Source organism: Rhodococcus sp. P4_B6, assembly GCF_056402215.1.
Genome location: NZ_JBFUHV010000045.1, coordinates 1 through 57671 on the forward strand (window position 1 = coordinate 1; position 57671 = coordinate 57671).

At 69.4% G+C, this 57671-nt stretch carries 45 protein-coding genes (1 of these 45 running past the window's edge); 14 read left to right on the forward strand and 31 right to left on the reverse strand.

Annotated elements, in window-relative coordinates; genetic code table 11:
• From AC1DWT_RS21760 to AC1DWT_RS21780, 5 genes are all read right to left on the reverse strand, one after another.
• Positions 1-2097, reverse strand: a 2097-nt coding sequence (locus AC1DWT_RS21760; RefSeq protein WP_477922146.1) for a protein kinase domain-containing protein, incomplete at its 3' end; no start/stop codon positions are given.
• A gap of 66 nt (positions 2098-2163) precedes the next feature.
• Complete coding sequence (locus tag AC1DWT_RS21765; RefSeq protein ID WP_477922148.1) at positions 2164-2976, reverse strand: IclR family transcriptional regulator; 813 nt, start codon at positions 2974-2976, stop codon at positions 2164-2166.
• Positions 2977-3050: 74 nt separating this feature from the next.
• A complete protein-coding gene (locus AC1DWT_RS21770; RefSeq protein ID WP_072940359.1) occupies positions 3051-4271 on the reverse strand; it encodes a M24 family metallopeptidase in 1221 nt (406 codons plus the stop codon).
• Positions 4272-4335: 64 nt separating this feature from the next.
• Positions 4336-5670 (reverse strand): MFS transporter, encoded by a 1335-nt coding sequence (locus tag AC1DWT_RS21775; protein ID WP_072940358.1) that lies wholly within the window; start codon positions 5668-5670, stop codon positions 4336-4338.
• A gap of 297 nt (positions 5671-5967) precedes the next feature.
• Positions 5968-7473 carry a PucR family transcriptional regulator gene (locus AC1DWT_RS21780; protein WP_477922150.1) on the reverse strand — a complete coding sequence of 502 codons (1506 nt, stop codon included), beginning with the start codon at positions 7471-7473 and terminating at the stop codon, positions 5968-5970.
• A 108-nt stretch (positions 7474-7581) separates the two neighbouring features.
• Here AC1DWT_RS21780 and AC1DWT_RS21785 point away from each other — a divergent pair, with 108 nt between their 5' ends.
• A complete protein-coding gene (locus AC1DWT_RS21785; RefSeq protein ID WP_477922152.1) occupies positions 7582-9075 on the forward strand; it encodes a purine-cytosine permease family protein in 1494 nt (497 codons plus the stop codon).
• A 22-nt stretch (positions 9076-9097) separates the two neighbouring features.
• On the forward strand, positions 9098-10024 hold the full coding sequence (locus AC1DWT_RS21790) for a polysaccharide deacetylase family protein (protein WP_072940355.1): 927 nt from the start codon (positions 9098-9100) through the stop codon (positions 10022-10024).
• A 7-nt stretch (positions 10025-10031) separates the two neighbouring features.
• On the opposite strand, the gene AC1DWT_RS21795 is transcribed toward AC1DWT_RS21790, so the two are convergent.
• Positions 10032-11819, reverse strand: coding sequence for a TerD family protein (locus AC1DWT_RS21795; RefSeq protein WP_206015957.1), 1788 nt, complete (start codon positions 11817-11819; stop codon positions 10032-10034).
• Between the two features lie 302 nt (positions 11820-12121).
• Between AC1DWT_RS21795 and AC1DWT_RS21800 the strand changes: the two genes are divergently transcribed.
• The 4 genes from AC1DWT_RS21800 (at position 12122) to AC1DWT_RS21815 (ending at position 14299) form a co-directional block, all read left to right on the forward strand.
• Complete coding sequence (locus AC1DWT_RS21800; RefSeq protein ID WP_477922155.1) at positions 12122-12511, forward strand: excalibur calcium-binding domain-containing protein; 390 nt, start codon at positions 12122-12124, stop codon at positions 12509-12511.
• A gap of 128 nt (positions 12512-12639) precedes the next feature.
• On the forward strand, positions 12640-13128 hold the full coding sequence (locus tag AC1DWT_RS21805) for a pentapeptide repeat-containing protein (protein ID WP_477922157.1): 489 nt from the start codon (positions 12640-12642) through the stop codon (positions 13126-13128).
• A 130-nt stretch (positions 13129-13258) separates the two neighbouring features.
• Entirely contained in the window at positions 13259-13750 is a 492-nt protein-coding gene (locus AC1DWT_RS21810; protein WP_477922159.1) for a DUF4188 domain-containing protein, read from the forward strand.
• A gap of 18 nt (positions 13751-13768) precedes the next feature.
• Entirely contained in the window at positions 13769-14299 is a 531-nt protein-coding gene (locus tag AC1DWT_RS21815) for a DoxX family protein (protein WP_477922161.1), read from the forward strand.
• Here AC1DWT_RS21815 and recD read toward each other — a convergent pair.
• From recD to AC1DWT_RS21835, 4 genes are all read right to left on the reverse strand, one after another.
• Positions 14217-16085 (reverse strand): exodeoxyribonuclease V subunit alpha, encoded by a 1869-nt coding sequence (gene recD / locus AC1DWT_RS21820; RefSeq protein WP_477922164.1) that lies wholly within the window; start codon positions 16083-16085, stop codon positions 14217-14219. The two genes, AC1DWT_RS21815 and recD, sit on opposite strands and share 83 nt — an antisense overlap.
• Positions 16082-19423 (reverse strand): UvrD-helicase domain-containing protein, encoded by a 3342-nt coding sequence (locus AC1DWT_RS21825; RefSeq protein ID WP_477922166.1) that lies wholly within the window; start codon positions 19421-19423, stop codon positions 16082-16084. Before AC1DWT_RS21825 ends, recD begins: the two co-directional genes overlap by 4 nt.
• Positions 19381-22647, reverse strand: a complete 3267-nt coding sequence (gene recC, locus AC1DWT_RS21830) for an exodeoxyribonuclease V subunit gamma (RefSeq protein ID WP_477922168.1) — start codon at positions 22645-22647, stop codon at positions 19381-19383. The genes AC1DWT_RS21825 and recC overlap by 43 nt, the downstream gene beginning before the upstream one ends.
• A 118-nt stretch (positions 22648-22765) precedes the next feature.
• Complete coding sequence (locus AC1DWT_RS21835; RefSeq protein ID WP_477922170.1) at positions 22766-23863, reverse strand: GIY-YIG nuclease family protein; 1098 nt, start codon at positions 23861-23863, stop codon at positions 22766-22768.
• A gap of 135 nt (positions 23864-23998) precedes the next feature.
• Here AC1DWT_RS21835 and AC1DWT_RS21840 point away from each other — a divergent pair, with 135 nt between their 5' ends.
• Positions 23999-24268: an ANTAR domain-containing protein gene (locus AC1DWT_RS21840; protein ID WP_072940340.1), complete on the forward strand. Its 270-nt coding sequence runs from the start codon at positions 23999-24001 to the stop codon at positions 24266-24268.
• A 113-nt stretch (positions 24269-24381) separates the two neighbouring features.
• Positions 24382-24888, forward strand: coding sequence for a WKL family lipoprotein (locus AC1DWT_RS21845; RefSeq protein ID WP_072940337.1), 507 nt, complete (start codon positions 24382-24384; stop codon positions 24886-24888).
• A 13-nt stretch (positions 24889-24901) separates the two neighbouring features.
• Here the strand turns inward: AC1DWT_RS21845 and AC1DWT_RS21850 are convergent, their stop codons facing one another.
• The 16 genes from AC1DWT_RS21850 to AC1DWT_RS21925 form a co-directional block, all read right to left on the reverse strand.
• A complete protein-coding gene (locus AC1DWT_RS21850; protein ID WP_072940334.1) occupies positions 24902-25174 on the reverse strand; it encodes a hypothetical protein in 273 nt (90 codons plus the stop codon).
• 32 nt (positions 25175-25206) lie between these two features.
• The gene (locus AC1DWT_RS21855) at positions 25207-29718 is read right to left on the reverse strand and encodes a cation-translocating P-type ATPase (RefSeq protein ID WP_477922173.1); all 4512 of its coding nucleotides are present in this window, start codon (positions 29716-29718) and stop codon (positions 25207-25209) included.
• 5 nt (positions 29719-29723) lie between these two features.
• A complete protein-coding gene (locus AC1DWT_RS21860) occupies positions 29724-30047 on the reverse strand; it encodes a hypothetical protein (protein WP_477922175.1) in 324 nt (107 codons plus the stop codon).
• A 121-nt stretch (positions 30048-30168) separates the two neighbouring features.
• On the reverse strand, positions 30169-30966 hold the full coding sequence (locus AC1DWT_RS21865; RefSeq protein WP_072940327.1) for a hypothetical protein: 798 nt from the start codon (positions 30964-30966) through the stop codon (positions 30169-30171).
• A gap of 125 nt (positions 30967-31091) precedes the next feature.
• Complete coding sequence (gene dhaL, locus AC1DWT_RS21870) at positions 31092-32825, reverse strand: dihydroxyacetone kinase subunit DhaL (RefSeq protein ID WP_477922177.1); 1734 nt, start codon at positions 32823-32825, stop codon at positions 31092-31094.
• Between the two features lie 9 nt (positions 32826-32834).
• Entirely contained in the window at positions 32835-34781 is a 1947-nt protein-coding gene (locus AC1DWT_RS21875; RefSeq protein ID WP_477922179.1) for an FAD-dependent monooxygenase, read from the reverse strand.
• Between the two features lies 1 nt (position 34782).
• The gene (locus tag AC1DWT_RS21880) at positions 34783-36096 is read right to left on the reverse strand and encodes an MFS transporter (RefSeq protein WP_095862621.1); all 1314 of its coding nucleotides are present in this window, start codon (positions 36094-36096) and stop codon (positions 34783-34785) included.
• Between the two features lie 134 nt (positions 36097-36230).
• Complete coding sequence (locus AC1DWT_RS21885; RefSeq protein WP_477922182.1) at positions 36231-37142, reverse strand: LysR substrate-binding domain-containing protein; 912 nt, start codon at positions 37140-37142, stop codon at positions 36231-36233.
• Positions 37143-37164: 22 nt separating this feature from the next.
• Entirely contained in the window at positions 37165-37992 is an 828-nt protein-coding gene (locus AC1DWT_RS21890) for a sugar phosphate isomerase/epimerase family protein (RefSeq protein WP_095862619.1), read from the reverse strand.
• A complete protein-coding gene (locus AC1DWT_RS21895) occupies positions 37989-39713 on the reverse strand; it encodes an FAD-dependent oxidoreductase (protein WP_477922184.1) in 1725 nt (574 codons plus the stop codon). The genes AC1DWT_RS21890 and AC1DWT_RS21895 overlap by 4 nt, the downstream gene beginning before the upstream one ends.
• Complete coding sequence (locus tag AC1DWT_RS21900; protein WP_072940309.1) at positions 39710-40801, reverse strand: Gfo/Idh/MocA family protein; 1092 nt, start codon at positions 40799-40801, stop codon at positions 39710-39712. Before AC1DWT_RS21900 ends, AC1DWT_RS21895 begins: the two co-directional genes overlap by 4 nt.
• Positions 40801-41598, reverse strand: coding sequence for an aldo/keto reductase (locus AC1DWT_RS21905; RefSeq protein WP_477922185.1), 798 nt, complete (start codon positions 41596-41598; stop codon positions 40801-40803). The genes AC1DWT_RS21900 and AC1DWT_RS21905 overlap by 1 nt, the downstream gene beginning before the upstream one ends.
• Positions 41595-43544: an oxidoreductase gene (locus AC1DWT_RS21910; RefSeq protein WP_387490847.1), complete on the reverse strand. Its 1950-nt coding sequence runs from the start codon at positions 43542-43544 to the stop codon at positions 41595-41597. Before AC1DWT_RS21910 ends, AC1DWT_RS21905 begins: the two co-directional genes overlap by 4 nt.
• Entirely contained in the window at positions 43541-44443 is a 903-nt protein-coding gene (locus AC1DWT_RS21915) for a shikimate dehydrogenase (protein WP_477922187.1), read from the reverse strand. The genes AC1DWT_RS21910 and AC1DWT_RS21915 overlap by 4 nt, the downstream gene beginning before the upstream one ends.
• Positions 44444-44467: 24 nt before the next feature.
• Positions 44468-45832 carry an MFS transporter gene (locus AC1DWT_RS21920; RefSeq protein ID WP_072940297.1) on the reverse strand — a complete coding sequence of 455 codons (1365 nt, stop codon included), beginning with the start codon at positions 45830-45832 and terminating at the stop codon, positions 44468-44470.
• 152 nt (positions 45833-45984) lie between these two features.
• A complete protein-coding gene (locus AC1DWT_RS21925) occupies positions 45985-46878 on the reverse strand; it encodes a LysR family transcriptional regulator (protein WP_072940294.1) in 894 nt (297 codons plus the stop codon).
• Between the two features lie 134 nt (positions 46879-47012).
• Between AC1DWT_RS21925 and AC1DWT_RS21930 the strand changes: the two genes are divergently transcribed.
• Entirely contained in the window at positions 47013-47705 is a 693-nt protein-coding gene (locus AC1DWT_RS21930) for an SDR family NAD(P)-dependent oxidoreductase (RefSeq protein WP_072940292.1), read from the forward strand.
• A 3-nt stretch (positions 47706-47708) separates the two neighbouring features.
• Here AC1DWT_RS21930 and AC1DWT_RS21935 read toward each other — a convergent pair whose 3' ends face one another.
• From AC1DWT_RS21935 to AC1DWT_RS21950, 4 genes are all read right to left on the reverse strand, one after another.
• A complete protein-coding gene (locus AC1DWT_RS21935; RefSeq protein ID WP_477922189.1) occupies positions 47709-48422 on the reverse strand; it encodes a maleylpyruvate isomerase family mycothiol-dependent enzyme in 714 nt (237 codons plus the stop codon).
• 5 nt (positions 48423-48427) lie between these two features.
• Positions 48428-49255: a fumarylacetoacetate hydrolase family protein gene (locus AC1DWT_RS21940; protein WP_477922191.1), complete on the reverse strand. Its 828-nt coding sequence runs from the start codon at positions 49253-49255 to the stop codon at positions 48428-48430.
• Positions 49256-49261: 6 nt separating this feature from the next.
• Entirely contained in the window at positions 49262-50341 is a 1080-nt protein-coding gene (locus AC1DWT_RS21945; RefSeq protein WP_477922192.1) for a cupin domain-containing protein, read from the reverse strand.
• A 64-nt stretch (positions 50342-50405) separates the two neighbouring features.
• Positions 50406-51212, reverse strand: a complete 807-nt coding sequence (locus AC1DWT_RS21950) for an IclR family transcriptional regulator (RefSeq protein WP_206013014.1) — start codon at positions 51210-51212, stop codon at positions 50406-50408.
• A 48-nt stretch (positions 51213-51260) separates the two neighbouring features.
• Here AC1DWT_RS21950 and AC1DWT_RS21955 point away from each other — a divergent pair, with 48 nt between their 5' ends.
• From AC1DWT_RS21955 to AC1DWT_RS21965, 3 genes are all read left to right on the forward strand, one after another.
• Positions 51261-52490 carry an MFS transporter gene (locus AC1DWT_RS21955; RefSeq protein WP_072940277.1) on the forward strand — a complete coding sequence of 410 codons (1230 nt, stop codon included), beginning with the start codon at positions 51261-51263 and terminating at the stop codon, positions 52488-52490.
• 68 nt (positions 52491-52558) lie between these two features.
• On the forward strand, positions 52559-53761 hold the full coding sequence (locus tag AC1DWT_RS21960; protein ID WP_477922195.1) for an FAD-dependent monooxygenase: 1203 nt from the start codon (positions 52559-52561) through the stop codon (positions 53759-53761).
• A 37-nt stretch (positions 53762-53798) separates the two neighbouring features.
• Positions 53799-54821, forward strand: coding sequence for a magnesium transporter CorA family protein (locus AC1DWT_RS21965; RefSeq protein ID WP_072940271.1), 1023 nt, complete (start codon positions 53799-53801; stop codon positions 54819-54821).
• Positions 54822-54826: 5 nt separating this feature from the next.
• Here AC1DWT_RS21965 and AC1DWT_RS21970 read toward each other — a convergent pair whose 3' ends face one another.
• Positions 54827-55432 (reverse strand): TetR/AcrR family transcriptional regulator, encoded by a 606-nt coding sequence (locus tag AC1DWT_RS21970; protein WP_072940269.1) that lies wholly within the window; start codon positions 55430-55432, stop codon positions 54827-54829.
• A gap of 83 nt (positions 55433-55515) precedes the next feature.
• Between AC1DWT_RS21970 and AC1DWT_RS21975 the strand changes: the two genes are divergently transcribed.
• Complete coding sequence (locus AC1DWT_RS21975; protein WP_477922199.1) at positions 55516-56451, forward strand: patatin-like phospholipase family protein; 936 nt, start codon at positions 55516-55518, stop codon at positions 56449-56451.
• Positions 56448-57671, forward strand: partial view of a flavin-containing monooxygenase gene (locus tag AC1DWT_RS21980; protein ID WP_072940263.1) — the 5' portion only. The gene runs 258 nt beyond the window's last position; the window shows 1224 of its 1482 coding nt (coding positions 1-1224); it begins with the start codon at positions 56448-56450; the stop codon falls past the right edge of the window. Before AC1DWT_RS21975 ends, AC1DWT_RS21980 begins: the two co-directional genes overlap by 4 nt.

A 57671-nucleotide genomic window follows, 5' to 3' on the forward strand; every position in this document is an offset into this window, starting at 1 on the left:
GTCGACGGCCTCGCCCAGCAGGTGCCGCTCCAGCAGGTGCCGCTCCCGGAACCAGTCGTACGCCCGGCGGTGCAGATCGGTGATGCGCCCGGGGTGATCCCGCTCGAGGCGCTGATGAAGGATCTGGGCGAACAGGTGATGGTAGCGATACCACTGACGGTCGTCCCCCGTCCTGCCGAGGAACAGATCGCGTGCGGCGACCTGCTCGAGTCTCGCCTGCCCGTCCCGCACACCGCCCAGCGCCGACGCCAGGTCGCCGCACACCTTGTCGGGGACCGAGGTGGTGAGCATGAAGTCGAGCATGTCCGGCTCGAGAGCGTCGAGCACGTTCTCGGCGAGATACTCACCGATGGCGTCGGTCCCCGTCCGCAGCTGTTCGATCAGGTTCTCCGGACTCCCGGCTTCGCGCAACGACAGTGAGGCCAGCTGCAGTGCCGCGATCCAGCCGTCGGTCGATTCCCGGAGTTGCTCGATCTCGGTGTCCTTCAGCGGAACCTGCACCCGGTCCGCCAGGAAGTTCTGTGATTCACCGAAGTCGAAACACAGGTCTTCGGAGGCTATTTCGTTGAGTTCGTCGAGCACCCGCATCCGGCTCAGGGGCAGCCCCGACCTGTTCCTGCTCGCGACGACGATCTTCAGGTGGTGACAGCCGTTGTCGAGCAGGAACGTCATCGCCTCGATCGGCTCGGAGTCGGAGATGCGATGCCAGTCGTCGATCACGACTACGAGCGCCTGCGCGCTGTCGTGAAGCCGGTTGATCAGCGACGTGAGGACGAACCGTTCGACCGCGTCCCCGTGCTCTTCCAGGGATTGCCCCAGGTCGGTGACGACATCCGGGCGGACCCGCCGGATCGCCTCGACCAGATGGGAGAGGAACCACACCACGTTGTTGTCGTCCCGGTCCACGGTCAGCCACGCGACCGCGGTCCCGGCCTCGACCAGGTCGTCGCGCCACTGGGCGACGAGACTGCTCTTGCCGAACCCGGCAGGCGCGTGGACGAGTGTCAGCCTGCGGTCCCGTCCCGCGCGCAAATCGGCGAGCAGCCGGCGGCGAGGCACGAGCTGCCGGGTAGTCGTGGGTGGGCGGAACTTCGTCACCGGCGCGGGCGGGGTCGGCGGCGTCCGCACGTTGTATGGGAGCCCGGGGCGCCGGGACGGGGTGGACTCGCCCGCATGATCGTGCGGCTGCTCGGGCGCCCGCTGAATCGGGATGTACATGTCGTCGACGGCCACACCGTTGCGACGCTCGACGGCGCGGAGCTCGTTGCCGAAGTCGGCGGCACCGCCCGGCCTGTCCTCGACCGCGCGGGCCATGGCATGTTCGACTGCGCTGCACACGTCGTCGGGGATTCCGGCGTCCCGCAGGTCGGGGACCGCCTGCGTGGAGATCCGCAGGAACTGACCGACGACCTGTTCACCGCTGCGGCGCTCGTACGCGGCATGACCGGTCAGCGCGCAGAACAGCGTGGACCCGAGGCTGTAGACGTCCGACTCGACCGTCGGCGGCCTGCCTTCGAGTACCTCGGGCGCAGTGAACGCCGGGGAGCCGGTGATGGACCCTGCCGTCGTCTCGAATCCACCCGAGACGCGGGCGATACCGAAGTCGGTCAACTGCGGTTCGTCGTATTCGGTGAGCAGGATGTTCGCCGGTTTGACGTCGCGGTGCAGCATCCCACCGCGGTGCGCGGTCTCGAGGGCGCCGGAGATCTTGATCCCGAGCCGCAGCACCTCCTGCCACCCGAGAGGGCCCGAACGACGGATCTGCGCGTCGAGGGAACCGAACGAGTGGTACGGCATGACGAGAAACGGGCGACCGCTCCGGGTGACCCCGACCTGGTAGACCGCGACGATGTTCGGGTGCCCGGACGTCCGGCCCATCGCCCGTTGCTCCCGCACGAACCTCGTCACGTTGTCGGGATCGAGGTTCGACGTCAGGACTTTGACGGCGACCGTGCGCTCGAGATCTTCCTGCAGGCAGCGATACACGACCCCGAACCCGCCGCGGCCGATTTCCACGGCATCGTCGAACCCTGCCGCTGCCAGCTCGGACGTGATCTCCGGCTGACGCTGGGTTGCCCACGGATCGTCGTTCGCCATCGGCCTGCACCACCTCCGACACGCTCCACCCAGGATAGTCCGCGGGGACACCCGGAGATCGGGTCGTCAGTCGCGCGTCGCGGCAGGTGCACCGAGCCGCGCGGACACCGTGCGGGCCGACTCGGCGACGGTGCGGCCGAGCGAGTCGAGCATAGTGTGGGGAACCCGGAACCGGGGTGCGGACAGCATCACCGCGCCGACGAGGACGCCGCGGTGGTCGTGAACCGGCGCCGAGATGCCGACCTCCTCGATCGACGTCCGGCCGTCGTTGACGGCGTACCCGCGATCACGGATCTCGCCCAGTTCGTCGAGGTACTCGCTCACCGAGTCGGCGTCGTCCGGCCCCAGCAGCAGCCGCCGTTCGAACAGCCGCTCCACCTCGGCGCGCGGCATGTCGGACAGGAAGACCTGGATCGACGAACTCGCATACGTGTCGTATCGCGTGCCGACCGCGGCCGTGTGCTTGACCTGCTTGGGACTCGGAACCTGTTCGACGACGACGGATTCGTGGCCGTTCCACACTATCAGGGCACTCGTCTCCTCGGTCCGCCGCGTCAGGCCTTCGAGTTCGGGCAGCGCCACCCGCCGAACGTCGAGGTTCGCCAGCAACGGCCCGGCCAGGCCGATCACGCCGAGACCGAGCCGGTACCGCCCGGTCCCCTCCTCCCGTTCGACGTATCCCGCTTTCTCGAGGGTCGCGAGCATCCGGGACACACTGCTCTTGTGCAGATCGACCTTCCGCGCGATCTCGGTGACGCCGAGCACCGGTTCGGTGATCGAGAACGCCTCCAGAACGCGCAGCCCGTTGAGCAGAACCGACGGCGACGGCTTCGTGTCACCGTTCTGATCGCCGAGCTGATCGACGTCGTCCACACTCATGTCCGCTGCGCTCCTTCGACTCGGCTGGTACTTCTGCCGACCCTGCCACACCTGCGGCAGGGTCGGCGTACCGGTCAGACGCCGAGGATGTTGTGTTCGGGTCCGAACGGGAACCGGGTGATGTTCTCCGCGTCGTCCTCGCCGACGACCAGGATGTCGTGTTCGCGGTAGCCACCGGCACCAGGCATTCCCTCGGGAACCATGATCATCGGTTCCATCGACACGACCATGCCAGGTTCGAGGACGGTGTCGATGTCCTCGCGCAGCTCGAGGCCCGCCTCGCGCCCGTAGTAGTGCGAGAGCACGCCGAAGGAGTGCCCGTATCCGAACGTGCGGTTCGGCAGCAGACCCTCGGCCTCGTAGATCTCGTTCAGCTCGGCCGCGATGTCCTTGCAGACCGCGCCCGGCTTGATGAGCTCGAGGCCGCGGCGATGGACCTTGACGTTGACCTCCCACAGTCGCAGATGTTCCGCCGACGGCTCACCGTAGAACAGCGTGCGCTCGAGCGCCGTGTAGTAGCCGGCGATCATCGGGAAACAGTTCAGCGACAGGATGTCTCCGCGCTCGACGCGACGGCTGGTGGCCCAGTTGTGGGCACCGTCGGTGTTGACACCCGACTGGAACCACACCCACGTGTCGCGCAGTTCGGCGTGCGGGAAGGTGGCCGCGATCTCCCGGATCATCGCGTTCGACCCGGCAATCGCCACCTCGTACTCCGGGACGCCCTCCGTGACGGCGTCGCGGATCGCCTCGCCGCCGAGGTCGCCGATCCGGGCGCCGTGTTTGATCAGTTCGATCTCCTCGGGCGACTTCACCATGCGGTGCCGCATCGTGGCCTTGGCGACATCGGTGAACGTCATTCCCGGCAGGACCGCGGCGACGCGGGACCGCAGGTCTGGGGTGAGGTGGTCGTCCTCGACACCGAGCGTGCCGCGCGAGATACCCTGGTTCGCCAGCACCTGCTGCACTGCGTACTCGAAGTTGTCGCGTCGCCAGTCGGTGTAGACGACGTTCTCGCCGAACGTGCGCCGCCACGGCATGCCGGCGTCGATGTTGGCGGACACGGTGGTCGAGCTGTCCTGGGTGACGACGAGGGCGTAGGGGCGGCCGAACGCGGTGTAGAGGAAGTCGGAGTAGTAGTTGATGTTGTGGTAGCTGGTGAACAGCACGGCGCCGACCCCGTTGTCCGCCATGTGCTTACGCAGCGCGACGAGCCTGCGGTCCATTTCCACCGGGGAGAACGTGGGAACGACCTTCTCGCCGTTCGGGATGCTCTTGATGCGCTCCAAGTTCATGATGTTCCTTTCGAATTGCCGGCGGCATCGCGTGATGCCGCATTTCTGTGGGAGGTATGGGTGGTCAGACGTCGGCCAGGGGTCTACGGGAGGTTTCGCGGGCCATAAGCATCGAGCCCATGGCGACGAGAGCTGCGGCGACGAGATACCAGGCGGGCGCCAGTGGGCTGCCGGTGATCTCGATCAGTAGGGTGGCGACGAACGGCGCGGTGCCGCCGAACAGGGCATTGGCGGTGTTGAAGCTGAAGGCGAACCCGCTGTAGCGGACCTGGGTGGGGAAGATCTCGGACAGGAAAGTCGGGAGGGTGCCGTCGTTCATGGTGAGGAACGCGCACAGCACGATCTGGATGACGACGACACCCACGATCCCGACGGCCCCGAGCACGCTGAACAACGGGACGGTGAACACGGCGAAGCAGATCGACGCGCCTATGAGAACTCGCTTGCGGCCGAATCGATCCGAGAGCGCACCCATCCCGAAGATGAAGACGATGTAGCAGGCGAGGGCGATCGACGCGGCGACGAACGAGGCCGTGTGCCCGACGTTCAACACCTCCGACAGGTAGGTCGGCATGTAGCTGAGAATCAGGTAGAAGCCGACCGCGTTGAGGCACGTGACCCCGAACGCGATGACGATCGCACGTCGATGATGGGTGAACAGGATCGACAGCGGCGCGTTGGCCTCCACTTTCTGTTCCATTTCCTGGAACTTCGGGGTGTCCTCGAGCTTCAACCGGATGTAACGGCCGATCAGACCCATCGGCGCCGCGAGCAGGAACGGCAGCCGCCAGCCCCACCCGTTGATCTGTTCCGTCGAGAGCACCGCGGTGAGCAGTGCCGCGATCAGCGATCCGAACAGCAGTCCGGCGGCCGTGGACGCGGGCACGACACTGGTGAAGAGGCCGCGCTTGCGGTCCGGGGCGTATTCGGCGAGGAACGCCGAGGCGCCCGCGTACTCGCCGGCGGCCGAGAATCCCTGCACCATGCGGACGAGTAGCAGCAGGACCGGCGCGACGTACCCGATCTGATCGAAGCCGGGGATCAGGCCGATGCAGAACGTCGACGCCGACATGATGAGGATCGACAGCGACAGCGCGGTGCGGCGGCCGATCTTGTCCCCGAAGTGACCCCAGACCAGGCCGCCGATCGGGCGGATGACGAACGAGATAGCGAAGACGGCGAACGTGGCCAGCAGGCCCGTCGTGGGCGCGGCCTCGGGGAAGAAGACCACCGCGATAACCGTTGCGAGGTAACCGTATACGGCGTAGTCGAACCATTCGACGAAGTTGCCGACGAAGCTCGCAGCGACGACGCGCCGGAGCACTCGGGGCGAGGGGTTCACCGCGCCGGCCTCGTCCGTTTGCTGCGCAGCTGAGGGGGAATTGAGGTTTTGGGCCATGCCCACTCCTTCTCGGGGCGTCGGCGCCTGCCGACTGCGACGAATGGCATTTGTTGCTGTCAGTGCAACTGAAATTCGATTAGTGACGATATTGTGCGCACCGTCACATGTCAACGGATCACGTCGCCATTGCAATCGAATCGGGGTTGCAGAGGATGAATCGGACCTGAAACCGGAGTAAACGCGTCAAATCGGAGATCGAGCCACCTCCGTGCGCGATTCCCGGTGAAGTTCACGAGAATGCAACCCTGTTGCAACAGACGATCCGCTGCGTGGGTTCCGCAACCCCGCAGACTGTCAGTTCGAGTCGACCACACCACCGAGGTAGAGGCGCGTCGCGAGGTGCAGGGCAGCGAGCCGCGGCGAACCCGTCGGATCCTCGCCGAGCAGCGCGAAGATCTGCTCGAGCCGCTGGTACAGCGTCTGGCGCTGCACGTGCAGCCGGGCCGCCGCCTCGGTCTTGTTGCACCCGCACTGCAGGTAGACGTCCAACGTGTCGATCAGGCGGCGACCACGTTCCACACCCACCACGAGCAGCGGCCCGAGAACTTCCCGGACGAACGCGGCCAGCAACGCAGGATCGTCGATCCGCCGGACCAGGCGTTCGAGAACGAGGTCCGCGGCGACCACCGCGGTGTCGGCGATGCCCAGATCGCCCGCGAGGTCGAGCACGAACCGCGCCTCCGCCAGCGTCCCGGGCAATCCGGTCAGACCGGTGACCACCGGCCCCACCGCCACCCGGGCCTGCTCCGCCCGGGACGTCGTGCGCAACGACGCGACCAGCGCAGCGCACGACCCGGACTGGTCGTCGGCCCGGACAACGACGATCGCGTGCAACTCGTCGCCGGCCACGGATGACACCGTTCCGGCCGAGTACCGATGCAGCGTCGCATCGACAGCGGCGAGAGCCACCGGACCGTCGACCGAACGGCCGACGACCCCGACGTACGACACCCCGTCGGCCAGCCCCGCCGCGCGGGCCGCCGCAACGAGACGCTCGGGCGCAGGATTCGGCTGGCCGGCGATCCGCAGCAACGCCTGCGCGGCACGGACCGCGGCCGACGGCGGAAAGGATCGCAGGAGCGAGATCGCCAGCGCTGCCGGCGCTCGCTCGACGATCGCCTCCGCGGTGACGTGATCGGCCGGGTCGTCCGGAGACACCACGAGCGTCGCGACGCCGACACCTTGAACCGCCACCGGTACCGAGAACAGCCCCGAATCTGCAGCGGGAGCGGCGATCTCGTTCCCGAGGGCCGCGATCACGTCGCCGGCCGCGTCGAGCAGGGTCACGTCGCCGGGCAGGAGTCGCGCGAGCACCGCAAGCAACTCGTCGGGACCGCCACCGCGCGCCAGTTCCTCCGACAACGCGTGCGCGACGGCGTCACCACGACGCAGTCGCTGCACCGATTCGTTGACCAGCAGGCCGTTGATCGCCTCGGCCACCTCGACGAACGGCACGACCCCCCGCAACTCCACCACCGGCAACCCCGCCGCCGACGCCTCCTCGATCAGTTCTGCGGGGATCTGCGGCAGTTGCGTCCCGGTCTCGATGGCCACTCCGGCGACGCGGCGAGCCGACAATTCACGCACGTAACGCCGCAGTCGGTCCGGATCGGCGGACGCGAGCGCGAACCCTGCGGTCAGCAGCAGTTCGCCGCCGCGAAGAAGGTGCGCGATGTCGATGACTTCGCTCGAATGCACCCAGCGCACCGGTTGCGTCAGCAGGTGGGCGCCGACGCGAACGACGGGGCGTCCGGCAGCCAGGCTCGGGTGTGCGAGGACGTCGGCTAACGACAGCGACATGACATTCCGTTCGTTGACAACCCGATTTTATTGGCAAAGTGTAAATGGTGTGATGTGGGTCACGCACCGGAAGATGGGAAGCCCACATGGCCTCACAAAGGGAGTCCGATGGTCAAGAACATTCCCACCGACAGTCCTCACATCCACGACTTCGAAGAAGTACTGCAACCCATCCCCGAGGAAGCACGCACGACGCGTGTCTCCGGCCAGTTCTGGATCTGGGCGGGGGCGAATATCGCGCCCATCAACTGGGTTCTCGGCGCTCTCGGCATCGGTCTCGGACTCGGTCTCCGCGACACGCTCATCGTTCTTGTCGCCGGAAACATCGTCGGTATGGCACTTTTCGGCGTTTTCGTTCTCATCGGCCAGCGTACCGGCGTCACCGGCATGGTGTTGTCGCGGGCGGCGTTCGGCCGGCGCGGCGCGTATCTGCCGGCCGCAATCCAGGCCTGCCTGGCCGTCGGGTGGTGTGCCGTGAACACCTGGATCGTCCTCGACCTGGTCATGGCACTGCTCGGCAAGTTGGATCTCGTCGACCCGCACGAGCGGAACCTGGCAGCGAAGGTCCTCGTCGGAGCGGTCATCATGACGATCCAGGTGACCATCGCGTGGTTCGGGTACCGCGTCATCGCCGCATTCGAGCGCTGGACGGTTCCCCCGACACTGGCGGTACTGGTTCTGATGTCCGTCGTCGCCTGGTTCCACCTCGACATCGACTGGTCGTATGCCGGGCCCACCGGTGAAGTCCTGCACGGCGGCGCCCGGATCGCGGCCATGTCAACGGTGATGACCGTGATCGGAATCGGCTGGGGAATCACGTGGTTCACCTATGCCTGCGACTACTCACGGTTCGTGAGCCGGACGGTGTCGCGGCGCAAGCTGTACCTGACCAGCACCCTCGGTCAGTTCGTTCCCGTGGTGTGGCTCGGAGTGCTCGGCGCGAGCCTCGCCACGACCAACGGTTCCGTGGATCCGGGTGAGCTGATCGTGTCGAACTTCGGCGCGCTGGCGCTGCCGGTGCTGTTCCTCGTCATTCACGGGCCGATCGCCACCAACATCCTCAACATCTACACGTTCTCGGTCGCCGCGCAAGCCCTCGACATCAAGGTGCACCGCCGGAAGCTGAACCTGCTGGTCGGCATGTTCGCCCTGGTCGTGGTCGTCTTCTTCATCTTCCAATCGAGCCTGGCCACCGTGCTGGAGACGTGGCTGGCGGCGATCGTGGCCTGGATCGCGAGCTGGGCAGGCATCATGCTCGTCCACTACTTCCGGGTCGAGAAACGACAGATCGACGCACGCCGGATCTTCGACCCGATCGGATCTCGCCGACTGCCCGACGTCAACTGGACCACGATGGGATGCTTCGTCGCCGGAATCGCCGCGACGTGGCTGTTCATGTACGGCGCCACGAGCCTCACACAGGGCTTCGTGGCACGCGCCCTCGGCGGGCTCGACCTGTCCTGGCTGGCAGGTGGCGGAGTCGCCGCCGCCCTCTACGCAGTCCTCGGCCCCCGCGCGCACCGCCCTTACCGCATCACCGGTCAATCCCCGACACGATCGGCCGCGACCACCGACTCCCCCGACGTCCTCACCGGCAACTGACCCCCTAACACCAGGAGCACTCGTGAACAACGACTTCACATGGCCGCAGGGCCACACCGCAGCCGCCGCCTTCACTTTCGACGTCGATGCCGAATCCTGCGTCCTCGCCCACGATCCCACCTCGGCGAACCGAATGTCGCTGATGAGCCACCAGTCCTACGGGCCCCGCGTCGGCGTCCCCCGCATTCTGCGACTGCTCGAGCGCCAGGGCGTGCATGCGACGTTCTTCGTGCCGGGATTCACCGCCGAGTGTTATCCCGACACGGTTCGCGCCATCATCGACGGCGGCCACGAGGTCGGACACCACGGGTATCTGCACGAACCCATGAAGGGCCTCGACGCGGCCACCGAGGCACGCTACCTCGACCGGGGACTCGACGCGCTCGAAGAGGTCGCGGGCATCCGCCCCGTCGGCTATCGCGCACCCTGGTGGGAAATGAACTGGCACACACCCGAACTCCTCGCCGAACGAGGTTTCGTCTACGACTCCAGCCTGCTCGACGGCGACGAACCCTACCTGATGGCGACCAGCCCGGAATCGGGACGGACCCTGATCGAAATTCCCGTCGACTGGGCACTCGACGACTGGGAACAATACGCGTTCTACCCGGGTGTCACCGGCAGCGGCGTCATCGAAAGTCCCGCCAAGGTCCTCGAGATGTGGACCCTGGAAGCGGAGGCCCAGCACGCCGAAGGCGGGTGCTTCGTCCTCACGAACCACCCGTTCATCTCCGGACGGCCCTCCAAAGCAGCAGCACTGGAACGGCTCGTCGAGAACGTCAAGGCAATGGACGGAATGTGGGTGACCACCCTCGGCGAGATCGCGGCACACGCCCAGCGCGTCTGCACCGAACCCTTCACCCACACCCGATTCGAGATCCCCACCTTCCCCGACGTGCAAATCCGACGGACGCCCCCGGCCCGCGCCACACTCCGGTCCAAATCGTGATGGATCCTCAATCGTCGACCATCACCCCGTACTCGGTGGCGAGCGTCGCGAGGTCGTATTCATACCCCTGACCCACCGCGCGGAGGCGCCACCGCCCGGCGCGTCGGTAGATCTCGGCGAAATGCATCGTCCGTTCGGTCGTGCCGGCGTCCAGTACGAACGTTGCGATTGTGTGGTCCGGAGCATCCACGGTCACCGAGATCGGACCTAGTTCGCCGAAAGTACGATCGCCTCCGATCGCCGCGGATACGGACACGCACTGGTAGTCGGAGTGCAGGGCAGTCAATTCGATCCGAACTCCCTGCTCGCTGCTGCCGTCGCAGGACAATTCCACAGTGCCGTCCGCGCTCGTCGGCGAGTTGTAGAAGAGGAAGTCCTCGTCGCAACCGACTCGGCCGTCTTCGCCGAGAAGAAGCGCAACCACATCCACGTCGAACGCGTCGCCCTCGACATGGGCGCGCCACGACGCGTTGACCGTCAGCGACGTCGTCTGCGGCGGCAGGTCGATCACCTCTCCGCGTGCGAGCAACGGCGCAACCCATTGTGGTCGGATCGGTTCGAGGGACGCCACCGCCTCGACTTGCGGCACCTCGTCGCGTGGTGCCGCCGGGTCGAGTGCGGTGTTCACATCGGTGGCGGTGAGCAGCGGCAGCTGACGTGCCGAGACTCGGTCCATGCGGGGATCGAGTTCGCCACCATCGAGAACGAGGACATCGGTGACTCCCGCGGAGAGATTGACCGACGGCTTGGCACCCAGCTGCACGATTCGGGAGCGCATCAGAACGGAGTCCGAATGCGAGCCACCGACGATGAGTACTCTCCTTCCGTGCCAGGGTTTCTCGGAGGCGACAGTTTCCGGAGGTCGATACTTCCGGCCTTCGGACGGTGTGGCGGCCGCCTTCGGCTCACCCGGCATCACATGTTGCAACATCTCGCCGAGTTGCGACTCGGTCAGGACCGGGATCCCGTCCGCCACGGCGCGCCGCGCCTTTGCACTCGACGAATGCGGATCGTTGCAGACGACGACACTCGTCTGGCGGCTGACCGAATTCATGACGTCCAGGCCGGCGGCTGCCAGCCGTGCGGCGAGCGCAAGACGGGGAACATCCGTACTGCCACTGATGACCAGTTTCATGCCCTGGACCAGTCCGGTCCCGGGGTCGAGTCGACCCGGATTCCGCCACGGAGACTCCACGCGCGGAATCCGATCCGGGTACACCGCCCGCCGATCGGCGCAGCCGACGACAGGCAGAGGCAGTCGGAGAGACTCTGCCAGCGAGGCGCTGTGCGCGAAGACCTCCGTCAGCACGAGGGCATCGTCGTAGGCGTCGTGTGCCCGGTTCTGACGAACCTTCCAGTGCGCAGCCAGAGTGGACAACTTGTGGTTGGGGACGTCGATCTCGAGGCGTCGCGACAGAGCAAGGGTGCAGAGCCGCTGCCGCGTCGGCATCGTCATCCCCGCCCGCCGTATCTCGGCATCGAGGAAGCCGTAATCGAACGACGCGTTGTGCGCGACCAGCGTCCGACCGTCGAGAAGCTCCAGCAGATCTTTCGCGACCTCTTCGAAGCGAGGTGCCCCCGCCAGACGCTGTGGCGTGAGATTGTGGATATGAACCGGCCCCGGGTCGCAGCCCGGGTTGAGCAGAGTCACCAATTCTCGCTCCACCGAACCGTCTTCACGCAATGCCAACGCCGCGACGCTGAGCACTCTGTGCGTGGACGAACGAAGACCGGAGGTCTCGACGTCTACGACAAGCCAGCGGTGCCCTGTCGGCAATCGCACCGGCCGGGTCATGGTCGAGGAGGCAGATGACAGCACAGAGCGACTATAGAGCGCGTTTCTCACCGTTCTGATCGACGACACGGATATCTCCGGCTCATATCGTGCTTGATCCGAACTTCTCGGTAGTTTTCTGTTCAAGTACAGGTCGAGGGTTGTGTCATTCGCGTGAATGACACAGAGGAACATTGCGCTTCAACGACTTTCGTAGTTCGTTACCCGTTGGCTACTATTCCCACTACACCGAATGAGTTGGCCGCCGTGGCATTTCTCGACCATTCCGCGGAAGCCCTGCCCCACCCCTGAACGAGGTAAATATGAAGGCTCGACGGCTAGTTCTCGGCATCCTCGGCTGTGCCGCCATATCGATGGCGGCCGCACCTTCCGCGCAGGCGGCGACAATCTTCGATTTCCTTCCCCCGGAGATCGCGTCCCTGATTCCGAGCGGATCGGCCGACGCCGTGAACCCACTCCTGCCGCCCGCACCCGCCGCTCCGGCAGCACCCGCTCCCGCACCGCAGGTCGCACCGGCTCCGCGGGCAGCCCCCGCGCCGCAGGTGGCTCCGGCACCGCAGGCCCCCGCACCGCGGGCGGGCTACAAGAACTGCACCGAGGCCCGCAACGCCGGCGTCGCTCCGATCTACCGCGGACAGGACGGCTACGCGTCGCACCTCGACCGCGACAACGACGGCATCGCCTGCGAGTAGCCGATCACCGACCGCTCCACCCGTCTACGCTTCAACGTGCCGGTGTCGCCGTTCCCCGTGCGGCGCAGGGCGGCCGGCACTAAGTTCGGCGATGACGGTTGAGGTTCTACGCGAGGGGGCGGTCCGGCATGGGCAGGACAATTTTCAGGGCGCTGGGCGCGGTCGCGCTGGCCGGAGGTGCCGCACTTTCTGCGGGCGCAGGCACGGCCGGGGCGGACGTTCTCACCGAGATCAACGGCTGCAGGATCGTGGCGAATCCGAGCCCCGAGGACCGCACGACCTGCCCGGGCGCCGATCTGAGTTCCGCGAACCTGGCGGGCCTGAACCTGAGCTTCGCCGACCTGGCGGGCGCGAACTTGAAGCGGGCGAATCTCACCGGCACCAACTTCGCGGCCGCGGATCTGTCGCACGCCGACCTGAGTGACGCGAACATCACCGGCACGAACTTCACGGACTCGCAGCGCAACGCGGTGATCCTGTACAGCACGGACATCGACCTCTTCGGCACGATCGTCGGGGACCTGAACATCACGACCGAACCCGAATGGCCCACCGACGCCCACGAGCGCGCGCTCGCCGCGGTCGTGCCGGTGACACCGCAGGTCCCGTTGCCGTAATCCACTCCGCACCATCCACCCGGGTCGCGCTCTGCGCGGTCCGGGTTTTCGTGTGCCCGCACCCTTGACATTGGATACTGACACTATCCATTATTAGATAGTTCCAATATCCAACCTTGGGAGGCGCCAGATGACGACGATCGAACCCACCCGTTCGACGCACCACCACGACGGCGAACTGGTGGTCTTCCTGATCGGGATGACCATCAACCGGCCGTGGCGGCCCGACCTGTGGTTGCCCACTCTCGTCGCGATGCCGAAGATGCTGCGCGAACTCTCGGAGGACCCCGATTCGGGTCTGCTGGGTTACCGCCTGACATTCGAGGGGCGCGGACCGACGGTGATTCAGTACTGGAACTCCGTCGACAAGTTGTACGCCTACGCCAGTGACAGTCAGGCGAAGCACCGCCCGGCCTGGGCCGCGTTCAACCGGCGGGCCCGCAAGGCGCCCGGTGCCGTCGGCGTCTGGCACGAGACCTATCCGGTGGACCGCGCCGAGTCGATCTACGTCGGCACACCGGTGATGGGCCTGGCCCGGGCCACCACCCGTGTGCCCGTCGCACGGAAGTTCAGCGCCGCCCGCGACCGCCTGTTGCGCAGCGGTCACACCCACGAACACTGATCGACTCAGGAGACTGGCATGGAACCCTTGATCGCCCTCGTCGCCGTCACTCTGGCACTGCTCGCCGCGGGCGCGGCCGGTGTGCGCCGGTTCCGGCCGTGGCCTGTCGCCCTGCGGGGTGGGCTCGCGGCCATGTTCACACTGACCGGGATGGCCCACTTCTTCGGACTGCGTGCGGAACTCGTCGCCATGGTTCCGCCGTCCCTGCCGAACCCGGGCCTGCTGGTGACCCTGACCGGTCTGCTCGAACTGGCCGGCGCCGCGGGACTGCTGATCCGGCGCACCGCGCCGTGGGCAGCCGGGTGCCTCACCGCCCTGCTGATCCTGATGTTCCCGGCGAACGTGTACGCCGCCGCGGAAGGACTGTCGACGGGACCGTTCGAAGCGCTGATCCCCCGCACACTTCTGCAGGTCGTGTTCCTGTCGGCGACGCTCGCCGTCGTGATCTCGTCCGTGCGGGGCCGGGCTACGGAATCGCTCTCCGCAGCCCACTCGCTCGCAGCACCCGGCGCTGCACTCCCGCCCGCACCGCATCCTCGGTCCCGATGATCCGCACGTGCTTTCGCGCACGGGTGATCGCGGTGTACAGCAATTCGCGGGTCAGCAGCGAAGACGCCGCGCCGGGCAGCACCACGGTCACGGTGTCGTACTGGCTGCCCTGGCTGCGGTGAATCGTCATCGCGTACACCGTCAGCACCGCGGACAGATGCGTCGGATGCAACAGGAACGGTTCGCTGCCCCGAACGAATGCGGCGAACAGCTCATCGTCGTCCCGACGCACGATCACCCCGGTGTCGCCGTTGTAGATCTTCGTTTCGTGATCATTGGCGGTCACCATCAGCGGCTGGCCCGGATACCAGCGATCCGGGTCCAGTCGCTGCCCCGTCGACTCCCCGATCCACTCCATCGCCTGCCGCGCCCACCGCTGCACGCCGTACGGACCTTCCCGGTGCGCGCACAACAGCCGGTGTTTCTCCGAATGCTGCAGTGCAGCAATGACATCGCCGGATTCCGCGGACCCCGTGACCGCGGCAGCCGTCGCCACCACGTCCGTCCGCAGTGCGTCCAGATCTTCGGGACCATGGAACGACACCTCCGGGGCACCGCGCGACAGGATCTCCACGACCTCGTCCGGCTCGCCATCCCGCACCGCGACGGCAAGCTGGGCAATGGCGCCGCCGAAGCGCCGCCCGCGGCTGAGCCGGACCACTCCGCCCCGCAACCTGTCCCGTTCGCCCGCACTCAGGGCGGCTTCGAGTGGATCGTCGGCGGCGTCGAGGTCGTCGCCGACGATCCTGGCGAGCACCGGATTCTCGGTGCCCGACACCGGCCGGGCGACGAGATCGGCCAGGACCGCGCCCGCGTCGACGGACGTCAGCTGATCCGGGTCCCCGACGAGCACCAACTGTGTGTCCGGGCGGACGGCCTCGAGGAGCCGGCACATCATCGTCAGCGACACCATCGACGTCTCGTCGACCACGATCACGTCGTAGGGCAGGTGGTTGTTCGCGTTGTAACGGAAGCGGCTGCCGCGTCCACGCTGCCAGCCCAGCAGCCGATGCAGCGTCATCGCTTTCAGTTCGCGCGGCAATCCGAGTGCGTCGGCCTGCTCGCGCACCGATTCCTGCAACCGCGCCGCGGCCTTCCCGGTGGGTGCGGCGAGCGCGATACGCCGTCCCGGCCCGGGCTGCCTGGTCAGCAACGCCAGCACCCGGGCGACGGTGTGGGTCTTGCCCGTTCCGGGTCCGCCGACCACCACCGACGTCCATTGCGTGGCCGCGACCGCGGCCGCGATCCGTTGCCGATCCGGCGACGGAGCCGGCGCCGTGTCGTCGTGCTGGTCGCGGAACAACGCGTCCAGCCCGTCCCGCAGCGACTGCTCGTCGACGACGGGATACCCAACGGCGCGCTGGTCGAGAACCCGCCGGATGGTCGCCTCCTGCCGGAAGTACCGGTCGAGGTAGAGCAGCCCGCCCTCGGCCGTGTCGACGAGCCGCAGCGGTCGGAGCGGTCCCGCGGGACCACCCGTGACCAGCGGGCTCCGGCGCAGTGCCGCGACGACGGTGTCGTCGTCCGGCCAGGGCAGGGCGTCGAGATCGACCTCGGATTCCTCGTCGACGGTGACTTCCCGGAACCGCGTCAGGTCCAGGCACACCGAACCGGACCGGACCGCACGCACCGCCAGCGCCGTCGCCAGCACGACGTCTTCCGAGGATTCGCCGCCGAGCGCCGACAACCGCAGCGCGACGTGCACGTCCGCGGCGGCCAGGACCCCGGCCTCGTTGAAGATCCGCAGCATGCCCTTGCCGCGCTGCGCCACCTGCACCTCGGTCATCGCGCCGCCTCCGGCGTGGAGGCCGACCCGGACAGCAGGTCGGACAGCTCGGTGATCAGCGCGGCGGGCGGTGCCCAGTCGAAGACTCCGCAGCCCGGTGGCGTGCCGGGCCCGACCATCCCGCGGACGAACAGGTACTGCACACCGCCGAGGTGCACCGCCGGATCGTAGTTCGGCTGCCGCCAGCGCAGGTAGCGATGCAGCGCAACGGAATACAGCAGGGCCTGCAGTGGATAGTGCGCCCGCAGCATTTCCGCGGCCATCCTCTCGCGGGTGTAGTGCGCGGTGGTCAGGTCGCCCTGCGCGAGACGGTTGGTCTTGTAGTCGACCACGACGTACCGCGGTCCGGGCAGTCGCAGCACCGCGTCGATGCTGCCGGTGAGGTATCCGCGCAGCGGGGTCGATTCGAGTGTCTGCACGGCGTCGGCGTACGACCGGAGTGGGTCGTCGTCGGGAAGGTGGGTGCGCAGCAATCTGCCGACGCCGTCGAGCATCACGGTGAGCGACGGCGTGTCGCCGCCGGCGAGGGGCAGTTCGAAGTCGAGTTCCGCCAGCAGGTCTGCGGGTGCCAGGTCGGCGAGTGCCCCCGCGCCGAGCGGAGTGCGCAGCACCGGTACCAGCGCCGCGCCGAGCTGGGCCGGATCGACCTCCGACAGGGTCGACGCGATCACATCGCGGCAGCACCGCAGGACTTCGTCGTCCAGATCGGGTGCCGCGGTGTCGACGATCTCGAAGACGGCGTGGACGAGCGTGCCGAATGTCGCGCCGCCCGGCAGTTCGTTCATCGTCGACGGCAATCCCGCGGTGACGCCGTCCGGCGCGTGCAGTGGCGGTTCGTCCGGCTCGTCCGTCTTCTCCTCGACCTCCGCTTCACTGCCGACGGCAGGTGCGTCGTGTGCGGCCGCCGTCAGCGCCGAATACGACGTGCGACGCCACCGCGTGTCCAGCAGCCGACGGAACCTGGCGGCCTCGAGGTCGCCGCTGGGCTCACGCTGCGGTGTCCAGCCGACCCGCGGGATGGGTTCGGAACCCACCGCTTCGACGGTCACCGTCTCCGGCGCCGCTGTGCCCCAGGCGGACAACCGTTCCGCGACAATGGGATCCTCGGGGACGGTGACCTTCTGCGGGACGTCCCGCTGCCCGGGTTGCCGACCCAGGATCATCCGGTGCAGCGGCGCGCCTGCCGTCGTGAACGCCGGCGCCCACCACATCACGAGCCCGCACATCGCCCGGGTGACCGCGACGTACAGCAGCCGCAACTCCTCCCCCGCCTCTTCGGCGTCGTGCCGGTTCCTGCGGTCGGCGTAGCCGGGGCTGCCGGGGCCGCCGACGTCGAGGACGCGGCGCCCGTTGTCGTCGTGCAGAAGCAGTTTGCTCGGTTTCGAGATCGTGGCGGCGTCCCACGCGTACGGCAGGTAGACGAGCGGGAATTCGAGGCCTTTGCTGGCGTGGACGGTCGCGATCTGCACCGCCGCGGCGTCGCTGTCGAGCCGTCGGCTGCGGTCCACCCCGCCCGAGGTCGGATCCTTCATGCGTTCGGTGAGCCAGCGGGTGACCGCCGTCAGGCCGAGCGACTGCTCGACGGCGGCACCGTTGAGCAACTGCGCCACGTGCCGCAGATCGGTCAGCGCCCGCTCGCCCGCCGCCAGCCGGAGCAGTCTCGCCTCCAGTGCGCCGACCGCGGACAGTCGTTCGAACAGCGCCGCGAAACCGGACTGCGCGAACACCGAGCCGAGCTCCCTCAGCTGACCGCCGACCTCCGCGACGATGTCGTCGCCGCGGGCGTCGAGTTCCTCGGCCGTGTGGCCGAGCAGTGGGGTGAGCGCGGCCAGCCGCGCCCGGTCGGCGCGGTGCGGCTGCTCGATGGCCTGCAGGATCCAGAGCCAGTGCTGCGCAGCGGGAGTGGTGAAGACGCTGGCCCCGCCGGCGAGCACGGACGGCACCCCGGCGCGGTCGAGGGCGTCGTGGACCAGGGTGATCTGGGCGTTGGTGCGCACCAGGACCGCGATGTCGCCGGGCTCGACGCGTCGGACGCTCCCCCCGGCGTCGAGTGTCGCGCCGCCGTCGAGGAGGGCCACGACGTCGGCGGCGAGGTCTGCGGCGATCCTCTTCCGGAGCGGCCCCACCGCCGGATATCCCGACTTGTTGATCGGCCCGGCGCCGGTCCGCGGCAGGTATCGCAGTCGCAGCGGCACAGAGCCCGTCAGGCGCGACTTCGGCCTCGCACCGTCGACGCGGTGCACCACGATCTCGGGATGCCCGAGTGCGGCGCCGCCGTGCAGATAGTCGAGGCCGTCGAGGAGTTCCTGATCGCTTCGCCAGTTGGTGGTCAATTCCTGGTGCCGGTCGGCGGAGCGCACCGCGTCCAGGTAGCTGAGCACCTCGGCGCCGCGGAACGCGTAGATCGCCTGCTTCGGGTCGCCGACGAGCACCAGCGTTCCGCTGTCGTGGAACGTTCGGCGCAGGATGTCCCATTGCAGGGGGTCGGTGTCCTGGAACTCGTCGACGAGCACGACGCTGTAGCGTTCGCGGACCCGCCTGCAGGCCGCCGCACCGTGCTCGGGATCGCTGAGGACACGGTGGAGGAGCATGGGCAGATCGTCGAAGTCCCGCAGCCCCACCGCGCGTTTGCGGCGCTCGACTTCGGCGCGGACCGCCCCGGCGAACGCGACCCGATCTCCGGCCGGGGTGCCCCGCGCATCCTCCGGGGCGAGCACGGCCTGCGGGTCGAAGATGGCGGCGCGGGCAGCGGTGGTGGCCTCCGCGGGTGTGAAGGGCGCGGAGTCGGCGCGGCCGTACGCCCGGAGGTACAGGTCGGCGATCACCTCCGTCGTGAGGTCGTCGGCGGCCTCGACGAGCACCGTGTCGGGGTCGCGTTCGCCCGCGATCCCGAGGCCGTCGAGCATGCGCTGGCAGAAGCTGTGGGTGGTGACGATGGTGGCGGCGTCGAAATCCGACAGTGCCTGCAGCAGGCGCCTGCGCCGCAGCGTCACCTCGTCGGCTTCGGCCTCGGCGAGGTGCCGGATCACGTGGTCCGCGCTCAGCCGCGCGGTCGCGGGGTCGGCCAATGCGGCTGCGGCGGAACCGAATCGCTCACGGGTGCGTTGCCGCAATTCCTGCGTCGCCGCGCGGCTGAACGTCACCAGCAACAACTGCGACAGGTCGACACCGCCCTCGGCGACGAAGCGGGCGGCCAGCCCGACAATCGCGTACGTCTTGCCGGTCCCGGCGCTCGCCTCGAGCACCGTCGTGCCCTCCGGCAGCGGACCGAGCAGGTCGAAGCCTCGCGCGCCGGTCACGGCTGCGCCACCGTCTCGGCGGCGAGCAGCGGCGCCCACAGTTGCCGGGCGTAGTTCTCGATCGTCACCGCGTCGCCGAGGACGTCGATGCCGGGCGAAGCCCCGTACACGTACGTGATGTGGCGGTCGCGTGCGTCACCGAAATCACTGCTCCATTCCTTCCGGGCCGCCTCGTTCGCGTCCTCCATGCTGCTGCCGCCGTGCCGTCGCTCGGCGTAGGCAGCCGACGCGCCCGTGGCGATCGGCAACGGCGCGTGCAACCCGAGATCGCGCAGTTCGACCAGTCGCACGAGTTCCTCCAGCGCGTTCTCCGGCGCCGTCAGGGTCGAGCGCCACGCCGGGCGGCTGTACGAGCCGCGGCCGGTCGTCACGGCCGTCCAGCCGGTGTCGCCGTCGCGGTCGGAGGCCGCGACCGCCAGCAACTGGGCCCACGCGGTGAGGCGGTGTTTCGGACCCAGTCTCGAATACGTGGTGCTCGCGATCACCGATCCGTGCACACCACCCACGGTGCCGGTGAGGCGCCGTCCGTTGCCGAGATCGACGTCGACGTCGACGGTCTCCGCGCGTCCGACGTGTACGGACCCGCTGACCGCGACGAGCGATTCGACCGCGTGCTCGATGTCGCCGAGCACCGCCTCCCCCAACTTGAACGGCGGCAACGTGCCCCGGCGCCACTCGGCGGCGCGGAAGTCGGCCGGTTCGGTTCCCGACAGTCGCGCGACGAGCATCCTCTGGCCGAGGTCCCAGCGGGCGAGCGGATCGGGCGCCACGTCCAATGCGTCGGCGAGGTCCTCGTCCACGTCGGGGACCCGCAACCCGAGCCGTTGCCGCAGGAACGCCTGCGTCGGGTGCACCAGGAACGCGACGAGTTCCGCGAGATCGACGTCCCCCGGCGTCGGCGGCACCAGCGGCGACCGCAGGAACGCGGGTTCCGGTTCGGGTGGGTGCTGCGCGGCGCGGGCACCGGCCAGCGCCGCCCGGTCGAAACTGAACGGACGCTCGGGCCGGAAGTTGCGGGCGTCGAACGGCTGCAACGGATGCCGGGTCACGATGCCGGGGAGGGCATCGCTCCCGACGGTGGCCGCGACCGCGTCGAGCAGTTCGGACAGCGGGATCGCAGGAGGCCGGGACATGCCGGTGACGGGGTCGGCGCCCGTGTAGAACAGCAGGAGCTTCTCACTGGCGGACATGACGGCGTCGAGCAGCAACTGCCTGTCCTCGCTGCGCGGATCACGTTCGCCGAGAAGAGGATTTCGGGCCAGCACGTCGTCTCCGTCCACACTCACGCCCCGCGGGAACACCTCGTCGTCGAGCCCCAGGAGGACGACGACGCGGTGCGGCACCGAGCGCATCGGCACCATCGTGCACACCGTCAGCTCCCCGGTGCGGAAATTCGCGCGGGTGGGTCGTCCCGCGAGCCGGGTGGCGAGCATGGCGCGCACGTCCGACAGTCGCAGGACCGTGTCGCCGCCGTGCTCCGTCGCCGCCCCCAGTTCCCTTCCGGCCTGCGCCAGTTGCCACGTGTCGGCGGCGCCGACGTCGACGAGCAGGTCCAGCGCCCGGGTGAGCGCGCTCGACCAGTCCGCGACCGACTGCGGCCCGGCGAGCCCGCGCAGCGCGACGTCGAGGCGGTCGACGAACTCGGCCAGCCTCCCGGTGAGGTCGATGTCGTTGCTGTCGACGTCGTCGAGCGGAAGAGCCAGGGCGAGCCATTCGCCCGCGGACTCGTCTGCCGCGGCGCCGAGCAGGATGCGGTCGAGTGCGGTGGTGAACGTGTTCTGAGGGAAGTCACCGAGACCGAACGCCGCGCGCTGTCGCGGCCCGATTCCCCAGCGGGCACCCGTCGCGGACGCCCATTCCCGGATCCGTTCGAGGTCGTCGTCGCCGAACCGGAACCGCCTGCGCACCGGGGCGGCCGCCGACAGGTCGAGAATCTGACTCGCCGTCACCCTCGCGTCGGCGAGTTCGAGGAGGCCGGACACCACGGCGAGCACCGGGTTGGTCTGGTGCAGGGCCCGATCAGCGAGGCGGACCCGCAGACGGTGACCGGGGTGCCCGAGCACGTCCTGCCCCAACGCGGCCCGGATCAGCGGCGCGTACGACTCGACGTCGGGGCACATGACGAGCACGTCACGCGGTTCGAGAGTCGGATCGTCCTCGAAGAGATGCAGGAGGCATTCGCGCAGGACCTCCACCTGACGGGCAGGCCCGTGGCACGCGTGGACCTGCACGGACGCGTCGGCGGTGCACTCGGCGAGCGCCGGCGCCCGGTCGTCCCGGACATCCGCCTGCAGGCACCCCAGCAGAGAGTCCGACGGCGGGGGTCCCGCGTGGTGGAGGTCCTCGACGTCGAGGCGGGTCAGTCTCGACTCGAGTTCGCGGACGTCCCGCGCCAGGCTCGACAGCAGCGGGTGGGCGACGGACAGGGCGGTGTGGTCGTCGGCGCGCGCGAGGACGCCGTCCGCCGTCGACAACGACGACCACAACGCGGGACTCGGATGCGGAAGCCACAGGTGCACATCACGATTGACGGAAAGGGCGGCGAGAACGGCGATCTGATCGGTCGCGAGGCGGGTCGGGCCGAACAGCGACAGCCTGCCGGGCAGTTCGACGCGGCCCGGTTCCTCACGCAACCGCGCGCACGCGGAGTCGAGGCGCTCGGCGGGCGCGGGGCCGCCGATCCTCGCACGCAGCCGCCGCCACAATTCGGCTTGCCAGAGCAGGTCGTCGTCGAGTGGGCCGCTCGCACCGTCGGTGTCCCGGCCTGCCGCCCAGTCGACCAGCATCGCCGGCCGCTGCGCGGCGTAACTGCGGAACAGTTCGGTCAGGTGCGAGGCGGTGGCGTAGCGCCTGCCGGGCCGGTGATCGTCCGGGTCGCCGTCGGGGCGGCCGTGCCCGAGGTGTTTCGCGAGGACGGCGCACCAGGGCTCGCCGAGGCAGTCGTCGACGACACGGAGCAGCGCCCACAGCACCCGGGACGAATGCCACGGGTCGTCGTCGGCGGACACTCCGGTGGCGGCGGCGAGGCACTCGTCCACGAGCCGGGCGGGTGACGGGAAGTCGATGTTCGCGGCCACCCCGTCGCCGACGCCGGGCCGGGCACCGAGCGCGGTCGAGAGTCGCTGGGTGAGCCAGCGCTCCACACCCTTCGCCGGGACGGCGACGACCTCACGGGCGAACGGATCGGACAGCGGGGTCGCGAGCACGTCGCCGAGAGCCGACGCGAGAGTGGTGGAACGCTCGGCGCGATGCAGTACGAGCACGTGGCCTCCCTTCGCTCCCCAACTCCGGTCGGCTCAGACTTACCACACCCCACCGACTCGGGAGGCCCACTCCGCAGGTGAGTGGCAAAGTGTGCCGGGGCACGCTTTGCCGCTCACGTCAGCGGCCGGGGCGGGCCTGGGTGAGGTGCGGGACCCAGCCGTGGGTGGGCCACTTCTTCAGGCCGACCTTGGCGGGGACGATCCGCTTGTTCACGAACTGGCTCTCCAGTTCGGTGTCGGATTCGCCGGTGAACCGCCACAGCGCCGCATCGCCGGGTCGTGCCACCGACGACCAGGACCTGGCGCGGTACGCGGCCCGAACGATGTTGTCCGCGAACACGATCACGGGGATGTCGTCGGTGTTGCGGACGGCGGCGCCCGCCGCCCAGGCACCGCGGGACAGTTCGTACACCTCCTCCGACGTCACGCCGCGCCGGGACGCGGCGGGCACCTCGAGGACGACGCACGGAGTGGGCAGGTTCGGCACGGGTTCTGCTGCGTACTGCAACACGAGGTCGTCGACGGGTACGGCCCGCTGCTCGCCCGCGCCGCCGGCGAGGTTGCCGAGCTCGGCGCCCTCGACGAGCCCCAGCGCTCCCACCACTCCACCCCGCACCGCGTCGGCGACGCCACCGGTGTCCGCGACGCGATGCGCCACGATGTAGTGCTCGACCTCGTGGCCGGAGTCGTAGATCTCCCGGATGCGGGCGATCGTCGCCGCCTTCACCTCGGCGCCGTCGGTCTCCGGATCCTCGAGCGTCTGCCGGTGCTCGTTCTCCGCGAGCGCCTCCCACACGTAGCCGTACACCCGGGTGCCCCGTCCGGAGCCGACGTAGAACACCAACCTGTTGCGGGGGTCGAGGAGCGCGTAGACGTAGGTGCCGAGTTCCTCACCCACCCGCTTCGGGAACGGCTGCGGCGCATGGCGGGTCTGATACACCTCTTTGAGGATCAGGCGCAGCGCCGCCAGTTTCAACGCGACGGGAGTACCGCCGTCGATGCCGTCGAACAGTGCGGTGGCGGCGCCCTGCACGGAGGAGAAGGTGTGCCCGATGTGCCGTTCGAGGGACTTCGTGACGTCCGCGAACTGCGCGAACCGCACCCGCGGGTCGGGGGACGCGTTGTCCAGGTCGTTGGACGCGAGGAAGGTCTGGACCTCGGCATTGTCGAGCCAGCGAGTAGTGATGTCGATCGGGATCGTCCAGACGGTAGCCATGCCCCTACCGTAAGGGAAAACCTCGGTGAAGAACTCGGACGACTAATACACCGGGCGATTCGAACTCTTTCGACGTCGTACCCGGTGCGGGAAGATGGAGTGGTACCCGTTCCGACGCAGGTTGGGAGAACATTCATGACGACGCCCAGCTACTCCACCCGCACGGCGGTCGACATCGCTGTCGGCATCCTCATCGCCTTCCGCGGCTGCTCCGAGAACGACGCGTTCACCGAACTCGCGGAGACGTCCCGGCAGCACAAGGTTGCCCTCGCCCGCACCGCCCGCGCGTTGATCGCGTTCATCCAGACCCATCACGACGACCTTCCCGCGTCCGACGTCACCGTTGCGGCCCTGCAGTGGAGCCACGCCACGCCGTACCGCGGCGCGTTCGGCACGGCGGCATGAATTCGGGCGAAGTCTGAGAATTCTCTGGCTTCGACGGCGCGACGCTCCGCAAACCTTCAGACTCGATGTGAGACCGAACGACCTGCGCACCGAGATACGAAGAGGTAACTGAGTTGACGATCCGCAAGATCACGGTTGCCGCGGTAGCGATCGCCGCAGCCCTCACGATGTCCTCCTGTGGTTCCGACGAGTCGTCCGGCTCGAGCGGGACCACCACGTCCACCACCACGTCGGCGACCGAAACGACGGCCGACCTCGTTCTGCCGACAGCCGCCGACCTCAACGCCCTGCTGGCGAAGGGCCTCGACCCGGCCACTCCGCTCGACCAGAAGATCGCCATGGTGGAGGGTTCGGAGCAGGATCCGAACCTGTTCAACCAGGTCGCGGCCGCCGCTCAGCAGGCGGGTGCGCAGGTTCAGGTGCTGGACCCGGTCATCGACAACGGCGACGGCAGCGCCAGCGCGCAGCTGCAGTTGACGATCAACGGCCAGGTGCAGCAGAACACCCTGCCCGCCATCTTCGTGCCCGGCGAGAACGGGACGTGGAAACTGTCGAAGGCGACGGCCTGCTCGATCGTGGCGATCGCGCAGTTGACGTCGCCGGCCTGCCCGCCCGCCTGAGCCGGATTCCGCGTCACACGCCTTCCAGCGCCTCCCCGATCTCCTGGACGGCCCGGTTGTGCTGATCGGTGATCAGCACGTGTCCTGCTGCGATGGTCAGCGCAACCGGCCATTCGATGATTTCGACGGCGGCGAGCAGGCCGATCGCCGCGAAGAATGCCAGCTGCTCGGGACGTGGCAGCGGCACCCTGCCGAGGATCGGTAACTGCACGGCGAAGCTGTGGGCCGCCTGCACCCGCTGGACGGCATCGCTGTGCGACTGCGCCTCCGACGTTCGTTGGGCCATAGTTCGTCTCCCTTGTGCGTGCCGTTTTCCGGTCAGCCACCTTGACCGTGAACCGTGTCGGGTGTGCTGAGTGCCGTCGCCCAGACCGCTGCCGGTGTTTTCTCCGGCGCCGCGGACCCGTTGACCGGGGTGGTCACCCGGGTACTCACCCCACCGCTCCGGGAGGTGTACGCCGTGCTGCTGCGGGCGGGCGTGATCGAGATCGTCGACTGATCGCCCGCAAGCTTCTCCACCAGTCCCGGTGCGAACGCGGCTGCCGCGGTCGCCGCACCCGCGCACCCCAGCGCCTGGGCCCACCCGATCGGTCCGAGCGGGGTGCATCCCAGGAGCTGACTGACCCCGGGCGTACTGACCATCACGGTGAGCGCGGCGAGTGACCCACCCGCGGTGAGGACGACGAGCGGGCTGCGCGAATCGATGAGCGTCTGCCCCAGCTGCGTTCCGACCAGCGCGACCAGCCCGACCGTCGACGCCCGGCGTTGCCTGCCGGTCACGCTCGCCAGCGCCCACGCCGTCGTCGCGCCTGCCGCGGTGGCGGCGCCGCGGATCGCGACGGTCCGCCACAGCGCCGCACTGTCCGGTCCGCGGCCCTCTCCCCGGGTCTGTTCGTTGGGCGGGCTCACCGCGAGTGCGGCTGCCGGCAGGGCGTCGGTGAGCACGTTCACCAGCAGAAGCTGACGCGCGGTGAGCGGTGACCGTCCGGCGATCGCGCTGCCGATCAGGGCGAACGCCACCTCCCCGGCGTTCCCGCCGAGCAGCACCGCCACCCCGGCCTGCACCCGCCGCCACAGCTGGCGGCCTTCGTCGAGGGCGTCGCGCAACGCGTCGACGCGGCCGCCGAGGAGCACCACGTCCGCGGCGCTGCGGGCGGGGTCGCTACCGCGCGAGCTGACGCCGATCCCCACACTGGCGGCCCGGATCGCGGCGGCGTCGTTGGCACCGTCGCCGACCATCGCGCAGACGTGACCGACGCGTTCGAGGGTCTGCACGATCTGCACCTTGTGCTCGGGCGTCATCCGGGCGAAGACGACGCACTTCTCGACGGCGTTCTCCTGCCCCCGGTGCGACAGGGTGTCCCATTCGGTGCCGCTGATCACCTGCTCGGACGACACGGGCAGTCCCAGCTCTCGCGTGATGGCGGTGGCCGTGACGGGATGGTCGCCCGTGATCAGCCGGACCCCGACCTGGAGGCGTTCGAGGTCGGGAAGCAGTCCGGCCGCCTCGGGGCGCGGGGTGTCGGCCAGCCCGAGTAGTCCGACGAGTTGCAGCCCGCCGCCGCACAGTTCGTCGAGTACGTCGGCGTCGTCGGCCGCGCGTCGCGATTGGAATGTCGTGACGGTCCGGCGGGCGACGGCGATGACGCGCAACCCGTCGGCGGCCATGCCGAGCACGGTGTCGTGGACGTCGTCGGCGTCGATTCCGGCGCAGGCGGCGACCACGACCTCCGGTGCACCCTTCAACGACAGGTGCGTCCCCGACAGCGAGGCGGAGTAGGGCCGTCCGGATCGGAACGGAAGATAGCTGCGGTGCTCGCCCTCCGGTGGCAGCAGGTCCGTTGCGGCGTCGGCGATCGCGACGTCGGTGGCGTGCGCGGCCGGACTGCCGTCGCGGGTGACGGCGCTGCGGCCCGCGCACGCGAGCACGTCGTCGCGGTCGAAACCCGGCTGCGGAACGGCGGAGACCACCCGTAGGCGGTTCTCGCTGAGGGTGCCCGTCTTGTCGAAGCACACCACGTCGACGCGGCCGAGCGCCTCCACGGACCGCGGCGCCCGCACCAGCGCGCCCGATCTCGTCAGTCTGCGTGCCGCGGCCTGCTGTGCCAGGGTCGCGACGAGCGGCAGCCCCTCCGGAACCGCGGCCACCGCGACCGCGACACCACTGGTGACGGCCTGCCGCAGTCCGGTGCCGCGCAGGAATCCGACGGCGGTCACCAGCGCCCCGCCCCCGACGCTGACGGGCAGCACCCGGTCGGTGAGGCTTCTGAGCTGCGCCTGCAGACCGACATGCGCCGCACTCGCCGGGGTGATCGCACCGGCACGTCCCGCTTCCGTGGCGTCGCCGACGGCGGTGACGATCGCCGTCGCCGTGCCGGTGAGGATCGTGGTGCCCGCGAACACCATGCAGGCACGTTCGCCGATCGGTGCGCCCGGGGTCGGCGACGTCTGCTTGCTCACCGGCAGCGATTCCCCGGTGAGCGAGGATTCGTCGACCTCGACCCCCGAAGCCTCGACGAGCCTGCCGTCGGCGGGCACCACCTCGCCGGGGCAGATCTCGACCACGTCGCCCGGCCGCAACCGCGACGCCTCCACCCGCTCCGTCACCCAACTGTTCGGGGATCCGGCGACGCGGTGGGCGGGCGGATCCCCCGCCGCCAGCAACCTGTTCAGCAGTCGTTCCGCGTGCAGGCGTTGCACGGCCGACAGCGCGGCGTTCCCCGCGAGCACCGATCCCACGAGCACCGCGTCGATCGGCGAACCCAGTAGCGCGCTCGCCGCCGATCCGGTGGCGAGGACGGGGGTCAGCGGATCCGACAGCTCCGTGCGCATCGCCCGCCCGAAGTCCCAGGCCAGGCCGACCGGCCACGCGGTGAGCCGCCCGATCGCCTCCACCGGGGTCAGCACCAGACGCACCGAGCGGCGGCGGGACGTCGCGGCGTCCACGTCGTTTTGCACGGGCAGTAGCCGGCGCACCTCCGTCGCCGGCATCTCGTGCCAGGCGTGAACCGGGGCGGCCGGGGGAATTTCGGCCCGCAGCACACTGCGCGCGAGAGAATGTCCCGTCCACAATCCTGCCGCCGCACCGACCGTGACGGGCCCGGGTCCGCGGCCGCGCACTCCCGGCAGCATCACGAGCGCACCGAGCATCGACGCCGCCGTGGCGATCTCGACGCCGCGCCGGCTCGCCGTCCGGGCGTCGGGCAGGGACCGCAGCACCCGCCACACCCCGGCGAGGTCGTCGACCAGCAGGTCCGCACACCACGGCGGCGGGGCGCCGCCGGCGAGAACACCGATGCCGACGTCGGCCGCCGACAGGGCGTGCGGCGCGTGGCCGGCCACCACCGCGACCGTCGCGCCGTTCGCCTGCAACTGCGCGACGGCGTCACGGAGGTCCGCATCCGGCGATCCGCTCGACGGGAGCAGGTCGTCGAAAGCCGAGCGGAGTCCGCCGAGTCCGTCCACGTTCACCGACATCACCTGGGCGCCCGACGTGCGGGCCTGCGCGAGCACGGCCGCCGCGTTCGCGTGGTGGGCGGGCGTCACGAGGACGGCGGAATCCTCGTCCACGGCGGCCGAGGCGACATCGCCCGGCAGGTCGGAGAGCGCGTGCCAGCCCACCCCGAGCGCGCCGGCCTCGACGGCGGACCTCGCGGACTCCCACACCCGCGTCCGGTCGGCGTCCCGAACGGCACGGAGTCCGCTCACCCGCAGTTCCGCCGTGTGCAGCACCGACGGGTCCACGACCACCGCGTCGACCCGGTCCAGGCGGCGCAGCGCGGCGGGTCGCAGCACCAGCACGGAGTGCCGGTCGGCGAGTCCGCACCCGAGCGTCGCGGCGAAGGTCTCCCGTGCGGTGCGGGCCGCCTTCGGCGCGGCGACCAGGGCCGCGTCCGCGGCGCCCGCGACACTGCGGGTCGCGACCCCCACCGCCGTCGCCCCTGCGAACTGCGCGATCGCCGCCCGGTCGACGTCCCGCTCCACCGGTCCGGACGTGCCGCGCACGCGGGGGCGGCTGGCCGAGTCATCCGCGGGGTCCCGGGCCAGTTCGGGTTCGCGGCGGTGCCACACCCGCCGGCCGCACCACGCCTCCGCCGTGATCGCCGACCGCAACGCCACGTCGACGGCGAGAGACGCCGGCGCGCGCCGCAGCACGTCGCCGACGGCCTGAGCGGTGGCGAGCAGCAGTTCGGCGGCGTCCGGCCCGAGCCGGTTCTCGACCATGCCGCGCAGTCGCGGCTGATAGTTGACGAACGTGACCGCGGCGGCGGGCACCGCCGCCGGCAGGCTGGGCATCGGAAGCAGCCGGACACCGACCGCTGCGACCAGGCCCGTCGTCGCGGCGGCCAGCGCGAGAGCCCGTTCGGCGAGTGCGACGTCGTCGCCGGGCAGTTCCCTGGGCCGGTCCCGGACGCCGCCGCGAGCGAGGGGGCGGGCGGCGTCCTCCGCGCGCGTGACTACCTGGCACAGCACGGCGACCGACGGTCCGTGGTCGCCGACCGTCACCACCAGGCGGGACAGCGCGCAGTTGAGTTCGGCTCCGTCCACACCGGCGGTCGCGCGGACCGCGCCGAGAACGGCCGCCGCCACGTCGGCGCCGCGCGGTCCGTCGAGTCCGCGGATCTCGATCCAGGCACGGCCGTGTCCGGAACTCGTGCGACGGGCCGGGGTTCCGCCCAGCACCTCGGTGGTGATTTGAGTCGCGGTCCGCGCGGTGGTGGCCACCAGATCGGCGGCGACGGCGCCGCCGTAGGACGCCACCCCGAGTCCGATTCCGGCGCAGCGCACCGGCAGGGACGCGGCAGCGGAGACGTATCGACCGAGTCCCACGGCAGCTACTGTGCGGCCGACGTCGGGGCTTCGGTGTCGCGTGAGGTCCGGGACCCCGCGCCGAACTGTCGCAGCACGAGCGCCGCCCCGCCCGCGGTGACCAGCACCGGCCACTCGACCAGTCCCGCGGCGCCGACGGCGGCCAGGGTCAGCGCTGCGGCCGGTGTGGAATGACTTCCGCTCTCCATGCCGGCCCGGACCCCGCTCGCCGCCCCGCGGACTCCGCCGACCACACCGCCGAGTGCCGCTCCTCCGACCGCGCCGACCGCACTCGTCGTCGCGTTCGCAGCACCTGTCACGGCGTTCACTGCGCCGTCGACGATTCGCATGATGAGCTCCCATCGGCCGTGGCCACTCCCGCCGGGGCACGGCGGATCATGTCTGCGATACCCACCTCAGGGTATTCTCAACCGCCGCGCACCGGAACAGATTTCAGGGAACTCTCAGATATTACCGAATAACGTTCTGCTCCAGAGGAATTCGTTCACCCTGTTCGGTGCGCCAGAATTCCCACCCGTCGCGGGTCTCGACGTCGCCGCTGATGTGACTGGCAACGGCGGTCGCCGCGGTCGTGGGGTCGGGGAACCGGCGGCCCTGCATCGGACCGCGGGTGATCTCCAACGTCCCGGTGCCGGAATCGAACCGTCCGACCAACCGATATCCCTCGAAGTCGGCGACCACCTCGAGCCGGGCATCGACCAGTTCCTCCAAGGCTGCGGTCGCCTTGGCCGGCTTCTTCCTGGCGGAGGCGCGGGCGGCGGCGTCGGCACGCAACGTGGCCGCCGTGGTGGCGCGCTGCGCGTCGCTGTAGCGGCTGGGGTCCTTCTCACCGGCGAGCCCGAGCAGGTCCCAGCGCCCGCGGCCGTGCGCGACCCGGCTCAGCGGAATCGCGTGATGCCCGGTCCGCGTGCGCCCCGGGGTGTCCATCATCCACAGGTCCACCTCGGCGCGGATGTCGTCGGCGACCTCGGACGAGGGCACGACGAAGAACTCCTCCGGGGAACTCGCGAGATCCACGAACACCCAGAATTGCGATCCGGTGTCGTCGTCGTCGAGCGACTCGTCCTGTTTGCGGGCCTGCCAGTCGCCGCTGAGTTTGGAACGCACCCGCACGATGCAACTCGTGCCGTCGTCGCCCCACACCTGGACGGGGTTGCGCCGCGAGTGGGTGAGCCGGACCGCTTTGCCACCCCGCTCCACGACATCGGCGATGAAGGCCTGGATTCCCCGGCTGGCGGTGTCTTCCACTGTCTACTTGTCCGTCCGTGATTCTGCGTCCCGTACGCAGGTCGGGAGAGGTGTGGCGACGGGATTGCGCAGCACGACTCGGCGTTCTCCTCCTCACCCTACGTGCCGTGCCCGGTGCGCGGTGACTACCCGGCGCTGCGGGCCGCTTGCGCGCCCTCGGCGAAGAACCACGACAGCACGAGGGCGCCGGGGTCCACGACGCCTCGCGCCGCCTCGCCGATGTAGCTGGCCCGGCCGCGTCGCGCGGTGATGCCTGCGGTCGCCTCGGCGCCGTGGCCGGCGGCGTCCGCGGCCTCGGCCAGGGCGTCGGCCGGATTCTTGCCCTGCTCGACGGCCGACTCGAGGGCGGTGACGGCGGGGTCGACGGCGTCGATCATCGTCTTGTCACCGGGTTGCGCCCCGCCGAGTTCCTGAATCGTGTCGAGGCCCGCCCGTGCCGCGGCGGCGATCGCTTTCGTGTCCAGACCCTGCGGTGCGTCGACGGCCGCCCGGTAGAACTGCCGGAACCAGACCCCGAACAGCGCGCCCGACGTGCCGCCCGCGTGACCGAGATAGGCGTCGGACAGCGACTCGAACACCGTCGCCGGGGAGTACCGGTCGCGGATCCCGGCGACGTCGACGTGGTCGAGTGCGGCCACCATGTTGGTGCCGAAGTCCCCGTCGCCGGCGCGGCGGTCGAGGTCGGTGAGGTTCGGCTCCTCGGCGAGCACCTTCTCCACGAACGCGCCGAACCACGCCCCCACCGCCGCCCGGCCCAACGTGTCGGCGGTGCCGGACACCTCCGGTTCGTCCTCACGGGAGGCGACATCCGACCGAAACTGCACCGCGGATCGGTCTGCGATGCCGCGGAATTCACCGGCCGGGGCGTTCGGCCATCCCGGTGCGGCGGTCGGTGCGTCCCACAGGTCGAGGAGTTCGTCGTCGCAGCGCACCAGCGTGACGGACGCGCCGTCCATGTCGAGGGCGGTGACGAAACTGCCGACCAGCGACCGCCGGATCGCCACGCCCCGCTCCGCGAGATGGTCGGCGAGTTCACCGAACAGCAGTTGCAACTCCAGCGGATGGGCCGCGCCGAGGCCGTTGACGATCGCGATCACCGACTCGCCCCGCTGCACGCCGAGCGAGTCGRGCACGGGGTCGGTGAGCCGGCGGACCAGTTCGGCGGCGGGCAGTGCGTCGACCCGTTCGGTTCCGCGTTCGCCGTGGATGCCGATCCCGAGTTCGATCTGCCCCTCCGGCAGGTCGAACGACGGCGAGTCCGACCCCGGCACGGTGCACGCTCGCAGTGCCACCGCCATGCTGCGCGAATTCCGGGCCGTGCGTCGCCCGAACTCCGCGACGGCGGCGAGGTCGTCTCCGCGTTCGGCCGAAGCGCCGCAGATCTTCTCGACCGCGATCGTGGCCGCGGTGCCCCGACGTCCGGGTCCGTCGTCCCGTTCGGATGCGACGTCGTCGTCGACGAGCACGTGCTCGACCGTGATGCCGTCCTCTGCCGCCAGGTCACCGGCGATGCGGAAGTTGAGGACGTCGCCGGTGTAGTTCTTCACGATGTGCACGACTCCGCCGCCGGCGTCGACGGCCCGGGTGGCGGCCCGCACCTGCAGCGCGTTGGGCGAGCTGAAGATCAGGCCGGGGCAGGCTCCGGTGAGCATGCCCCGGCCGACGAACCCGGCGTGCAGCGGTTCGTGCCCGGACCCACCGCCCGACAGCAACGCGACCTGCCCGGACGGCAACGGTTCCCGGCGGGTGAGATAGCCCGGTTCCGGATGCCATTCGAGGTCGTCGGTGGTGGCGACGGCCCCGCGGAGTGCGTCGACGACGAAGGTCTTGGGTGAGTTCAGGAACTGTGCGTGCGCCATGCCCCCAGGCTAAGCGCCCACATGTGAGTGCCGTGGCGTGCCGGAGCACACTTTGCCGCTCACGTGGGTGGCGGCGGCGAGCGCTTCCTCGAACTCCCGCCTGCCCGACTGCGATCCGAGCAGCAGCGCGAGCCGGGTCAGGAATCCCTCACGGTCCGACTCCTCCGCCTGGTCCATCGCCTCCGACAGTCCCGTCCACACGTTCTCGCGCAGCAGTTCGTCCGGCGTCGCAGTCGTCTCCGTGTGCGCGGGGACGACACCGTGCGCGGGGGCGGTCGCCACCCGCAGGTGCGCGGGCACGTCGCCGAGCATCGACAGGTCCCGGACCCGGCACAGGACGAGCCCGTCCGGACGGATCACGAAGCATTCCCCCGCGGACGCGCCGAGGGCCGTCGCCAGCGTGCCGTCGGGGTCGTCGAGGACCGTCAGGTCGTCCGCCGCGTCCACCGCCACATCCGGCGCCGGGACGAGGACCGCGCGCACCGACTCGGGCGCCAGCGCCATCGACATCGCAGCGGCGTGGGCGGCGACGACGTCGGCACCGGCGGCGTCGACCCCGATGCCCAGCACCGCGAAACCCGTTCCGCGGACGCGGTTCAGCGAAGACTCCACCGATCCCCCGGCGGTGACGACCCGAACGCGGCGGTCCTCCATCGGATCCCCGGGCAGCACACCGGTCGTCCCCTCGGCCACCGGCCAGGTGAGCGGCGACAGGTGCGCGTGCGTGGCACTCGACTGCCGCGGGTTGATGAGGTGACCGAACTCCGGGCGGGTCGTGGCCAGCGCCAGGACGGCGTCACGGGTGGTGCGGTAGCCGTGGCTGCCGGGCGACATGATGAGCGTCGACTTGCCCGCGTTGTCGACGTTCTGCTGCCAGGCGCCGCGCCGCTCGGCCGAATATGCCTGCAGCAGTGCGTGGTCCGCCGTCCCGTTGACGACGGCAGCCAGGGTCCAGGCGAGGGTCTCGGCGTCCTCCATCCCGGAGTTCAGCCCGCGGACGCCGAAGATCGGAACCAGGTGGGCGGCGTCGCCGGCGAACAGGATCCGACCATGGGTGAAGTCGTCCAGTGCGAGCGCATGCGCGCGGTAGAAGCCGTGCCATTCGAGGGTCCACGGCACGTCGTTCTCGAGCCAGTCGAGGTGCCGGGTGATCCGGTCGCGGATGCGGTCTTCCTGCGTCTCGAGTTCGGCGTCGTCGGAACTGTCCAGTTGGTAGTCGATGCGCCAGATGTCGCGGGGCTGCCGATGCATGATGATCGTCGAGCCGGGGTTGCTCGGCGGGTCGAACCACACCATCCGCTCGGCGGGCAGCGCCGATTCCCAGTGGATGTCGGCGATGACGTAACTGCCCTCATAACTGTTTCCCTGCAACCGGATTCCCGCCAGTTCGCGCATCCGGCTGCGACCGCCGTCGGCGGCGACGACCCATCGTGCGCGGAGCCGGCGCACACCGAACGCGGTGTCGACGTCGAGGGTCACGTCCTCGTCCGACCGCAGGACCCCGGCGACACTCGACGACCAGTGGAACGTGATCAGCGGGTGCGCGAGCAGGGTGTCGGTCATGATCTGCTCGATCTCGGACTGCGACACGTTGACCATGGGCCCGCGGACGTCATGCTCGCCGTGCGCCATCTCGAAGTGCAGCACCTGCTCGTCGCGGTAGAAGCTGCGCCCTCCCACCCACGGGAGCACGATCTTCTCGAGTTCGGGTCCGAACCCGAGCCGGGCCGCGACCTCGAGGCTGTGCCGGGAGATACAGATGGCGCGGCTGCCGAACGACACCTGGTCGGCGGCTTCGAGCACGGTGACGGGGATGCCGCGCTGCGCGAGGCCGAGCGCGACACCCATGCCGACCGGGCCGGCGCCCACGACGACGACGGGCAGGGCCTCGTCGGTTGCGGTGGTCGACGCGAAGTCCGTCGCCGCGTATTTCCGGGGTTGGAAGTAGGTGGACATGTCAGGCTGCCTCCGCATTTCGTGCGATCTTGTTCGTTTCCGGCAGCATCAGGATCGAGCCCAGGCTGACGACCGCGATCACCACGAAGTACGCGCTGATCGCGACGGAGGTCCCGAAAGCCCCGAACAGCCACGTAGCCAGGAACGGTGCGAGCCCGCCGCCGAGGATGGCGCCGATCTGGTAGCCGAGCGACGCACCGCTGTAACGGATGTGGGCGGGGAAGAGTTCCGCGAACAGTGCCGACTGCGGCCCCGCGGTGGTGCCGAGCACCGCCGCCATCACGATCATCGCGAGCAGCATGACGGGAATCGACGCCGTGTCGATCAGCGGGAAGAACACCGCCGCGACGATCACCAGCGCGATCGAACTCCACGTGTACACGCGGCGCCGGCCGAGGACGTCGGACTTCCAGGCCGACACCGCCATGCCCGCCATCCAGACCGGGCACGCGACGATCAGCAGGGTGAGCATCGTGGCGCGGCTGTAGCCGAGTTCCGTGGTGCCGTACGTCAGGACGTACACCATGAACACGTAGGCGATGCCGTTGGTCGCGATGAACGTGCCCGCCGCGAGCAGCACCGTCCGCCAGTTCTTCGTCAGCACCTCGACGATCGGCATCTTCACGATCGTGTCGCTCTCCTTGGCCTCCGCGAACGCCGGGGACTCGAAGACGCCGAGGCGGATCCACATCGCGACGCCGACGAGCACGGCGCTCATCAGGAACGGCACCCGCCAGCCCCACGTCTGGAACGCGTCGTCGGACAGCAACTGGGTGACGGCGAGGAACACGACGTTCGCCATGATCACTCCGGCCGGAACGCCCATCTGCGGCGCGGCGCCGTACAGTCCGCGCTTGCCTTCCGGGGCGTGTTCGGTGGCCATGAGCACCGCGCCGCCCCATTCGCCGCCGACGCCGATGCCCTGCACGAACCGCAACGCCACCAGCAGGATGGGTGCGGCCACCCCGATGGCCTCGAAGTTCGGGAGCAGTCCGATGCCGACGGTCGCGGCGCCCATCATCGTCAGCGACAGCACCAGCATCGACTTGCGTCCGATGCGGTCACCGAAGTGACCCATGACGACGCCGCCGATGGGGCGGGCGACGAAGCCGACCGCGAAGGTGGCGAAGGCGGCCAGGGTTCCGGCGAACGTCGACGCGCCGGGGAAGAACTGCGGTCCGATCACCAGGGCTGCGGCGGTGCCGTAGATGAAGAAGTCGTACCACTCGATCGCGGTACCGACGAAGCTCGACAGGACTGCCCTGCGTGCTTCCTTGTGAGACACCGGCGGTGTCGCCTCGGTGATTGCCGTCATCGTCTGCCTTCCCGGTTCTGCTGCGCCACACTCATCGCGCTACGGAAAACAATGACCCCACTCACATACGTCTGAAAAGCGGGACTATCCCCACATGAATTGCAGAAAATCCGTGGAAGACACGAAGGCGCAGTTCAGGCCGTGACGAACCGGATGAACGCCCGCGCGACCCGGCTCAGCGTCGTTTCCTGATGCCACGCGACGACGACGGTCACCGACGCCGGTTTCGGTTCGGCGATCGGTTTCACGACGACGGGCAGGCCTTCGTACGTGACGTCCACCCGGGGCCGTTGCAGCAGCAGCGTCCACCCCAGGCCGCGCCCGACGAATGCCCGCGCCGTCTCGAAGTTCGCGGTGCGGTACGCCACCCGGGGCGCGAACCCGGCCTGCCGGCAGACGTCCATCGCATGGTTGGTGCTCGGCGGCGCGTCGAGGAGCACCATCGGGTGCTCCGCGAGATCCGCGAGGCGTACCGGCCCGTCGACGCCCGCCAGCGGATGTTCCGCCCCGAGCACCACCATCGGCTCGCGGGTCATCAGCGGCACGGTCTGCCAGTCCGGGGGCAGGTCGAGGTCGTAGACGATGGCGACGTCGAGTTCGCCGCCCTCGAGCTGCGTCCGCAACCGGTTCTGGGTGTCTTCGCGGAACTCCACCGACGCGCGCGGGTACTCGGTGGTGAACGCGTACAGCATCGACGGCAGGATCGTCGGGCCGAGCGCCGGGTAGCAACCGACGGCGATCGGCCCGGCGACGACCCCGCCCGCACCGGACGCGTCGGCCTGTAATTCCCCCGCCTGCTGCAACAGGGCGCGCGCCCGCGACAGCACCGCCTCCCCCGTCGGGGTCAGCTGCACACCGCGGGCCCGCCGGCGGACGCACAACTGCGCCTTCAGTGCCTTCTCCAGATCCGTCACCGCAGCGGACAACGCCGACTGCGACAGGTGCATCCGCTCGGCCGCACCACTGATCGTCCCGGTCTCCGCTACCGCGACGAACGCCGCCAGCTGGCGCATCGTGTACACGGGGACGTTGTCGGGGCGCGGCATGCAAGAACGGTAGCTCGGACGATCAGCCGCCGGTGGCCGCCGGAACCTGCGCGAGCACCTCCCGGGTGGCGGTGACCAGCCGCTCGAGCCACGCGTCCGTGCCGACGGCCCGCCGGAGCGGCTCGTTGGGGAGTTCGATGCTCACCGGCAGGCCTGCCGGCAACGTCGACCAGATGTCGGCGAGCGGGATGCCACCCGCCCCGGGAACGAGGCGCTCCTCGCGCGCCTGACGGATCAGTTCGGCGTCGTCCGTGGGCGCGGGCACCGAGCCGTCGCACATCTGCGCGTAGTGCAGCCACTCCCGCGGGATCGCCGCGAGGTCGGCCGCAGTGGTGCTCGACCGTCCGACGTGCAGGGCGTCCACCAGCACGCTGCGGGCAGGCCCGTCGGCCTGCGACACGATCTCGACCGCGGCGGTCGCGTCGGGCACGGCCGTCCACGGCATGAACTCGAGGCTCGCGACGATGCCGTAGTTCGCGCACAGTTCCGCCAGCCGCGCGTAGGAGTCGGTGAGCCGCGAGCGGTCGCGGTCGTCGCCGCCGACGAGCACGGCCTTCGCGCCGAGCCGTGCGCCCGCCTCGAGCAGAGGAACGTACGACTCCGGAGCGAAATCTGTTCCCAGCCGGATGATTTCGAGGTCGAACACCTCGATCGGCGAGTCGTCGAGACGGCGCACCAGCGCGTCGAGGGCGGCCGGGTTCTCATGCAGCGGGTAGGCGGTGGTGCCGGGTGCGGCGGGCAGCAACCGGATGCCGATCGTGTCGAAACCGTGTTTCTCGGCGAGGTCCACCTGCTCGAGCGGCGCGGTGTCGAGCACCGTGAGCGCGGCAAGGCCGAGTGGGGCGGTCATCGCAGTTCTCCTGTCGTCGAGGTGAGGCGGCGACCGGTGAGGTAGCCGAAGGTCATGGCCGGGCCGAGGTTGATGCCGCCGGACGGGTAGTGACCGCCCATGACGCTGGACTGGTCGACGCCGACGGCGAACAGTCCGCCGATCGGCTGGTCGTCGTCGTTCAGCACCCGGGACGTCGAATCGGTGACCAGGCCCGCGAATGTGCCGAAGCTGCCGGGGACCACCTTGACCGCGTAGAACGGGCCCTCCTCGAGCGGTGCGAGGGCCGGGTTGGGCCAGGGGTTGTCGGCGTCTCCGGACCCGACGGTGAACGGTGTGGTGCCACGGCCGAATTCGGGGTCGACGCCGTCGCGGGCGCCCTCGTTGAACGCCGCGACCGTCTTCTCCAGGCCGTCCGGGTCGACGCCGATCTTCTCGGCCAGTTCGCGCACCGTGCGGCCGCGGGTGAGGTAGCCCGACTTCAGGTACGGCCACGTGGGGATCGGCAGCGGCTTGGCCATGCCGAGCGGGAAGTACCGCAGGTACCGCTGGTCGGCGATCAGCCAGGAGCACACCTCCTCGCCGTCGGGCACCTGCTCGACCATCGCGAGCGTGTAGTCGTGGTAGCCGAGCCCCTCGTTGACGAAGCGTCGTCCGTCCGCGAGAACACCGATGGCGCCGGGCTTTCCGCGGTCGAGGATGTGCGGGAACACGCCCTCCTTGCCGTTGCGGTACCGGATGATCGACACCGGGCAGTACGCGACCGGGGAGGCGACCGAGTCGTCGAGTCGGCCGCCCGCGGATTCGCCGAGCGTGATGCCGTCGCCGGTGGTCGTGGACGGGGTCAGCGTCCAGTGCTCGTGTCCGGTGGGGGTGCGGGGGAACAGTTCGCGGCGCCGGTCGACGTCGCGACTGAAGCCGCCGGTCGCGAGGACGACACCGCATCGGGCGTGCACGGTGTAGGCGCCGTCCGGGCCCGCCAGCCGGACACCGGTGACTTTGCCCGCGGAGTCGGTGGTCAGTGCGGTGGCCGCCGTGCTCACGCGGATCTCGACGCCGGCGTCGAGCGCCGACCGCAGCAGCCTGCCGACGAGCGCGGTGCCGTTGACGAGTTGCTGCCCGCGACGCTTGGTGGCGAGGTCGAGCAGGTGGGTGGACACCCGTTTCGTGCAGTGGAGAAACGCCTTCGCCGACCGGGTCGAGTGCAGGAACGCCTGCAGGTCGGGGCCGGCCATGATGCCCATGCCGAGGAACGACGTCTCGTAGAGTTGCCGCCGGAGCAGGGCCGCGACATCGGGTCCGAGTGTCCGCAGGCTCACCGGTTTCGGTCCGACCGAGCGGTGACCCGTTCCGGCACCGGGTGTGTCGCCGTGGATGTCGGCGATCTTCGCGCCCGGAACGAACTGCAGCGCCGTCTTCTTCTCGAAGAACTCGACCATCTCGGGCGCGCCGTCGAGCAGGGCGTCCACCTTGGCGGCGTCGAAGTTCTCGCCGAGCCGGTGTTCGAGATACGTGCGCGGCGCCGAGCGGTCCTCGTTGACACCGTCCGCGTGCGCGAACAGATTCCGCGGCGTCCACATCCACCCGCCCGACCACGCCGTGGCGCCGCCGCACGTGTCCGCCTTCTCGACGACGAGGACGGACGCTCCCCCGTCGGCGGCGGCGACGGCGGCGGACAGGCCGCCCGCGCCGGAGCCGATGACGACGACGTCGTAGGCCGGGGTGGAAGGGTCGGGGGTCATGCGTTCTCCTTGGTGGTGACGGGGGCGGGGGCGGGCGTGAGGTCGACGACCCGGCCGGTGCGGGACGACTCGTAGACGGCGGCGACGATCGCGAGCGAGGCGCGGGCGTCGCGTCCGGTGACGGCAGGCGCCCGGCCGGTCAGGACGGCGTCCGCGAAGTCCTGCACCTGGAGGGTGTGGAAATCGGCGAGTCCGGCGTTGACCTCGGTGACGTCGAGATTGGCGCGGACGTCAGAGGTGAAGGGCGCCCGGAACTCGGTGTCGCCCGGCACGGTCCAGATCTCGTTGACACCCTCCTGCCCTTCCGGGAATTCGAGAACGCTCGCGACCGCACCGGTCTGTCCGAGCACGGTGACCCGGTTGCCGAGGTTGTGGTTGGCGCCGGTGGTCGCGGTGACGGTGGCGGTGCCGCCCGACGCGAACGACACGACCGCCGACGCGCTGTCCTCGGTCTCGATGTGCTCGCCGTGCGTGTGGGTGCGGATGAAGCCGCTCACCTGGACGGCCTCGCCCATGAACCACTGCAGCATGTCGATCTGGTGCACGGCCTGCGTCATGAGGACACCGCCGCCGTCGGTGTCCCACCGTCCGCGCCACGCGTCGGCGGAGTAGTAGGACGACGGGCGGTGCAGGATCACCGACGCCTCACCGAGTACCGGAACACCGATCCGGCCGTCGTCGATCGCATCCCGGATGCGGCGGGCGGCGGGCCAGAAGCGGCGCTGGAACAGCACCCCGAACGTGATGCCCGCGCGGTCCGCGGCCTCGACCATCCGGTCGGCGGCGGCGACGTCGACGGCGATCGGCTTCTCGCACAGCACGTGGATGCCCGCCTGCGCGGCCGCGACGACAACCTCCTCGTGGACGGGATGCGGCGTGCACACGGTGCACGCGTCGAGCCCGAGGGTGAACAGTTCCGCGACCGACCCGACGGCCCTCGTGATGCCGTGCGCCGCAGCGAATGTCCGGGCCCGTTCCAGGTCGGGGTCGCAGCACCCGACGACCTCGACGCCGGGCACCTGCTGCAAGGCCCGGGCGTGGTTGCCGGCGATCTTGCCGCAGCCGACGATGCCGATTCGTAGTGCCATCAGAAGTGCTCCTCGGTTTCGACGTCCCGGGCGGCGGACTCGCCGCGGTCGAGACGGTTCAGGGCGTCGACGTCCCCGGCCGTGAGCCGGACGTCGAGGGCAGCCAGGTTCTCGGCCTGACGTGCGGGATCGGCCGACCGGACGATCGGGACGACACCCTGCGCGCGATGCCAGGCCAGGACCACCTGCGCGGGCGAGTGGCCGAGGCGTTCGGCGATCGCGGTGACCGCGGGTGCGCCGAGCACGTCGCCGCGGCCGAGCGGACTCCACGACTGCGTGGACACCCCGAGTTCGTCGTTCGCGCGGCGGACGGGCAGCCGGGCGAGCGACGGGTCCATCTGAATCTGGTTGACGGCCGGGGCCTTTCCGGTCTCGGCGACGACGCGGCGCAGGTGCGTGCCCAGGAAGTTGGAGACGCCCACGTGCCGCACCAGCCCGGCGTCCCGGCAGGCGAGCATCGCCTCGAACGCCGTGACGTATGTGTCGTGGCGTGGCAGCGGCCAGTGGATGAGGAACAGGTCGAGCCGATCGAGCCCGAGACTCTTCAGGCTGCGTTCGACGGCACCGCGGATGTCACCCGACACGTGATCGCTCCCGCGCAGTTTGGTGGTGACGAACAGTTCGTCGCGGGGCAGACCGCACTCCGCGAGGGCGGCGCCCACGGCGTCCTCGTTCCCGTAGATGGCGGCAGTGTCGATCAGCCGGTAGCCCGCCTCGATGCCGGACAGCACGGCCCGGGTGGCGTCCGGACTGGTCAGCGGCCAGGTCCCGAGACCGAGGGGCGGGATCGCCATCATGCGCTGACCACCTCGCGGGCCTCGGCGGCCGCCGTGATCTTCGCGGCGACGTCGGCCGCGGTCACCAGAGCGGTATGGATGGAGCCGCCGTCACCGCTCGCGTCACCGACCGGGTGGACGCCGAGCCGGGGTGCCAGCCCCCTCAGCGCGGCGAGCAGGTCGGCGCGGGGCTCGACGCCGTGCGAGATCAGCAGTTCACCGGGAGCGTCGACCACCCGCTCCTCGCCGCCGGTCGAGATCACCACCCGGTCTTCCTCGATCCGCGTCACGATCGACGACAGATGGGTGGTGAGGTTCTCGCTCGCGGCGAGCCGCGGCAGCAGCACGATCTTTCCGCGCCGGCCGACGTCGTGGGCGATGGTCTCCTGCGGGCCGATCATGACGACCGTCGTGCCGTGCTGGAGCAGGTCGTCGGCGACCGCGGCCGCTTCCCGGTCGGCGCCGAAGATCGTGATCGCCTCGGGGGCAGGGTCACCGGATGCCAGGAACTCCCGGACGTCGCGGACCCTGCGGGTGCCGGCCCCGGGGAGGTCGACCGCGGGTCCGCGGCCGCCGGTCGCGAGCACGATGGCGTCGAAATCCAGGCCGGCCAGTGCGGCGGCGTCGACCCGCGTGCCGGGGTGGCAGGTGACGTCGAGGTCGGTGAGTTCGGCGAGGTACCACTCGACGATCCGCGAATACTCGGGGTACTCGTGGAGCCGGGACGCCAGCGCGAAATCCCCACCGAGGCTGCCGCGTTCGTCGTAGAGGTCCACGCGGTGCCCGGCGAGGGCGAGGTCGCGGGCGGCCGCCATGCCGGACGGTCCGGCCCCGACCACCGCGACGCGCACGGGCACGTCCGCCGGCGTCGACGGCTGCTCGAGTTCGCGGCCCACCCACGGGTTGACCGAGCACGGGACGGGTCCGGCGGCGAGGCTGTCGATGCAGTAGTTGCAGGCGATGCACGGCCGGTACCGGCCGCCGTCCAGCGCGCGGTTCGGGAAGTCGGGGTCGGCGTGCAGCGTGCGGGCCATGCTCACGAAGTCGGCCTGCCCGGATTCGATGATCTGCGCGGCGATCTCGGGTGAGCTGATCCGGCCCGCGACGCCGACCGGGATGTCGAAGTCCCGCGTGTACTGCCGGGAGTAGGGGGCGAGGAGGCCGCGCGGCCACTCACCGGGCTGGATGATCCACTGCCCGGATTCGTAGTTGCCGGCGGAGACGTCGAGGAAGTCGAGGCGGTCGGTGTCGATCGCGTCGATGCGGGCGCGCGTCGTCTCGGCATCGAGTCCGCCGTCGATCGCCTCGAACGCCGAGAACCGCAGTCCGAGAGCGATACCCGGGGCCATGGTGCGGACGGCGTCGATGACGCGGTTGACGAACAGCGTCGGGTCGGCCCACTCGTCGTCGCGGTGGTTGTACGCCGGTGAGAGGAATTGGTGGATGAGGTAGCCGTGCCCGCCGTGCAACGAGATGACGTCGATTCCGGCTTGCTGACAGCGCGCGGCGGCCTCGCCGAAGCATTCGACGATGTGCTCGATGTCGTCGCCGTCGAGTTGCTCGGGCATGTCACCGCCGACCACCGCGCACGGGATCGGTGACGGTGCGACGGGGACGAATCCGCTGACGGCGCCCTGCGCGGTGCGGCCGCCGTGGTTGAGTTCGACACCCACCACCGCGCCCTGCGCATGGATCGCGTCGGCCAGCTTCACGATGCCCGGGAGGCGTTCGTCGACGTCGACGCCCATCTGCCGGATGCGGCCCTTGCCGTCGGCGCGCACGTAGCTGGCCTCGGTGAACACGAGAGCCGCGCCGCCCGCCGCGCGGCGTTCGAGATACGCGATGTACTCGTCGGTCATCGTGCCGTCGACCTCGCAGTAGTTGCGTTCCATCGGGGCCGACACGAAGCGGTTGCGCAGTCGCACGTTGCCCAGGTCGAGGGGCGCGGCGAACGGGTGCGCGGTCATCGGGACTCCTCCAGGACGGTCGGGGCGGACTGCTCGGCGAGCAGGTCGCCGAGGTGGCGTCGCATGCGGTCGGGGTCGGGGGTGACGCCGGTGAGGAGGGCGAATGTGTCGGCCGCCTGCGCGACGAGCATCTGGCCGCCGTCGAGGACGGCGCAGCCGAGAGCGGTTGCCGCCAGAACGAGTTCGGTGCGCAGCGGGCGGTAGACGATGTCGGCGACCCACAGCCCGGGATGGAGCGCGCCGGTGTCGAACGGCGTTCCCGGATATCCGACCATGCCGATCGGGGACGCGTTGACGACGCCGTCGCAGTGCGCCAGGTTCGCTTCGATCGCGTCGAGTCCGATGGCCGTGACCGTCGTCTGCGGGAACGCGGCCTCGAGGCGCGCGCAGACGTCCGCGGCACGGGACGGGTCGACGTCGGCGATCCGCAGGTCCCGCACCCCGGCGGCGGCGAGCGCGTAGGCGACGGCCGAACCGGCACCGCCGGCGCCGGCGAGAACGACGCGTCCGAGCGCGGCGTCGGGCAGTCCGCGGCGCAGCGCCGAGAGGAATCCGCTGTGGTCGGTGTTGTGACCGATCAGGCGGCCGTCGCGGACGACGACGGTGTTGACGGCACCGAGAAGTCGTGCGTTGTCGGACAATTCGTCGAGGGATTCGGCGACCGCCTGCTTGCACGGGTGGGTGATGTTGAACCCGGTGCAGCCTGCCGCGACGGCACGCCGCAGTGTGTCGCCGGACCTGTCGACGGGGATGCCCTCCGCGGCGACGTCGATCAGGTCGTAGCGGTAGTCGGGGAGGCCGAGGGCGGCGGCCTCGTGTTCGTGCAGCGCCGGGGACAGGGACGTGGCGATCCCTGCCCCGACGAGGCGGATCCGGTGCCGGGTGGATTCGGGGTGCATGAAGATCTCCTGCAGAGGTGTCGGTCAGGCGTCGTTGCGGACGAGCGCCTGCTCCCGCGTGCCGGCCGTCGTCGCGTCGGGTTCGCCCAACTGCTCGGTGGGGGTGCGGTAGGTCTCGGGACCGGTGAGCGCGGCGGCCGAGGACAGCAGGGCGAAGCCCAGGCACATCCAGGCGACCGGCGTCCAGTTCGCGGTGTCGCCCGCCGACAGCCACTGCGCGATGGCCGGGGTGAAACCGGCGACCAGCAGTCCGAGCATGAGGCTCACGGCCATTCCGGTGTACCGGACCTTGGCAGGGAACTGCTCGGGGAAGTACGCCGGGTACACGCCGTTGGGCATCGCGTAGAACAGGCCGATCAGGACGATGCCGGCCGCGAACACCATGGGCGCACTGCCGGTTCCGATGGCGTGGAAGAACACGAACACCATGCCTGCGGCGCCGACGGCGCCCGTCACGAACACCGGCTTGCGGCCGATCCGGTCGGCGAGGATRCCGAACAGTGGCTGGGTGAGCACCGCGACGAAATTGGCGGTGGCGATCGCCCACAGCATGGTGGAGCGTTCGAGCCCGGCGACCTGCACGGCGTACGCCAGCGCGAAGACGTTGACGATCGTGTTGATCATCGCGAATGTCGCGCTGAGGCTGATGCGGATCACGGTGCGCCAGTGCGAGCGGAACATCTCGACGACGGGAATGCCTGCCGTGTCGTCCTGTTCCTTCAGCTCCTCGAAGACTTCCGGCTCGTCGAGCTTGCGACGCAGCCAGACCGCGACGCCCGTCACGACGATGCTGAGCAGGAACGGCACCCGCCAGCCCCACGAGTAGAGCGCGTCGTCCGGCAGTGCGGCCACGGGTATGAACACCAGACTCGAGATGACGATGCCGAACATGATGCCGCTCATGGTGAAGGAGGTGAAGAATGCGCGGCGACCGTCGGGCGCGTGCTCGAGGGTCAACGCGGAAGATCCGGGAGATTCTCCGCCCGCGGACAGGCCCTGCAGCAACCGCAGGAGCACCAGGATGATGGGCGCGGCCATTCCGATCTGCTCGTACGTGGGAAGGCAGCCGACGACGACCGTCGCGATGCCCATGAGGAGCAGGCAGGCCAGCAGGGAATTCTTGCGGCCGTATCGATCGCCGAGGTGCCCCCACAGCACGGCGCCGAGCGGACGCGCGATGTACGCGACGCCGAGCGTGCCGATCGACAGCAACGTCGCCGTCGCTCCTCCGCCGGGGAAGAAGATCTTCGGGAAGACGAGCGCTGCCGCGGACCCGTAGATGAAGAAGTCGTAGTACTCGAGCGTGCTGCCGAGGAATCCCGAGACGGCGGCCCGGCGGGCGTTCTCGTTCGGTTGTCCCCCGGTGTCGCGTGTAGACGTGCTTGCCATGGTGTTCCTTTCGTCCCAGGATCCGGTGTCGCCGCGAGGCGTTCTTCGGAGGTGACTCACCTCACACGAAGTTCCGGACCGTGACGAGCGTGTCATGGCGGACTATGCGCAGTCCAGCGCAAAAAAAGTCTTAGATATAGATCGAAAACGTCCTAATCGGGAGTCGGCAGGATCTCCTCCGACACCGCGAGCGCCACCCGGAGCGCGTCGGAGACACGACGGGGCGACCAGGCGAGGCCGTGGTTCATGTAAATGGGCTCGCCGGTGAGGGGAACGAACACCGTGCCCGGGGGCGTGATCGCGGCGATGCCCGACGTCATCAGCGCCACGCCGACACCCGTCGCCACCAGCATCAGGATCATGTACGGGTCGGTGATCTCCTGAACGACGCGGGGACGGAACCCCGCATCGACGCAGGCGCGCATCGCCACCTCCTGCAACGCCGAACCGGCCGACAGCGGCGTCGTCACGAACCCGTCCTCGGCGAGGTCGCGCAGGTCGATCTCCGACTCCGACGCGAGCGGGTGATCCGCGGGCAGCACAGCACCGAACGGCTCCCGGCGGATCAGCCGCGTCGACACCGATGCCGTCTCGACGGGAAGCCCGACGAACGCGAGATCGAGTGCACCACTGTCCAGTTGGGTGATGGCGTCGCGGGTCATGATTCGCCCGACGAGGGTGAGTTCGATGTCGGGGTAGCGTTGCCGGAGCGCGCGGGTGAGCGGCGGCAGAGACAGATGGTTGAGCACACCGGTGAAGCCGATCTTGATGCGGCCGTACACACCCCCGGCGGACGCGCGGGTGGCCTGACGCGCGATGTCGACGCTCTCGAGAATGCGGTAGGCGTGTGGCAGGAACGTGTGGCCCGCCGACGTGAGCGCGACGCTGCGGGTGCTCCGCTCGAACAACGGCACGCCGATGTCCTTCTCGAGTTTGCGCACCGTCTGACTCAGCGGCGACTGCGCCATCTGGAGTCGCGCGGCGGCCCGGCCGAAATGCAGTTCTTCGGCGACGGCGACGAACGCCTGCAGCCAGCGAATCTCCATCGGATTCCCTTCGGCGAGTTTGACGAGTGTGGCTCAGCCCATATATTCCAATTCGTACACAGTGCGAAATAGATCATTCCGATTTCGCACATAGAACAAGACTAATGCGCACACAGTCGCGAGGAGAAACCACCATGGTCACGTATCCCGAGGGCGCGACCGCGCTCGTCACCGGCGGCGCGAGCGGAATCGGTGCGGCGTGCGCGAAACGCCTCGCCGGCGCCGGGGTCCGCGTCGTCACCGCGGACGTCGCCGCCGGGGCCGACGAGCGCCTCGACGTCACCGATGCCGACGCCGTCGAGAACCTCGCCGCACGCCTCGGCCGCGTCGACATCCTCGTCAACAGCGCCGGTGTGGTGGGACCGTCGGCGCCACTGGTCGACGTCGAACTCGAGGACTGGCGCCGCACGTTCCGCATCAACGTCGAGGGGACGTTCCTCGTGTGCCGCGCGTTCGTGCCCGCCATGACCGACGCCGGCTGGGGACGGGTCGTGAACATGGCGAGCATCGCGGCCAAGGATGGTAATCCCGGGCAGAGCGCCTACTCGGCGTCCAAGGCAGCGGTGATCGCGTTGACGAAATCGCTCGGCAAGGAGGTCGCGACGACCGGCGTCCTCGCCAATGTGGTCGCCCCGGCGGCGGTGGAGAGCCCGATGAACGCCGGCACCGACCCGGCGATCCTCGCGCGCTCGCAGAGCCTCACCCCGATGGCCCGGATGGGACGGCCCGAGGAGATCGCCGAACTCGTCGCATGGCTGTGCTCGGAGGCGCTCAGTTTCTCGACCGGTGCCGTCTACGACGCCAGCGGTGGCCGGGCGTCGTACTAGCGCTCACAACCAGTGCGGCGGCTCGGGGATGTCCGCGCCGAGTCCGACCGCGCCGCGGCCGGCGGCCCACCGCACCACTGCGGCGAGAGGGCCGGACACCTTGTCGGCTGTCGGCGAATCCGGCTGTACCGCAACCGGTTCACAGCCGTCGACCGTGAGCACGAGGCCCGCGCCGAGGTCCTTGCGACGCCACATGCCGGTGATGTCGGTGAGCAGCGACTCCAGCACGACGTCGGGGAAGTCGCCGAACCGGCCACCGTTCCCCAGGTCCACGGCATGGATCCACACCTCCCGGGTGCGCATCCACGCCGTCTCCGACACCGGCACGGTACGGCCCTGTGCGGTGCGCACCTGCGCCTCCCACGCCGAGTCCGGTAGGTTCCGCCACTTCTCGTCGAGGCGGGCGACGGTGTGGTCGAACAGGTTCCGCAACGCCGCGGCCGACAGGGTGGCGCCCTCGGCGATCTCCCGGCCCCGCTGCTCCGGCGACGCGTACATCGGGGTCTCGATCCCGGTGGCCGCCCACTCCAGCAGCCGGCACAGCGCGGCCGCGTTGTAGCCGACGTGCGCCACCAGGTGCGCGCGCGACCATCCGGACAGCGCCGTCGGCTCGTGCAGTTGCTCATCGGTCAGCTCGGCGAGACGCTGCGCGAAATACGCCGTGCCGCGGCGCGCGATCAGCAGCCGCTCGGCCAGGTCGAGATCGTGGAAACTCACGGCCCCTACTTGACGATCGTCTTGTTACGCACCGAACCGAGGCCGTCGATGGTGACCTCGACCGTCTGCCCGTCCTGAATGTAGAGACCGGGCTTGCGGGCGTGCCCGACCCCGCCCGGGGTTCCGGTGATCACCACATCACCGGGCTGCAGCGTCACGATGTGCGAGATGTACTCCACCAGCTTCGCCGGGGTGAACACCAGATCGTCCGTGGTGGTGGTCTGCACCACCTGCCCGTCGAGCGTGGTGACCAGGGCGCCGCCGAACGTGTAGGAGTCGGTGGTCGTCAGGAACGGCCCGAAGCCGCTGGTCTTCTCGAACGTCTTGCCCTGATCCCACTGCAGCGTGCGGTACTGGTAGTCGCGCATCGTGTAATCGTTCATCACCGAGTACCCGGCGATATACTGCTCGGCGTCCGACTCGGACACCTGGTATGCCYGCCTGCCGACGACGAACGCCAACTCCCCTTCCCAGTCCAGCTGGGCGGCGGCGTAGGCGGGGACGATCACGTCGTCGTACGGGCCGGTCAGCGCCTCCCGGAACTTCGCGAACAGGGTCGGGAACTCGGGCAGCTCCCGGCCCATCTCCTGGATGTGGTTGGCGTAGTTCAACCCGACGCAGATGATCTTCCCCGGATTCGGGACCACCGGGGCGTAATCGGCGTCGTCGAGATTCACGGTGTCCCCGGACGCGTTCTCCGCGATCGACTTCCAGTCCGGGTCGTTCAACAGCACGGACAGATCCGGGTAGCCGTCGATGACGGTGGCGGCGGTGTCGGAATCGACACGGACGGCGACGGTCGCACCGGCGCGGCGCAGGGTGGCAAGCTTCATGAGATTTCAGGCTCCTTCGGAAATGTACGTGCGATGAAAGTGCAGGCGCTCGACGATGGGGGCGTCGGAGAACGCGAACAGGTCGAACTCGGTGTCGGCCTCGATCGACCACTCCGTCCAGGACGGGACCACCACCATGTCGCCCTTGCCGACGGTGCGGGTCTGCCCGCCGAGGACGAACCGGCCGGACCCCTCGAACACCTGGTAGACGGTCGATCCGACGTCGCGGCGGGGCCTGGTGCGGGCGCCGGCGCGCAGGCGGTGGAACTCGGCCCGGATGGTGGGCATCACGTCGCCGCCGGTGGTCGGGTTGGTGTAACGGACCGCGGCGTGACCGGGTTCGGTGGTCGCCGCGTAGCCCTCGTCCTCGAGTGCCAGCTGCTCACGCAGCGCCGCGTCGGTGTGCTCCCACCGGTACGCCGCGATCGGCGACGACGTCTTCGCGTCCAACCCCACCAGCGGTCGCAGTCCCGGATGCGCCCACAACCGCTCCGACCGGGACACGTCCGGGGTCGAATCGTCGGTGACGTTCTCGGACCCGAATTCGAAGAACCCGGTGTCGGTGTAGTGCACGAACGGGATGTCGAGGCCGTCGATCCACGCCATCGGCTGATCGGTCTCGTTGTGGTGGCCGTGGAAATGCCAGCCCGGGGTCAGCAGGAAATCACCGCGGCGCATCGCCACCGGGTCGCCGTTGACGACCGTCCACACCCCCTCGCCCTCGACGACGAACCGGAATGCGTTCTGCGCGTGCCGGTGCTCGGGGGCCACCTCCTTCGGGCCCAGGTACTGGATCGCCGCCCACAGCGTCGGCGTCACGTACGGCACCCCGCCCAAACCGGGGTTGGCCAGGGCGATCGCCCGCCGCTCCCCGCCCCGGCCGACCGGCACCAGATCCCCGGCCCGCTGCGCCAACGGGTACAGCGTCGACCACTTCCACACGAACGGCACCGCCCGCGACGTCGGCGTCATCGGCATCAGATCACCGAGCTGAGTCCACAACGGATTCAGGTGTTCGCTCTCGAAATCTTGGTAGAGCTGCTTCAGCTCCGGGTCGTCGTCGACGTGCGGTTCGGTAGCGGTCATGTCATCGACGCTAGGAGTGCCTGCCGCCCCGTCGATACAAAATTCTTGTGTGCAGAATCATCGGTCAGGGTTCGAGGTCCGCGATGTCCACCTCGAGTTCGCGGATCGCGTTCTTGATCTGCGACACCAGCGGGCCCTGCGAGTGCTGACGGAAGCGGGTGATCGGCACGGCCACGGTCAGCGCTCCGACGGCGGTTCGGGCCCGGTTCCGGATGGCGACACCGAATGCGGCGACGCCTTCCTCGGTCTGCTGCACGTTGACGGCGAACCCGACGGCGCGGGCGGCGGACAGTTCCCGGTAGAACTGCTCGAACTCGTCGGCAGGCAGACGGCGGTCGCCCCACTCGCGTTCGTCGTCGGCCAGATCCGCGGGCCGCAGGTACAGCTGAGCGAGGGTGTCCCTCGGTAGCTCCGCCAGCAAAATCCGTCCTCCTGCAGTCAATTCCGCATCGAGGACCTGCCCCTGGCGGTCGCCGACCCGCAAGATTCCCGCCGACTCGGCGGACGACAGGAAGCGGGCCTGGGTGCCGACGCGGATCACGAGGTTGACGGTCTCGCCGCACAGGATCGCGAGCGCCTCCATGTGGGGCCGGCAGAGGTCGTTGAATTCTCGGGTCCACCCCCGCTGTGCCGGGCCGGCCCCCATCGCCGCCCCGGGGTGGTACCGGCGTTTCTCGTCCTGAACGGCGAACCCCCGGTACACCAGCATCGCCATCAGCCGATGCGCGGTCGACGGTGCGATGCCGAGTTCCTCGGCGGCGTCCTTGATCCGCAGCGCTCCGACGTCGCGCAGCATTTGCAGCAGGCGCAGCGCGTTGTCGACGGACTCCAACATGTACGCCGGCTTCTCGATGGTCTTCTTTTTCTGCACAGCAGAACTTTATTGCACGGGTGCTGTGCGCCGCATCACCCTCGATTCATGCCCCTCACCGCCACCACCGCGGCGCCGACGACGAACCGCGTCGGACTGGACCGCACCGCCACGATCGCCGTCGTCGTCTGCTGGCTCTTCGTGGTCTTCGACGGCTACGACCTCATCGTCTACGGCAACGTCATCCCGAGCCTCCAGAACGAATGGGGCATCAGCGCCGCGACCGCGGGCACTCTCGGCAGTCTCGCGTTCCTCGGGATGATGATCGGCGCCGTGCTCGCGGGCCGCCTCTCCGACGTCGTGGGACGCAAGCGGGCGGTGATCGGCTGCGCGATCGTCCTGTCCGTGTTCACCGCGCTGTGCGCGCTGGCGACCGGACCCGTCATGTTCGGCGCGTTGCGTCTGATCGCCGGGCTCGGCCTGGGCGGCCTGGTTCCGACGTCCAATGCGCTTGCCGCAGAACTGGTCCCCGCGAAGTGGCGCGCCGCGGTGGCCACGATGATGATGTCCGGGGTTCCCATCGGCGGCTCGATCGCTGCACTGCTCGGCATCCCCGTCATCCCGAACTGGGGCTGGCAGCCGATGTTCGCGTTCGCGCTCGTCCCACTGATCCTGCTGGTGCCGATCGCATGGAAGACGCTGCCCGACCACACTGCGGCGGTGACGTCGACGGAGGTGCGGCCGGCCACCGGCTTCAGCGCACTGCTCGGTACCCGATTCCGTTCCGTCAGCATCATGTTCGCGCTCGCCACGATGGTCACCCTGCTCGCCTGGTACGGCCTCGGCACGTGGCTGCCCAAACTCATGCAGGGCGAGGGCACCGACCTCGGCAGCGCGCTCACGTTCGCCCTCGCGCTCAACCTCGGCGCCGTCGCGGGCTCGTTCGTCACCGCCTGGGGCGGCGTCCGGTTCGGCACGATCCCCACCAGCATCGTCGCCGCGCTCCTCGCGGGCCTCGCGCTGCTGTCGTTGCTGACGAGCCCGCCGGTCGCGCTGGTCTACGTCATCTTCGTCCTCGCCGGCGTCGGGACCCACGGAACCCAGTGCCTCGTCATCGCCGCGGTCGCATCCCACTACCCCGATTATCTGCGCGGCACCGCCCTCGGCTGGGCGCTCGGCGTCGGCCGTGTCGGGGCCGTCGCGGCACCGCAGATCGGCGGCTTGCTGCTGGCCGCCGGGCTCGGCGCGGATTCCAACTTCATCCTCTTCGGTGTCAGCGCGCTCGTCGCCGCACTGCTGCTCACCGTGATCTGGCGCCGCTTCCCCTCCCCCACGTGAGTGCCGCCGTGTGCCCCGGCACGCTTTGCCACTCACCTGCCCCGAACGCTCGAAACGAAGGAACTGTCATGTCGAACCTGCAGGACGCACGCATCATCATCGCCGGAGGCGGGATCGGCGGCGCGGCCAACGCCCTCGCCCTCGCCAGGAAGGGCGCGAACGTCACCCTGTTCGAACGGGCCACCGAATTCGGGGAGGTCGGTGCCGGACTGCAGGTCGGGCCGCACGGCGCCCGCATCCTCGCCTCCTGGGGCGTGCTCGACGACGTTCTCTCCCGGGCCTTCCTGCCGAAGAACATCGTGTTCCGCGACGCGATCACCGCGGAGGTGCTCACCAAGATCGACCTCGGAGCGGAGTTCCGGGCCCGCTACCGCGGACCGTACTTCGTGACCCACCGAAGCGACCTGCACGCGACGCTCGTCGACGCCGCGCGGGCGGCGGGCGCCGAACTGCACACGGGCGTCACCGTCTCCGACGTGGTCACCGACGGCGACCGGGTGCACGTGAGCACCGACGACGGCCGAACCCACGAGGCCGACATCGCCCTCGGCATGGACGGCCTCAAATCCCGGCTGCGGGCGAAGATCTCGGACGACGAACCGGTGTCGTCCGGTTACGCCGCCTACCGCGGCACCACGCCGTACGACGAGGTCGACCTCGACGAGGACATCGAGGACGTGGTCGGGTACATCGGCCCGGGATGCCACTTCATCCAGTACCCGCTGCGCGGCGGGCAGATGCTCAACCAGGTCGCGGTGTTCGAATCGCCCGGCTACAAGAACGGGGTCGAGAACTGGGGCGGCCCCGAGGAACTCGAGCAGGCCTATGCGCACTGCCACGAGAACGTCCGCCGCGGTATCGACTACCTGTGGAAGGACCGCTGGTGGCCGATGTACGACCGGCAGCCCATCGAGAACTGGGTGGACGGGCGGATGATCCTGCTCGGCGACGCCGCGCACCCCCCGCTGCAGTACCTGGCGTCGGGAGCGGTGATGGCGATCGAGGATGCGAAGTGCCTGGCCGACTATGCCGACGAGGACTTCTCCGCCGGTGGTGGCAACTCCGCGTGGCCGCAGATCCTGAAGGAGGTCAACACCGAACGCGCACCGCGCTGCAATCGCATCCTCACCATCGGACGCATGTGGGGCGAGTTGTGGCACCTCGACGGCACCGCCCGCATCGCACGCAACGAACTGTTCCGCACCCGGGACACGTCGAGCTACAGGTACACCGACTGGCTGTGGGGTTACTCGTCCGATCGCACGTCATAATCGCCTCCCCGCCCGGAGGGTTCGGCAGACTGGGTGAGTGACCCTCAACCTGGTGCGAACCCGTGTGTGGCGTGATGGCGAGTGCGTGGGCAAGGATTTTCCGCTTGCCGACGTGTCCGAGAAGGTGCGGGACGAGAACGCGCTCGTGTGGGTCGATCTGTGCGACCCCGACCACGAGTGCCTGACCGAGCTGGCGAACGAATTGCTCCTCGATCCGAACGCCATCGAGGATGCCGTCGCCCGCGGTGAGCGACCGAAGGCGACGCGTTACGCCGGCCACGCATTCGTGACCGCGTACGCAACCTGGTTCGACGCCGACGACGTCAGCACGCTGGGCGTCCTCGACTCACGGCTTCGGCTCAGCCGCGTCTCGGCGTTCGTGCTGTCGAACGGGATCATCACGGTGCGGCGGGACGACCGGTTCGACATGTCGCAGGTGGTGGAGCGCTGGGAGGAGGACCCCGCGCTGCTCACACCGGGTTCGGGTGCACTCGCGCTCCTGCACGGCCTGCTCGACGCCGTCGTGGACGGCCAGTTCGAGACGATCGAGACGATCGACGACGCGATCGAAGCGCTCGAGGAGGGACTGTTCGACGAGTCCGCGCGGACCAAGGAGATTCAGCAGCGCACGTACCGGTTGCGGAAGGAACTGGTGCAACTGCGTCGCGTCGTGCTGCCGATGCGGGAGGTGGTGGGCGCCGTCATCCGGGGGCGCGCCGAATCCGAACACGATCGGTCGCCGGTTCTCGACAGCTTGTACACCGACCTCTACGACCACGTGACGCGTGCGGCCGAGTGGACGGAGTCGTTGCGTGACATGGTGGTGACCGTGTTCGAGACGAATCTGTCGCTGCAGGACGCCCGGCTCAACACCGTCATGAAGAAGCTCACCGGCTGGGCGGCCATCATCGCGGTCCCCACCGCGGTGACGGGGTGGTTCGGTCAGAACGTCCTGTTCCCTGGGGTCGGGCAGGTGTCGGGGACGATCGTCAGCACCGTCGTGATCGTGACGTCCGCGAGCCTGCTGTATGTCTTGTTCCGACGGCGCGACTGGCTCTGACGGATCTAGAGTTCGCTCGGCTGCGACACGGCCAGCAGCACCCGGAGGTTGTCGGTGACCACCCTGGCCGAGATGGTGGGATCGATGGCGCGCTGAATGCCCAGTCCGACACCGAGACTGAGGATGCTGCTGGCCGCGTCCTGCGCGGGCACGGGCAGGACGACCCCGAGTGAGTCGGTGAACGATTTCAGCAGCGTGACTGTGATCTCCCGCGCGACACCGAGGGTGGCGGTGAGGGCGTCGCGGAGTTCGGGGTCGTGACGGGACAGCACGATCAGTTCGAATTCCAGCATGGTCCATCCGACGTCGCCGAGCGTCTTCTCCGCCCAGGCCTGGAACGCCTCGAGTCGCTCCTCCATCGTCTCGCCGCCGCCGAGCGCCTCCGCGATCTCCTGCCCCTTGGTGGCGTGGATGAGCCCGAGCACCTCGAGGCACAGTTCCTTCTTGTTCTTGAAGTTGGAGTACACCGCGCCCTTGGAGTAGCCGGCCTCGTCGGCGACTTTCTCGAGTGAGGTGGCCGCGTACCCGTCGGCGAGAAAGAGGTCGCGCGCGGTCGCGACGAGATGCGCCCGCGTCCGCGCCTGACTCTCCGACCTGGTCAATCGCGCCATGCTCACCCTTTCTCCGAAGCCCCTGCGAGAATATTCTACTTTTCATATACCGCCGGTATCTGGTTTCTGATAGCTTTCTAGGTATGACTTCGAGTGACACACAAATCAGCCGCGGGCTGGTGCTCGGTTGCGGCGGCACGCTCGGCGCAGCCTGGACGGTGGCGGCCCTGGTCGCCGTGAGCGACGCCCTGGGATGGGATCCACGCGACGCCGACGTGCTCGTGGGCACGTCCGCGGGCGCCGAACTCGTCACCATGCTGGGCGGCGGCGCCGGCGTCGACGAACTGCTCGCGATGCAACTCGGTGGGGCCACGCATCCGGCGCTCGACGGGCATCTCGCCGCCGCACCGGGACGGTTCCCGCCGCTCCCGGCGCCAGGCCTCGGTTCGCCCGGCCTGCTGCGCCGCGGACTGCCGCCCGTCACCGCCGCGAGCGGACTCCTTCCCCGCGGCCGCGGCGACACCGCCTGGCTCGACCGGCTCGCACAGCGGTTCACGGGCGCGCCCGGCTGGGTTCGCCACCCGGCGACATGGCTGGTGAGCATGGACTACGACACGGGCGAACGCGTCGCATTCGGCTCACCCGGCGCACCGGCCGCGACCCTGTCCGAAGCGCTGCGGGCGTCGTGGGCGATTCCCGGCTGGTTTCCCCCGGTCCCCATCGGGCCCCGCCGGTTCGTCGACGGCGGGGCGGCGTCCACCGCATCCGCCGACCTCGCGCTCCCCCTCGCACTCGACGAGGTGATCGTGCTGGCACCGATGGCATCGACCGGCCGCATCCCCGGCCGCCGGGCGGCCCGCATCGAACGCCGGATGCTGCGGAACTGGATGAGTGCGGGCCTGGACGCCGAAGTCGCGAGGCTGGAGGCGGCCGGTACGCGGGTGCTCCGGCTCGACGCGACCGCCGAGGACCTCGCCGTCATGGGCCCGAACTTCATGGACGGCCGGCGCCGGCTCGCCCCCCTCGAACATTCCCTCGTCACCACCCGAGCCCAGCTCGCGAACGGAGTCCGCGCATGAACCACTACGACATCCTCATCGTCGGTGCCGGGATCTCCGGCATCGGGGCCGCCATCCGCCTGAAGCAGAGCGGGATCGACAACTTCGCCGTTCTCGAGAAAGGGGACGCGCTGGGCGGGACGTGGCGCGACAACACCTACCCGGGCTGCGCATGCGACGTCCCCTCGGCCCTGTACTCCTATTCGTTCGCACCGAACCGGGAGTGGTCGCGGTTGTTCGCCGGGCAGGAGGAGATCCGCCGGTACATCGAGCGCACCGCCACCGATCACGGGGTACCCGCCCACGTGAAGTTCGGAACCGAGATGCAGCGCGCCGAGTGGAGCGAGCAGACGAGGCGCTGGACGGTGGACACGTCCGCGGGCACGTTCACCGCGAACGCCGTCATCGCCGCCGCCGGGCCGTGGAACGAACCGCTCGTTCCCGCGATTCCCGGTCTCGACACATTCACCGGCGAGGTCTTCCATTCCTCCCGCTGGAATCACGACTACGACCTCGCAGGCAAACGCGTGGCGGTCGTCGGAACCGGTGCGTCCGCGGTGCAATTCGTCCCGGCCATCCAGCCGAAGGTCGGGGAACTCCATCTGTATCAGCGGACCGCGCAATGGGTGCTGCCGAAACCCGACCACTCCCTGCCCGGCGTCGAGCGCACGATCCTGCGCCGCGTACCGGGCGCGATCCGCGCGTTGCGACGCCTCGAGTACGCGATCATGGAATCTCTCGGGCTCGGCTTCCGGCACCCGTGGATCCTGCGGGTGATCCAGCAGGTCGGCAAGGCGCAACTGCGTACCCAGGTGCGGGATCCGAAGCTGCGCAAGGCGTTGACGCCCGACTACACGCTCGGATGCAAGCGGCTGCTGCTGTCCAACACGTACTACCCCGCACTCACCCGCCCCAACGTCGAGGTGCACGCCACCGCCGTGCAGTCGGTGCGCGGCAACGTCGTCGTCGGCAGCGACGGCGCCGAACGGGAAGTGGACGCCATCATCTTCGGCACCGGCTTCCACATCCTCGACATGCCCATCGGGTCCAAGGTGTTCGACGGCGAGGGCCGCAGCCTCGACGACCACTGGAAGGGCAGCCCGCAGGCGTACCTCGGCACGACCGTCGCGGGCTTCCCCAATGCGTTCGTCCTCCTCGGACCGGCCCTGGGCACCGGCCACACGTCGGCGTTCATGATCCTCGAGGCACAACTCGAATACCTGATCCAGGCCGTCACCGCG

Coding starts and splice junctions, on each gene's coding strand:
- AC1DWT_RS21765 (WP_477922148.1), bottom strand. CDS start 2,976: ATGAGTGTGGACGACGTCGATCAGCTCGGCGATCAGAACGGTGACACG.
- AC1DWT_RS21770 (WP_072940359.1), bottom strand. CDS start 4,271: ATGAACTTGGAGCGCATCAAGAGCATCCCGAACGGCGAGAAGGTCGTT.
- AC1DWT_RS21775 (WP_072940358.1), bottom strand. CDS start 5,670: ATGGCCCAAAACCTCAATTCCCCCTCAGCTGCGCAGCAAACGGACGAG.
- AC1DWT_RS21780 (WP_477922150.1), bottom strand. CDS start 7,473: ATGTCGCTGTCGTTAGCCGACGTCCTCGCACACCCGAGCCTGGCTGCC.
- AC1DWT_RS21785 (WP_477922152.1), top strand. CDS start 7,582: ATGGTCAAGAACATTCCCACCGACAGTCCTCACATCCACGACTTCGAA.
- AC1DWT_RS21795 (WP_206015957.1), bottom strand. CDS start 11,819: ATGACCCGGCCGGTGCGATTGCCGACAGGGCACCGCTGGCTTGTCGTA.
- AC1DWT_RS21800 (WP_477922155.1), top strand. CDS start 12,122: ATGAAGGCTCGACGGCTAGTTCTCGGCATCCTCGGCTGTGCCGCCATA.
- AC1DWT_RS21805 (WP_477922157.1), top strand. CDS start 12,640: ATGGGCAGGACAATTTTCAGGGCGCTGGGCGCGGTCGCGCTGGCCGGA.
- AC1DWT_RS21810 (WP_477922159.1), top strand. CDS start 13,259: ATGACGACGATCGAACCCACCCGTTCGACGCACCACCACGACGGCGAA.
- AC1DWT_RS21815 (WP_477922161.1), top strand. CDS start 13,769: ATGGAACCCTTGATCGCCCTCGTCGCCGTCACTCTGGCACTGCTCGCC.
- recD (WP_477922164.1), bottom strand. CDS start 16,085: ATGACCGAGGTGCAGGTGGCGCAGCGCGGCAAGGGCATGCTGCGGATC.
- AC1DWT_RS21835 (WP_477922170.1), bottom strand. CDS start 23,863: ATGGCTACCGTCTGGACGATCCCGATCGACATCACTACTCGCTGGCTC.
- AC1DWT_RS21840 (WP_072940340.1), top strand. CDS start 23,999: ATGACGACGCCCAGCTACTCCACCCGCACGGCGGTCGACATCGCTGTC.
- AC1DWT_RS21850 (WP_072940334.1), bottom strand. CDS start 25,174: ATGGCCCAACGAACGTCGGAGGCGCAGTCGCACAGCGATGCCGTCCAG.
- AC1DWT_RS21860 (WP_477922175.1), bottom strand. CDS start 30,047: ATGCGAATCGTCGACGGCGCAGTGAACGCCGTGACAGGTGCTGCGAAC.
- AC1DWT_RS21875 (WP_477922179.1), bottom strand. CDS start 34,781: ATGTCCACCTACTTCCAACCCCGGAAATACGCGGCGACGGACTTCGCG.
- AC1DWT_RS21880 (WP_095862621.1), bottom strand. CDS start 36,096: ATGACGGCAATCACCGAGGCGACACCGCCGGTGTCTCACAAGGAAGCA.
- AC1DWT_RS21885 (WP_477922182.1), bottom strand. CDS start 37,142: ATGCCGCGCCCCGACAACGTCCCCGTGTACACGATGCGCCAGCTGGCG.
- AC1DWT_RS21890 (WP_095862619.1), bottom strand. CDS start 37,992: ATGACCGCCCCACTCGGCCTTGCCGCGCTCACGGTGCTCGACACCGCG.
- AC1DWT_RS21895 (WP_477922184.1), bottom strand. CDS start 39,713: ATGACCCCCGACCCTTCCACCCCGGCCTACGACGTCGTCGTCATCGGC.
- AC1DWT_RS21900 (WP_072940309.1), bottom strand. CDS start 40,801: ATGGCACTACGAATCGGCATCGTCGGCTGCGGCAAGATCGCCGGCAAC.
- AC1DWT_RS21905 (WP_477922185.1), bottom strand. CDS start 41,598: ATGATGGCGATCCCGCCCCTCGGTCTCGGGACCTGGCCGCTGACCAGT.
- AC1DWT_RS21910 (WP_387490847.1), bottom strand. CDS start 43,544: ATGACCGCGCACCCGTTCGCCGCGCCCCTCGACCTGGGCAACGTGCGA.
- AC1DWT_RS21915 (WP_477922187.1), bottom strand. CDS start 44,443: ATGCACCCCGAATCCACCCGGCACCGGATCCGCCTCGTCGGGGCAGGG.
- AC1DWT_RS21925 (WP_072940294.1), bottom strand. CDS start 46,878: ATGGAGATTCGCTGGCTGCAGGCGTTCGTCGCCGTCGCCGAAGAACTG.
- AC1DWT_RS21930 (WP_072940292.1), top strand. CDS start 47,013: ATGGTCACGTATCCCGAGGGCGCGACCGCGCTCGTCACCGGCGGCGCG.
- AC1DWT_RS21945 (WP_477922192.1), bottom strand. CDS start 50,341: ATGACCGCTACCGAACCGCACGTCGACGACGACCCGGAGCTGAAGCAG.
- AC1DWT_RS21955 (WP_072940277.1), top strand. CDS start 51,261: ATGCCCCTCACCGCCACCACCGCGGCGCCGACGACGAACCGCGTCGGA.
- AC1DWT_RS21960 (WP_477922195.1), top strand. CDS start 52,559: ATGTCGAACCTGCAGGACGCACGCATCATCATCGCCGGAGGCGGGATC.
- AC1DWT_RS21970 (WP_072940269.1), bottom strand. CDS start 55,432: ATGGCGCGATTGACCAGGTCGGAGAGTCAGGCGCGGACGCGGGCGCAT.
- AC1DWT_RS21975 (WP_477922199.1), top strand. CDS start 55,516: ATGACTTCGAGTGACACACAAATCAGCCGCGGGCTGGTGCTCGGTTGC.